The sequence below is a fragment of the Nocardia sp. NRRL WC-3656 genome (assembly GCF_000720265.1).
Taxonomy (GTDB): Bacteria; Actinomycetota; Actinomycetes; order Mycobacteriales; family Mycobacteriaceae; genus Nocardia; species Nocardia nova.
Map to the genome: position 1 here is coordinate 1 of NZ_JOJF01000034.1, position 57364 is coordinate 57364.

52 protein-coding genes and 1 tRNA gene are annotated in these 57364 nt (G+C 67.8%); 14 read left to right on the forward strand and 39 right to left on the reverse strand.

Going from position 1 to position 57364, the window contains the following annotated elements:
• Window positions 1–473 precede the first annotated feature (473 nt).
• The 23 genes from murA to argS all read right to left on the reverse strand — a co-directional run bounded on the left by murA (window position 474) and on the right by argS (window position 25365).
• Window positions 474–1736, reverse strand: a complete 1263-nt coding sequence (gene murA / locus IG65_RS0129760) for a UDP-N-acetylglucosamine 1-carboxyvinyltransferase (RefSeq protein ID WP_030518271.1) — start codon at window positions 1734–1736, stop codon at window positions 474–476.
• A gap of 10 nt (window positions 1737–1746) precedes the next feature.
• Complete coding sequence (locus tag IG65_RS0129765) at window positions 1747–2355, reverse strand: cob(I)yrinic acid a,c-diamide adenosyltransferase (protein WP_051757219.1); 609 nt, start codon at window positions 2353–2355, stop codon at window positions 1747–1749.
• Between the two features lie 24 nt (window positions 2356–2379).
• The gene (locus tag IG65_RS0129770) at window positions 2380–2802 is read right to left on the reverse strand and encodes a DUF2550 domain-containing protein (protein WP_030518273.1); all 423 of its coding nucleotides are present in this window, start codon (window positions 2800–2802) and stop codon (window positions 2380–2382) included.
• 438 nt (window positions 2803–3240) lie between these two features.
• Window positions 3241–3615: a F0F1 ATP synthase subunit epsilon gene (locus IG65_RS0129775; RefSeq protein WP_030518274.1), complete on the reverse strand. Its 375-nt coding sequence runs from the start codon at window positions 3613–3615 to the stop codon at window positions 3241–3243.
• A 6-nt stretch (window positions 3616–3621) separates the two neighbouring features.
• A complete protein-coding gene (gene atpD, locus IG65_RS0129780; RefSeq protein WP_030518275.1) occupies window positions 3622–5070 on the reverse strand; it encodes a F0F1 ATP synthase subunit beta in 1449 nt (482 codons plus the stop codon).
• Window positions 5071–5096: 26 nt separating this feature from the next.
• Window positions 5097–6068: a F0F1 ATP synthase subunit gamma gene (locus IG65_RS0129785; RefSeq protein WP_030518276.1), complete on the reverse strand. Its 972-nt coding sequence runs from the start codon at window positions 6066–6068 to the stop codon at window positions 5097–5099.
• Window positions 6069–6122: 54 nt separating this feature from the next.
• Complete coding sequence (gene atpA / locus IG65_RS0129790; RefSeq protein ID WP_030518277.1) at window positions 6123–7760, reverse strand: F0F1 ATP synthase subunit alpha; 1638 nt, start codon at window positions 7758–7760, stop codon at window positions 6123–6125.
• 60 nt (window positions 7761–7820) lie between these two features.
• Window positions 7821–8630, reverse strand: a complete 810-nt coding sequence (locus tag IG65_RS0129795) for a F0F1 ATP synthase subunit delta (protein ID WP_030518278.1) — start codon at window positions 8628–8630, stop codon at window positions 7821–7823.
• A gap of 89 nt (window positions 8631–8719) precedes the next feature.
• The gene (locus tag IG65_RS0129800; protein WP_036526120.1) at window positions 8720–9274 is read right to left on the reverse strand and encodes a F0F1 ATP synthase subunit B; all 555 of its coding nucleotides are present in this window, start codon (window positions 9272–9274) and stop codon (window positions 8720–8722) included.
• 5 nt (window positions 9275–9279) lie between these two features.
• A complete protein-coding gene (locus IG65_RS0129805) occupies window positions 9280–9528 on the reverse strand; it encodes an ATP synthase F0 subunit C (RefSeq protein WP_025347580.1) in 249 nt (82 codons plus the stop codon).
• Window positions 9529–9598: 70 nt separating this feature from the next.
• Window positions 9599–10324 carry a F0F1 ATP synthase subunit A gene (gene atpB / locus IG65_RS0129810; protein ID WP_030518280.1) on the reverse strand — a complete coding sequence of 242 codons (726 nt, stop codon included), beginning with the start codon at window positions 10322–10324 and terminating at the stop codon, window positions 9599–9601.
• 370 nt (window positions 10325–10694) lie between these two features.
• Entirely contained in the window at window positions 10695–11072 is a 378-nt protein-coding gene (locus IG65_RS0129815) for a hypothetical protein (protein ID WP_307617820.1), read from the reverse strand.
• Window positions 11073–11169: 97 nt separating this feature from the next.
• Window positions 11170–12321 carry an MraY family glycosyltransferase gene (locus tag IG65_RS0129820; protein WP_030518282.1) on the reverse strand — a complete coding sequence of 384 codons (1152 nt, stop codon included), beginning with the start codon at window positions 12319–12321 and terminating at the stop codon, window positions 11170–11172.
• Window positions 12322–12332: 11 nt separating this feature from the next.
• Window positions 12333–12998: an L-threonylcarbamoyladenylate synthase gene (locus IG65_RS0129825; RefSeq protein WP_030518283.1), complete on the reverse strand. Its 666-nt coding sequence runs from the start codon at window positions 12996–12998 to the stop codon at window positions 12333–12335.
• 71 nt (window positions 12999–13069) lie between these two features.
• A complete protein-coding gene (gene prmC, locus IG65_RS0129830; protein WP_030518284.1) occupies window positions 13070–13969 on the reverse strand; it encodes a peptide chain release factor N(5)-glutamine methyltransferase in 900 nt (299 codons plus the stop codon).
• Window positions 13969–15051, reverse strand: coding sequence for a peptide chain release factor 1 (gene prfA / locus IG65_RS0129835; protein WP_030518285.1), 1083 nt, complete (start codon window positions 15049–15051; stop codon window positions 13969–13971). The genes prmC and prfA overlap by 1 nt, the downstream gene beginning before the upstream one ends.
• A 90-nt stretch (window positions 15052–15141) precedes the next feature.
• Entirely contained in the window at window positions 15142–15378 is a 237-nt protein-coding gene (gene rpmE, locus IG65_RS0129840) for a 50S ribosomal protein L31 (protein WP_030518286.1), read from the reverse strand.
• Window positions 15379–16251: 873 nt separating this feature from the next.
• Window positions 16252–18255 (reverse strand): transcription termination factor Rho, encoded by a 2004-nt coding sequence (gene rho / locus IG65_RS0129845; RefSeq protein ID WP_156055844.1) that lies wholly within the window; start codon window positions 18253–18255, stop codon window positions 16252–16254.
• Window positions 18256–18687: 432 nt separating this feature from the next.
• On the reverse strand, window positions 18688–19647 hold the full coding sequence (gene thrB, locus IG65_RS0129850; RefSeq protein WP_030518288.1) for a homoserine kinase: 960 nt from the start codon (window positions 19645–19647) through the stop codon (window positions 18688–18690).
• Window positions 19648–19744: 97 nt separating this feature from the next.
• Window positions 19745–20842, reverse strand: a complete 1098-nt coding sequence (thrC, locus tag IG65_RS0129855; protein WP_051757221.1) for a threonine synthase — start codon at window positions 20840–20842, stop codon at window positions 19745–19747.
• Window positions 20839–22239, reverse strand: coding sequence for a homoserine dehydrogenase (locus IG65_RS0129860; protein WP_051757223.1), 1401 nt, complete (start codon window positions 22237–22239; stop codon window positions 20839–20841). The genes thrC and IG65_RS0129860 overlap by 4 nt, the downstream gene beginning before the upstream one ends.
• On the reverse strand, window positions 22236–23666 hold the full coding sequence (gene lysA / locus IG65_RS0129865; protein WP_030518291.1) for a diaminopimelate decarboxylase: 1431 nt from the start codon (window positions 23664–23666) through the stop codon (window positions 22236–22238). Before lysA ends, IG65_RS0129860 begins: the two co-directional genes overlap by 4 nt.
• 40 nt (window positions 23667–23706) lie before the next feature.
• On the reverse strand, window positions 23707–25365 hold the full coding sequence (gene argS / locus IG65_RS0129870) for an arginine--tRNA ligase (RefSeq protein ID WP_030518292.1): 1659 nt from the start codon (window positions 25363–25365) through the stop codon (window positions 23707–23709).
• Window positions 25366–25500: 135 nt separating this feature from the next.
• Between argS and IG65_RS0129875 the strand changes: the two genes are divergently transcribed.
• The 3 genes from IG65_RS0129875 to IG65_RS0129885 all read left to right on the forward strand — a co-directional run bounded on the left by IG65_RS0129875 (window position 25501) and on the right by IG65_RS0129885 (window position 26675).
• Window positions 25501–25809 (forward strand): hypothetical protein, encoded by a 309-nt coding sequence (locus IG65_RS0129875; RefSeq protein ID WP_030518293.1) that lies wholly within the window; start codon window positions 25501–25503, stop codon window positions 25807–25809.
• A 120-nt stretch (window positions 25810–25929) separates the two neighbouring features.
• A tRNA-Arg gene (locus IG65_RS0129880) sits at window positions 25930–26002 on the forward strand.
• 268 nt (window positions 26003–26270) lie between these two features.
• Window positions 26271–26675, forward strand: coding sequence for an SgcJ/EcaC family oxidoreductase (locus tag IG65_RS0129885; protein ID WP_030518294.1), 405 nt, complete (start codon window positions 26271–26273; stop codon window positions 26673–26675).
• A gap of 11 nt (window positions 26676–26686) precedes the next feature.
• On the opposite strand, the gene IG65_RS0129890 is transcribed toward IG65_RS0129885, so the two are convergent.
• Together IG65_RS0129890 and IG65_RS0129895 are read right to left on the reverse strand one after the other, a co-directional pair.
• Window positions 26687–27625 (reverse strand): undecaprenyl-diphosphate phosphatase, encoded by a 939-nt coding sequence (locus IG65_RS0129890; RefSeq protein ID WP_030518295.1) that lies wholly within the window; start codon window positions 27623–27625, stop codon window positions 26687–26689.
• 162 nt (window positions 27626–27787) lie between these two features.
• Entirely contained in the window at window positions 27788–29230 is a 1443-nt protein-coding gene (locus IG65_RS0129895; protein WP_231509519.1) for an MFS transporter, read from the reverse strand.
• Window positions 29231–29355: 125 nt separating this feature from the next.
• Between IG65_RS0129895 and IG65_RS0129900 the strand changes: the two genes are divergently transcribed.
• Together IG65_RS0129900 and IG65_RS0129905 are read left to right on the forward strand one after the other, a co-directional pair.
• Window positions 29356–29949, forward strand: a complete 594-nt coding sequence (locus tag IG65_RS0129900; RefSeq protein ID WP_231509521.1) for a TetR/AcrR family transcriptional regulator — start codon at window positions 29356–29358, stop codon at window positions 29947–29949.
• Between the two features lie 82 nt (window positions 29950–30031).
• Window positions 30032–30520 carry an FBP domain-containing protein gene (locus tag IG65_RS0129905; RefSeq protein ID WP_030518298.1) on the forward strand — a complete coding sequence of 163 codons (489 nt, stop codon included), beginning with the start codon at window positions 30032–30034 and terminating at the stop codon, window positions 30518–30520.
• Window positions 30521–30681: 161 nt separating this feature from the next.
• Here the strand turns inward: IG65_RS0129905 and IG65_RS0129910 are convergent, their stop codons facing one another.
• Window positions 30682–31257 carry a TetR/AcrR family transcriptional regulator gene (locus IG65_RS0129910; protein WP_030518299.1) on the reverse strand — a complete coding sequence of 192 codons (576 nt, stop codon included), beginning with the start codon at window positions 31255–31257 and terminating at the stop codon, window positions 30682–30684.
• A 107-nt stretch (window positions 31258–31364) separates the two neighbouring features.
• On the opposite strand from IG65_RS0129910, the gene IG65_RS0129915 reads away from it, so the two are divergent.
• Complete coding sequence (locus tag IG65_RS0129915) at window positions 31365–32534, forward strand: NAD(P)/FAD-dependent oxidoreductase (RefSeq protein ID WP_030518300.1); 1170 nt, start codon at window positions 31365–31367, stop codon at window positions 32532–32534.
• A gap of 7 nt (window positions 32535–32541) precedes the next feature.
• Here IG65_RS0129915 and IG65_RS0129920 read toward each other — a convergent pair whose 3' ends face one another.
• On the reverse strand, window positions 32542–32952 hold the full coding sequence (locus tag IG65_RS0129920; RefSeq protein ID WP_156055845.1) for a hypothetical protein: 411 nt from the start codon (window positions 32950–32952) through the stop codon (window positions 32542–32544).
• 193 nt (window positions 32953–33145) lie between these two features.
• On the opposite strand from IG65_RS0129920, the gene IG65_RS0129925 reads away from it, so the two are divergent.
• Window positions 33146–33820: a hypothetical protein gene (locus IG65_RS0129925; RefSeq protein ID WP_030518302.1), complete on the forward strand. Its 675-nt coding sequence runs from the start codon at window positions 33146–33148 to the stop codon at window positions 33818–33820.
• A 4-nt stretch (window positions 33821–33824) separates the two neighbouring features.
• On the opposite strand, the gene IG65_RS0129930 is transcribed toward IG65_RS0129925, so the two are convergent.
• Window positions 33825–34859, reverse strand: coding sequence for an extracellular solute-binding protein (locus tag IG65_RS0129930; RefSeq protein ID WP_036526126.1), 1035 nt, complete (start codon window positions 34857–34859; stop codon window positions 33825–33827).
• Between the two features lie 142 nt (window positions 34860–35001).
• Here IG65_RS0129930 and IG65_RS0129935 point away from each other — a divergent pair, with 142 nt between their 5' ends.
• From IG65_RS0129935 to IG65_RS0129945, 3 genes are all read left to right on the forward strand, one after another.
• Window positions 35002–36411, forward strand: coding sequence for a metallophosphoesterase (locus IG65_RS0129935; protein WP_030518304.1), 1410 nt, complete (start codon window positions 35002–35004; stop codon window positions 36409–36411).
• 62 nt (window positions 36412–36473) lie between these two features.
• Entirely contained in the window at window positions 36474–37010 is a 537-nt protein-coding gene (locus tag IG65_RS0129940; protein WP_030518305.1) for a MarR family winged helix-turn-helix transcriptional regulator, read from the forward strand.
• 73 nt (window positions 37011–37083) lie between these two features.
• Window positions 37084–38166, forward strand: a complete 1083-nt coding sequence (locus IG65_RS0129945) for an Hsp70 family protein (protein ID WP_030518306.1) — start codon at window positions 37084–37086, stop codon at window positions 38164–38166.
• Between the two features lie 7 nt (window positions 38167–38173).
• Here IG65_RS0129945 and IG65_RS0129950 read toward each other — a convergent pair whose 3' ends face one another.
• The 7 genes from IG65_RS0129950 to IG65_RS0129980 all read right to left on the reverse strand — a co-directional run bounded on the left by IG65_RS0129950 (window position 38174) and on the right by IG65_RS0129980 (window position 44775).
• Window positions 38174–38680 carry a DUF3558 family protein gene (locus IG65_RS0129950; RefSeq protein WP_197039977.1) on the reverse strand — a complete coding sequence of 169 codons (507 nt, stop codon included), beginning with the start codon at window positions 38678–38680 and terminating at the stop codon, window positions 38174–38176.
• Window positions 38681–38685: 5 nt separating this feature from the next.
• A complete protein-coding gene (locus IG65_RS36265) occupies window positions 38686–39186 on the reverse strand; it encodes a DUF3558 family protein (RefSeq protein ID WP_197039978.1) in 501 nt (166 codons plus the stop codon).
• Window positions 39187–39239: 53 nt separating this feature from the next.
• Window positions 39240–40016, reverse strand: coding sequence for an enoyl-CoA hydratase (locus IG65_RS0129960; RefSeq protein ID WP_030518309.1), 777 nt, complete (start codon window positions 40014–40016; stop codon window positions 39240–39242).
• Between the two features lie 16 nt (window positions 40017–40032).
• Window positions 40033–40941 (reverse strand): 3-hydroxyisobutyrate dehydrogenase, encoded by a 909-nt coding sequence (gene mmsB, locus IG65_RS0129965; protein WP_369801614.1) that lies wholly within the window; start codon window positions 40939–40941, stop codon window positions 40033–40035.
• Between the two features lie 5 nt (window positions 40942–40946).
• Window positions 40947–42029 (reverse strand): enoyl-CoA hydratase/isomerase family protein, encoded by a 1083-nt coding sequence (locus IG65_RS0129970; protein WP_030518311.1) that lies wholly within the window; start codon window positions 42027–42029, stop codon window positions 40947–40949.
• Window positions 42030–42111: 82 nt separating this feature from the next.
• Complete coding sequence (locus tag IG65_RS0129975) at window positions 42112–43251, reverse strand: acyl-CoA dehydrogenase family protein (protein WP_030518312.1); 1140 nt, start codon at window positions 43249–43251, stop codon at window positions 42112–42114.
• A gap of 3 nt (window positions 43252–43254) precedes the next feature.
• On the reverse strand, window positions 43255–44775 hold the full coding sequence (locus IG65_RS0129980) for a CoA-acylating methylmalonate-semialdehyde dehydrogenase (RefSeq protein ID WP_030518313.1): 1521 nt from the start codon (window positions 44773–44775) through the stop codon (window positions 43255–43257).
• A gap of 218 nt (window positions 44776–44993) precedes the next feature.
• Here IG65_RS0129980 and icmF point away from each other — a divergent pair, with 218 nt between their 5' ends.
• From icmF to IG65_RS0129995, 3 genes are all read left to right on the forward strand, one after another.
• Window positions 44994–48263: a fused isobutyryl-CoA mutase/GTPase IcmF gene (gene icmF, locus IG65_RS0129985; protein ID WP_030518314.1), complete on the forward strand. Its 3270-nt coding sequence runs from the start codon at window positions 44994–44996 to the stop codon at window positions 48261–48263.
• Window positions 48264–48347: 84 nt separating this feature from the next.
• Complete coding sequence (locus IG65_RS0129990; RefSeq protein ID WP_030518315.1) at window positions 48348–49433, forward strand: amidohydrolase; 1086 nt, start codon at window positions 48348–48350, stop codon at window positions 49431–49433.
• A 93-nt stretch (window positions 49434–49526) separates the two neighbouring features.
• Window positions 49527–51041: an NAD(P)/FAD-dependent oxidoreductase gene (locus tag IG65_RS0129995; protein WP_051757225.1), complete on the forward strand. Its 1515-nt coding sequence runs from the start codon at window positions 49527–49529 to the stop codon at window positions 51039–51041.
• Here IG65_RS0129995 and IG65_RS0130000 read toward each other — a convergent pair.
• The 3 genes from IG65_RS0130000 to IG65_RS0130010 are packed head-to-tail and all read right to left on the reverse strand — an operon-like array spanning window position 51014 to window position 55447.
• A complete protein-coding gene (locus IG65_RS0130000) occupies window positions 51014–51787 on the reverse strand; it encodes a helical backbone metal receptor (RefSeq protein WP_036526129.1) in 774 nt (257 codons plus the stop codon). The two genes, IG65_RS0129995 and IG65_RS0130000, sit on opposite strands and share 28 nt — an antisense overlap.
• A 16-nt stretch (window positions 51788–51803) precedes the next feature.
• Window positions 51804–52592 carry an SWIM zinc finger family protein gene (locus IG65_RS0130005; RefSeq protein WP_030518318.1) on the reverse strand — a complete coding sequence of 263 codons (789 nt, stop codon included), beginning with the start codon at window positions 52590–52592 and terminating at the stop codon, window positions 51804–51806.
• Window positions 52589–55447, reverse strand: a complete 2859-nt coding sequence (locus IG65_RS0130010) for a DEAD/DEAH box helicase (protein ID WP_030518319.1) — start codon at window positions 55445–55447, stop codon at window positions 52589–52591. Before IG65_RS0130010 ends, IG65_RS0130005 begins: the two co-directional genes overlap by 4 nt.
• Before the next feature lie 188 nt (window positions 55448–55635).
• On the opposite strand from IG65_RS0130010, the gene IG65_RS0130015 reads away from it, so the two are divergent.
• On the forward strand, window positions 55636–56337 hold the full coding sequence (locus IG65_RS0130015; RefSeq protein ID WP_030518320.1) for an HNH endonuclease family protein: 702 nt from the start codon (window positions 55636–55638) through the stop codon (window positions 56335–56337).
• A 53-nt stretch (window positions 56338–56390) separates the two neighbouring features.
• On the opposite strand, the gene IG65_RS0130020 is transcribed toward IG65_RS0130015, so the two are convergent.
• Entirely contained in the window at window positions 56391–57059 is a 669-nt protein-coding gene (locus IG65_RS0130020; protein WP_030518321.1) for a TetR/AcrR family transcriptional regulator, read from the reverse strand.
• Window positions 57060–57364 lie beyond the last annotated feature (305 nt).

Genomic DNA, 57364 nt, shown 5'->3' on the forward strand with positions numbered 1-57364 from the left:
AGGATCAAACTCTCCGTTGAAGACTCTAGATTTGCCACCGAAGCAGCGAATCAGAAGTATCTCGAACCAGAGTCCGAAAACCTAACTTAAACGCCAGCCAGAAAATTAGCTGACAAAAATGTCCGACCCTCACACGGGGGGCGAAGATCGGAACCAAAATAAATATTTGGCACTGACATTCATCGACACACTATTGAGTTCTCAAAGAACACACGCACTCACCATCTCCCAGATTTTCATCTGTTCGATCGGCGAGGCAACTTTTCCAGCTTAGCTCAACCATCGGACCCGAACCAAATCGGGGTCTCGGTCGAACCAGTGTGATCGTCAGGCGCTCCCCGTACTACCTCGTTGTCCCCTTGCCTTTCGGCCCGGGGTTGGTGTCCGTGTCGCTCTGACCTGGAATAAGTTACGTGGCGGTTGATTCTATGTCAAATCGCCTGGTCAGGAAGGTCTTTCGGATGTACGGCCGACTACGCCGGCGTGCCGACCCGTTCCACCTCGGCGCCCAGCGAGCGCAGGTTCTCCACGAAGTGGGGGTAGCCGCGGTCGATATGGAACACGTCGTGCACCTCGGTGACGCCGTCGGCGACCAGACCCGCGAGCACCAGACCCGCGCCGGCGCGAATATCCGACGACCACACCGGCGCACTGGACAGCCGCGGGATGCCCCGGACCACCGCGTGATGGCCGTCGGTGCGGGCGTCGGCGCCCAGGCGGATCATCTCCTCGACGAAGCGGAAGCGCGCCTCGAAGATGTTCTCGGTGATCATGGACGTCCCGTCGGCGATGGTCGCCAGACCGATCGCCATCGGCTGCAGGTCGGTGGGAAAGCCCGGGAACGGCAGGGTGGAGAAGTTCACCGCGCGCGGCCGCTCCGGTTGTTCCACCCGGAAACCGTTGGGTTCGAACGTGATTCGCGCACCCGCCGAACGCAGTTTGTCCAGCACCAGCGAGAGGTGCTTGGGATTCAGGCCGGTGACGCGCACGTCGCCCCTCGTCATCGCGGCGGCGATTCCCCAGGTCGCGGCCACGATCCGGTCGCCGATCACCTGATGGGTGGTGGGCGCGAGTTTGCGCACGCCGGAGATGGTGAGCACCGAGGTGCCGGCGCCGTCGATGCGGGCGCCCATCCGGGTGAGCATGGTGCACAGGTCGACGATCTCGGGTTCGCGCGCGGCGTTGTCGATCACCGTCTCCCCCTCCGCGAGGACCGCGGCCATGAGGATGTTCTCGGTCGCGCCGACCGACGGGAAATCCAGCCGGATGCGCGCACCCTGCAGCTCGTCGGCGCGCGCGACCAGGCAACCGTGCTCGATTTCGCTGGTCGCGCCGAGCAGTCGCAGACCGGCCTGATGCATGTCGAGTGGACGGGACCCGATCGCATCACCGCCGGGCAGCGCGACGACCGCGCGCTTGCACCGCGCCATCAGCGGCCCCAGCACGCAGACCGATGCGCGGAACTGCGTCACCGCCGGGAAGTCGGCGTGATACTTCGGCTCGGCCGGGGTGGTGATGGCGACCACCGATCCGTCGACGGTGACATCGCAGCCCAAACCGCGCAGAACCTCCGCCATCAGCGGCACGTCGAGGATGTCCGGGCAGTTGGTGATCGTCGTCGTGCCTTCGGCCAACAGCGCGGCGGCCATCAGCTTGAGGACGCTGTTCTTCGCGCCACCCACTGCGACCTCGCCGACCAGCCGACTGCCCCCGGTCACCAGAAACCGTTCACTCACGGGGGCCAGCCTAACGGGAGGGCTGGTCGGTCGCGGCCGGTCCGCCGGTCTCCGATCCCCCGGGCCGCCACAGTACGTCACCGTCCGGGTTGGCCACCCGGCCGAGGATGAACAGCAGATCGGACAGCCGATTGAGATATTTCGCGGGCAACACGCCGATGTCGTCCGGATGTGCGTCCACCGCAGCCCACGCCGCGCGTTCCGCCCGGCGCGCCACGGTGCGGGCCGTATGCAGCAGCGCGGCCAACGGCGTGCCGCCGGGCAGGATGAACGAATTCAGCGGAGCAAGTTCGGCATTGAACTCGTCACACCAGCGTTCCAGCCGGTCGATATAGGACTGGGTGATCCGCAGCGGTGGATATTTCGGATCCGGCACGACCGGGGTGGACAGATCGGCGCCGGCGTCGAACAGATCGTTCTGCACCTGGCGCAGCACCTCGGCGATGCGCGATTCCGGCCGGCCCAGGGCGAGAGCCACACCGAGCGCGGCGTTGGTCTCGTCGCAGTCGGCGTAGGCCACCAGCCGCGGATCGGTCTTCGGAACCCGGGAGAAGTCGCTCAAACCGGTGGTGCCGTCGTCTCCGGTCCGGGTATAGATCTTGGTCAGATGCACACTCATTGCTGGTGACCACCTATTTCTGGGTCAACGTCCCGGTCGGCGCCGGATGCGTTCGGAGGGCCGCGATTCGACCCAGGACAGGAATGCCGTCAGCGCCGGGCGATCCAGGGCGAGTTCATAGCTGCCGTCACCGTCGGAGACCGCGATCACGACGATGTCGTCGGTCATGATGTCGTACTCGTCGCCCACCGGAGAACGCCGATCGACCACTTCGATGCCCAGCCGCCGGATGGTCGAATCCGGTCCCACCTTCAGGCTGGTGAGTTTGTAGAAGACGAGCCGGGATTCGCCGTAGCGAATCAGGCCGTGCCGCCACCCTTGACCACCCTGCGCCGGAAGGACGCGCAGAATCGCCGCGGTTCCACCTCGGCGCAGCATGATCAGGCGATACAGCGACACCAGCGCTACGCCGACCAGCAGCAGCACCAGAATGATCAGAAGCACCATCCCGGTCCGCAATCCAGGTCCGTCCCTTCGCTTCGCCCCTGTGCCGTCGCCAGCGCCGTGCCATCCCCGAACAAGGCCGCTCCCGCAGCGAGTCTACAAACCAGGGCGCCGCGGCACACAGCCGGTACATCCGTTCCACAAACGAGGATATCGGCCGATTCGCCGATCCGGAGGAAGGTGATCAGAGGCACACTCGCACAAGGGCATTCGAAGCCCGTCAGGGTTGGCTGTGCGCGGGTTCACGATGGGTCTCGTCTTCGCCCGCCGGCATCGGGTCGCGCTCAGGACAGGGTGAAGGGCGCACCCCCGGACGGCCACCCCGGCGAGGGTGTGGCCGATTCATCACCAGCGAATTCCGACAGAAACGCCGGGTGGCGGCCCGGAGATCCGGACCGCCACACGGTTGCGCTATTCCGTTGTCGCCCTGAGGCGTTCGCGTCAGGCGCTCATCGCTTCCACCGCGCGAATTCGCGCGGTCGCCGCGTTCTGTTCCTGCTCCGAGGCATTCGGATCGGCCAGGACCGCGCGGGCGGCGTCGAGATCGATATCGCCCGCGAATTCCGCCGATTCGGCGAGAATCCGGACCGCCTCACCGGTGCACGAGAAGAAACCGCCGTGCACGGCCGCGACGATCCGCTCGCCCTCGGTGCTGTCGATAGTCACGATCCCGCCCTCGACCAGCTGGCCGAGTACGGGCTCGTGGCCGTGCAGAATACCGATCTGACCTTCCGTGGTCTGGGCGCTGACGAAACTCGCCGTCCCCGACCACAGCCGCCGCTCGATGGCGACCAGATCAACTGACATATCCGCCATGGTGGACTACTTCCCGGCGATCTTCTTCGCGGCCGCCTCGACGTCGTCCAGGCCACCGCAGGAGTTGAACGCCTGCTCCGGCAGGTGGTCGAATTCGCCCTTGCAGACCCGCTCGAAGTCGTCGATGGTCTGCTCCAGCGGCACGACCGAACCCGGCTGACCGGTGAACTTCTCGGCCACGATGAAGTTCTGGCCGAGGAACTTCTCCAGACGACGCGCCCGGCCGACCAGGACCTTGTCCTCTTCGGAGAGCTCGTCCATACCCAGAATCGCGATGATGTCCTGCAGTTCCTTGTACTTCTGCAGGATTCGCTTGACCTCGTTGGCCACCGCGAAGTGCCGCTCGCCGACGATCGAGGCCTCGAGGATTCGCGAGGTCGAGGTCAGCGGGTCGACGGCGGGGTAGATACCCTTCTGCGAAATCGGGCGGGAGAGCTCGGTGGTCGCGTCCAGGTGGGCGAAGGTGGTCGCCGGCGCCGGGTCGGTGTAGTCGTCGGCGGGGACGTAGATCGCCTGCATCGAGGTGATCGAACGACCACGGGTCGAGGTGATGCGCTCCTGCAGCTGACCCATCTCGTCCGCCAGGGTCGGCTGGTAACCGACGGCCGAAGGCATACGACCGAGCAGGGTCGAGACCTCGGAACCGGCCTGGGTGAAACGGAAGATGTTGTCGATGAACAGCAGCACGTCCTGACCCTGCACATCGCGGAAGTACTCCGCCATGGTCAGCGCGGACAGCGCGACGCGCATACGGGTGCCCGGCGGCTCGTCCATCTGGCCGAAGACGAGGGCGGTGTCCTGAAGGACGCCCATCTCCTCCATTTCCAGGTGGAGGTCGGTGCCCTCACGGGTGCGCTCACCGACGCCGGCGAATACCGACGTACCGGAGAACTCACGCGCGATACGGGTGATCATCTCCTGGATCAGAACGGTCTTGCCGACACCGGCACCACCGAACAGACCGATCTTGCCGCCCTTCACGTACGGGGTCAGCAGGTCGATGACCTTGATGCCCGTCTCCAGGATCTCGGTCTTGCCCTCGAGCTGGTCGAAGGCCGGCGGCTGACGGTGGATGCCCCACTGCTCGCCGTCGCGGCCCAGGCCCGGGGTGTCGAGGCAGTCGCCGAGGGCGTTGAACACGTGGCCCTTGGTGACGTCACCGACCGGAACCGAGATCGGCTTGCCGGTGTCGGACACCGGGACGCCGCGGACCAGGCCGTCGGTCGGCTGCATCGAAATGGTGCGAACGATGTTGTCGCCCAGATGCTGCGCGACCTCGAGGGTCAGCGTCTTGGCCACCGACGGCAGAGTGACGTCGGCGTGCAGGGCGTTGAACAGCTCTGGGATGGCGCCGCGCGGGAACTCGACGTCCACCACGGGGCCGTTGACCCGGACGACGCGGCCTGTGCCAGCGCCCGCCCGGCTTGCGTTTTCTTGCGTGACAGCTGCGGTCATTTGTTCTCTTCCATGGGGGCTAGGGCTTAGTCGCGATCCGAGGACGCAGCCAGCGCGTTCGCGCCGCCGACGATTTCACTGATTTCCTGCGTGATGTTCGCCTGCCGGATCGAGTTCGCCTGGCGAGTCAGGGTATTGACCAGCTCGGTGGCGTTATCGGTGGCAGCCTTCATTGCGGTGCGGCGCGCGGCCGACTCCGAGGCCGCGGCCTCGAGCAACGACGAGTAGATGCGGGTGTTGATGTACTTCGGCAGCAGGGCGCCGAGCAGCTTGTCCGCATCCGGTTCGAACTCGTAGAGCGAGGTGATCTTCGCGTCCGGCGAGTCGGTGAGCATGTCCTCGCCGAGTTCGAAGTTCTCGTCGATGAAGCTCACCTGGATCGGAGCGAGCCGGCGAACCTCGGGCACCTGCGACAGCATCGAGACGAAGCGGGTGTAGACGATGTGAATCTCGTCCACGCCCTCGATGGTCCCCGTGCCGCCCGGCCCCTCCACCTCGGTGTCGGAGCCCGCCATGAACACATCCACCAGGTGGTGGCATGCGGCCGAAGCGTCGGTGTAGTGCGGCTGCTGCGAGAACCCGGTCCACGAACCGGCCAGCGGGCGGTTGCGGAAGGTGTAGTACGTCAGGCCCTTGCTGCCCATCACGTACAGCACCGGCTCCTTGCCCTCGGAGCGCAGCGTCGTGATCAGTTCCTCGGTGCGCTTGAGCACGTTGGAGTTGTAGCCACCACACATACCGCTGTCACTGGTGATCACCAGGATGGCGGCGCGGCGCGGAGTGGCCCGCTCGGTGAGCAGGGGGTGGTTGAGATTCGAGGAGGCACTGGCCAATTCGCCGAGCACCTTCGTGATCTCTTCCGCGTACGGCTTCGCGGCGGCCACCCGGGCCTGGGCCTTGCTGATTCGCGAGGTCGCGATCAGTTCCTGGGCCTTGGTGATCTTCTTGATCGAGCTCACGCCACGAATACGGGAGCGCAATTCACGCAAGTTCGCCATCAGCGGTTCACACTCCCTTCGCGTATCGAATTCGTAGGCATCGTCGGACCCGGCTTACTTCTCGACGTGCTTACGGGTGACCGACAGCGACTCGACCTCTTCGTGGTCCAGTTCACCGGCGTCGGCCTCGTTGACCACTCGGCTGCCGTCGGAGGCCAGGAAGCCCTGCTTGAAGCGCTCGGTCTCGGTCTTGATCGCGTCGGCGGCCTCGCCCTCGAGGACCTTGCCACCGGCGATCGACTCGAAGGCCTGCGGCGCGGCGCGGTGCAGCGTCTCGAGCAGCTCGGAGTTGAAGCGGCGGACGTCGCCGACCGGCACCGAGTCGTAGAAGCCCGCGTCGACCAGGTAGATCGAGACGATCTGGTCCTCGACGGCGACCGGCGAGTACTGATCCTGCTTGAGCAGCTCGACCCAGCGGGCACCACGCTCGAGCTGGGCCAGCGAGGCGGCGTCCAGGTCGGAGGCGAAGGCGGAGAACGCCTCCAGCTCGCGGTAGGAGGCCAGCTCCAGACGCAGCGAACCGGCGACCTTCTTCATGCCCTTGGTCTGCGCGGCGCCACCGACACGGGAGACGGAGGTACCGACGTTGATGGCCGGGCGCACACCCTTGTTGAACAGGTCGGACTCGAGGAAGACCTGGCCGTCGGTGATGGAGATGACGTTGGTCGGAATGAACGCCGAGATGTCGTTGGCCTTGGTCTCGATGATCGGCAGACCCGTCATCGAGCCGGCGCCCATCGCGTCGGACAGCTTCGCGCAACGCTCCAGCAGACGGGAGTGCAGGTAGAAGACGTCACCGGGGTAAGCCTCACGGCCCGGCGGGCGACGCAGCAGCAGCGAGATGGCGCGGTAGGCCTCGGCCTGCTTGGACAGGTCGTCGAACACGATCAGGACGTGCTTGCCCTGGTACATCCAGTGCTGGCCGAGCGCGGAACCGGTGTAGGGCGCGAGCCACTTGAAACCGGCGGAGTCGGACGCGGGAGCGGCGACGATGGTGGTGTACTCCATCGCACCGTGCGCCTCGAGCGCGGACTTCACGCCGGCGATGGTGGAGCCCTTCTGGCCGATCGCGACGTAGATGCAGCGCATCTGCTTGGTCGGATCGCCGGACTCCCAGTTGGCCTTCTGGTTCAGGATGGCGTCGATGCAGACCGCGGTCTTGCCGGTCTTGCGGTCGCCGATGACCAGCTGACGCTGGCCGCGGCCGATGGCGGTCAGCGCGTCGATGGCGGTGATGCCGGTGGCCATCGGCTCCTCGACCGGCTGGCGCTCCAGCACGGTCGCGGCCTGCAGCTCCAGCACGCGGCGCTCGTCGGCCTCGATCTCGCCCAGGCCGTCGATCGGCTGGCCGAGGGGGTTGATGACGCGGCCCAGGAACTTGTCGCCGACCGGCACCGAGAGCACGTCACCGGTGCGGCGGACCTGCTGGCCCTCTTCGATGCCGTCGAACTCACCGAGGATGACCGCACCGATCTCGTCGGGGTCGAGGTTCAACGCGACACCCAGCACACCGCCGGGGAATTCGAGGATCTCGTTGGTCATCGCCGACGGCAGGCCGCTGACGTGCGCGATGCCGTCACTGGTGTCGGTGACCGTGCCGATTTCCTCGATGGAGGTTTCGGGGGTGTAGCTCTGGGTGTAGCTTTCGATCGCGCTACGGATCTCATCGGGGGAGATCGTCAGCTCCGCCATGGTTCTTCCTGCTCTCGCTGTGGTCTGGAATGTCGGGTGGGTGCCGGGCTCGGGGCTCGGCTAGGCCAGGGCCTGGCGCAGGCGCTGCAGTCGGCCGACGGCGCTGCCGTCGATGACGTCGTCGCCGATGCGCACGACGACACCGGCCAGCAGTGCCGGATCGACCTGCACGTGGATGGTGACCGGCTTGTCGTAGATTCGCTGCAGCGATGCGGCGAGATGCTCCCGCTGCTGCTGCGTCAGGGCCGTCGCCGAACGAACGTGCGCGACGATCTGCTTGCGCAGCGACGCCGCCAGATCGGACAGCTGGTCGAAGGCGACGCCGACATCACCGCGCGACCGGCCGACCGCCTGCTCGGCCAGCTGCATGGTGACGTCTTCGACCTTCCCGGCGAGCAGCCGCGCCAGCAGGTCGCGCTTGGCGGCCGCCGGCTTACCGCGATCGGTGAGTGCCTGCTCCAGATCCGGGTTGTCTTCGACGGTGCGGCCCAACCGGAACAACTCGTCCTCGACGGCGTCGATACGTCCGCGGTCGGCCGCGGCGCGTAACAGCGCCTCCTGCCCGAGCAGCACCAGGGTGTCGACCAGGTCTCGGGTCCGAGACCAGTCCTGGGCGACGGCAGTGGTCAGCACGGCCTGAGTGGCCGCGCTGATCTTGCCGCCGAACACGCGTTCGGCCAGTTCGGCGCGCACCGAACTCGACACCGACTTATCCGCGAGCGCCACACGCAGCGAACGCTGGTCGTCGAGCACGGCGACTACGGCGAACAGTTCGGAGCCCGTCGTGGCGGCGACGGAGTCACTCCCGGTGAGTGCGGCCGAAAGAGCTTCCCTCGCACGGGAACTCGCCTCGCGGCTCGCTGCGTACATGCTTCCCACTTTCACTGTGTTGAATTCCGGGGCCCGGAGTGGTCGGGCGCCGGTGACTTGCGTCACCGACAAGACCTCTCAGGCGCAGGTTACCTTCCGACCCCGATGCCGGCCTTCTGATCCAGCTCGGTGAGGAACCGATCGATGGACGCCGCCTGCTTGGCTTCGTCCGCCACGGACTGCCCGATGATCTTCTCGGCCAGGTCGACCGCGGTGCGGCCGAGCTCGGACCGGAGCTCGGTCACGATCTGCTGACGCTGCGCGTCGAGCTGCGCGTTTCCGGCGGAGACGATGCGATCGGCTTCGGCCTGAGCCTCCGAGCGCAACTGCGCGAGGATCTGCTGGCCCTGGGTACGCGCTTCCTCACGGATGCGCGCGGCCTCGAGCCGAGCCTCGGCCAGCTGCTGCTGGTACTGCTGCAGGGTTTCCTGCGCCTCGGCCTGCGCGGCCTCGGCCTTGGCCATGCCGCCTTCGATCTTCTCCGAGCGCTCGTCGAGCACCTTCGTCAATCGAGGAACCACGTACTTGTAGAACAGGATCCCGATGACGACAACGCACACCACCGACCAGACGATGTCGTATGGCTCCGGAATCAGAGGGTTCTTGTCCTCTGCATTCTCGGCGAGCAAGTACATGCTGTTCATCGGAATCAGAAGATGAAGCCGGCGACGAGGCCGATCAGCGCGAGGGCCTCGGTGAACGCGATACCCAGGAACATGTTGGTCCGGATGGTGCCCTGCAGCTCGGGCTGACGGGCGATGCCCTCGATCGCCTTACCGACGACGATGCCGACGCCGACACCCGGGCCGATCGCGGCCAGACCGTAACCGATAGCGCCGTAGCCCTTGACCCGATCCGAGGTCTGGGCGAGTTCGGCGGCCACGTAGGAGAGGCTCATGAGATTTCTTTCCCTTTCTGTTGCCCACCCGCCCGGCGGCCGGTGGGGCAGTTCTTGTGCGGTCGTGCGGTCAGTGCGAGTCGGCGTGCTGCGCGAGGCCGATGTAGACGGCCGTCAGGAGCGCGAACACGTAGGCCTGCAGGAAGATCACCAGGAGTTCGAACAGGGTGAATCCGAATCCCGCGAGCAAGGAGAACGGCGAGAAGATCTTCATCCACGAAGCGGCGTCGAAGAGGAAGAACTGGGTGGCGCTGAAGAACAGCACCAGCATGATGTGACCGGACAGCATGTTGGCCATGAGTCGGACGGTCAGCGTGAACGGACGCAGGATGAAGGTCGAGATGAACTCGATCGGAATCAGCAGCACGTGCAGCGCGACCGGAACATTCGGCACGACGATGGACGAGCGCATGTATTTCCAGAAGCCGTACTTGCGGATACCCACGTAGTTGAAGGCGATATAGGCGATGACCGCCAGCACCAACGGCATACCGACGCGTGCGTTCGAGGAGATGTTCAAGAACGGGATGACGCTGGAGAAGTTCAGGAACAGCACCGTGAAGAAGATCGTGGCGATCAACGGGAAATACCGGCGGCCACTTTCCTTGCCGAGCACCTCTTCGCAGATCTGCTCCCGAACGAACAGCAGACCGATTTCCGCGGCGTTCTGCAGTCCGCGCGGCACCAGGCGCGGGCTCCGGAATGCGAGCAACATGACCGCGACCAGGACTGCCGCCATGATGATGCGAATGAGCATCAAACGGTCGAGCTCGAAAGGCGTCCCCTCGAACAGCACAGCCGGAGGGAAGAAGTCTTGCAGCGAAGGCGCGTGGAACTCGCCCGCCAAAGTGGTGACGCTCAGCGTTCTCTCCCGTGTTCGGGCCGCGAGACATGTTCCATCTCGCGGTTCGATCGGACATTGACGATCAGGTGGGTCGACTCAGGTCGGCTCGAAGTTCGTCAGCAGCTGCGCGGGAAGTCCCGCCGTGGCGTCTGTACGTCGGCGACATCGTCGACGGTGCAGGGCCGGATCTTCTCACCGAAGGACCGGCACGGCAGCAAGCATAACCTCTCGCACCGGCGACGATGCGGTCGGCCCCGTTGGTTCGGATGCTTACGGTAAAGAGTTTACCAAGGTATCTACGACAACGTGTAGGGGGTCTTGTTCACACGTTCGAACGATCTTGGTCGGCGGAGCCCGCGGGCGGGTCGATCACCGGAACACGTTGGCGCAGAAGCCCGTACGTCTCGGCTCCGAGAACAATCAGCAACGCGCCCACGACGGTCAGGAAGAGGGTGCCGGGGCTGTAGAAATCGAACTGGTGCAAGATCGCGACCACGATCATCACGACCAGTATTTTGCCGATCCAGCTCGCCAGCATCACCATGCCCTGAATGCCGGAATCCAATTTCGCGCTGAACAGCACGAGCGCGGCCGTGGTGAGAATGAAGAAACCACCGATCGCGGATCCGATGAGCGCGCCCCAGAAACCGGCCCAGCCCGCGACGATCGAGCCGGCGACGACCGAAACCACCACCAGCACGCACAATCCGGCGATGCCGTAACGCAGCGCTGCTCGTAGTGGCGCGTCGGGGTGCAATTCGGGTGCCGTGCTCACGTCGAGCCACTTTACCCGTTCCTTACTTGCGGCGACCGCGGAGCCCGACCACTTCGCGCAGCGATGGGACGGCCGTCACAACCAAGGCGAAAACCAAACCCGCCGCGAACAGCAGAACCACCACGCGACGGTCCATCAAAGAGGTCCCGACGGCCGCGAATGCGAGCACGCCGACCCACAGATAGATCAACAACACCACGCGTCGGTGCGAATGGCCGATCTGCAACAAACGGTGATGCAAATGCATTTTGTCGGGAGTGGAGAAACTCACACCCGCGCGCACACGACGCACGATTGCCAGCACCAGATCCAATACCGGAATGAACATCACCGCTCCCACCAGCAACAGCGGTGACAGCAGACCCACGATGTCGCGCGGCCCGTATCCGGTGAGCGGAATTCGGCCGGACGCGCCGGTCGACACGGCGGCGAGCATCAAACCGATCAACATCGATCCGGAATCGCCCATGAATATTCGCGCCGGGTGGAAATTGTGTGGCAGAAATCCCAGACATCCGCCCGCCAGCGCCGCGGCCAGCAGGGCCGGCGGATAGCCGTCGGTGGCACCGCCCTGCTGGTAGAGCAAACCCACGGTGAACACGAAGACCGCCGCCGCGGCGATCAGCCCCAGCCCCGCCGCGAGACCGTCGAGGCCGTCCACGAAGTTCATCGCGTTGATCATGGTGACGGTGATGGCCACCGTGACCACCCAGCCCTGCAGCTGATCGAGCACGACCGTGGTGTTGCTGAACGGGTTGTAGATGGCCACCCAGCTCAGGCCCATCACGGCCATCGCCCCGGCCGCCGAGATCTGGCCCACGAACTTCGTCAGCGCGTCCAGGCCCCAGCGGTCGTCGACGATGCCGACCAGGACGATCAGCGTGCCCGCGACCAGCACGGCCGGAATGTCGCGCGGGTAGTCGAAACCGCGGCGCAGCGCCGGCAGCTGGTGGGCGAACAGCACCGCGGCCAGTACGCCCAGATAGATGCCGACCCCGCCCATGCGGGGAATCGGCTCGAGATGCACATCACGATCGCGTGGCACCGCGATGGCGCCGAAACCGATGGCCAGCACCCGAATTCCGCCGGTGGACAACATCGTCACCACCGCGGACACGAGCAGCACCAGAAGCAGCTCGCGCAGCGGGACGACCGCACCCTGACTGAAAACCATCTACCAGGCCGTCAGCGGGTGGTCTCGGGCGAGAGTTCGTCCGGCGCCATGCTCAGCACCTCGGCGACCTGCGCGACGGTCACCGCGCCGGCCCGCAGCACCCGCGGGCGGTCGCCGGTCAGGTCCACGATCGTGGAGGGCACGCCGTGTTCGGCCGGGCCGCCGTCGAGGTAGACGCCGACCTGGTTCCCGAGCTGGTGCCGCGCCTCGGTGACCGTCGTGGCGGGCGGCTGCCCGGAGACGTTCGCGCTCGATACGGCCATCGGGCCGACCTCGCGCAGCAGTTCCAGCGCGATCGGGTGCAGCGGCATGCGCAACATCACCGTGCCGCGGGCGTCGCCGAGATCCCAGGCCAGCGAGGGCGCCTGCTGCACGACCAGGCTCAGCCCGCCCGGCCAGAAGGCGCGGATCAGATCCCGTGCCTGCGGCTGCACGGAGAAGACGAGTCCGTCGATGGTGTTCCACGAGCCCACCAGCACGGGCACGGGCATGTCGCGCCCGCGCCGCTTGGCCGCCAGCAGACCGGCCACAGCCGTGGAATCGAACGCGTCCGCGGCGATTCCGTAGACCGTATCTGTAGGGATGACGGCCAGCCGTCCGGATTTCAAGGTGGTCCGCGCGGCGGTCAATCCGGCGGCACGAGAATCGGGATCGGAGCAGTCGTAGACGGTACTCACGGCGGTGAGTCTATTGAATGTGTCTCACGGCACGTTGCCCGGCTTCGCGCAAATTCTCGGCAATCCGTGCGTCAGCGAGTGCGACGGGCGGCGACGAAGCGCGGCCGGCCGGCCAGATCCGGATGTTCGACGATGTCGGAGAATCCGCCGTGCCCGGCGAACAACGCCGCGACCTGGGCACCGTGCGAGTCGTCGTGTTCGACGGCTGTCACGCCCTCGGGCCGCAGCAGCCGCGCGATGGTGGCGACCATGGGGGCGATCACCTCGAGTCCGTCCGGGCCGCCGAACAGCGCGAGATGCGGATCGTGTTCGGCCACTTCGGGATCCAGCCGCGCGCCGGTGGGGATGTAGGGCGGGTTGGCGACCACGACGTCGACGCGGCCGTTCAGCTCGGCCAGCACGTGCGCGTCGGTGACATCGCCGGCATGCAGAACGATCGGCGTATCTCCCTGCGCTGCTTGCCGATCGGCGTTGCGCTGCACCCATTGCCTTGCGGTGGCGTCGATTTCGACCGCGTGCACCTCGGCGTCGGGACGGGCGTTGGCGATCGCCAGGGCCAGCGCGCCCGATCCGGTGCACAGGTCGACGACGATCGGGGGGTGCTCGTGGCCGGCCGCCTCGAGCTGGGCCAGCGCCCACGCGAAGATCAGCTCGGTCTCCGGTCGCGGAATGAAGACGCCGGGGCCCACCGCCAGATCCACCTCGCCCATGGAGGCGGCGCCGGTCAGATGCTGCAGCGGCACCCGCTCGGCCCGGCGAGCCACCAGTTTGTGGAACCGTTCGAGCTGTTCCGGTGTGACCATCGGGATCAGCGCCAGGCGCGAACGCTCGACCTCGAGGACGAAAGCGGCCAGGAATTCCGCGTCGATCTGCGGGCTGTGCACCCCGGCCGCCGCGAGCGTGCGGGCCGCGTCGAGGATCGCGGGTCGCAGCGGCAGCCGGTGCTTGCCCGCCTCACCCGGGTCCGGCATCATTCCGCCGCGAGCCGGGCGGTGCGGTCGGCTTCGCCCAGAGCGTCCAGCAGCGCGTCCAGTTCGCCGTCCAGCACCGAATCCAGATTGTGGGCCTTGAAGCCGATGCGGTGGTCGGTGATGCGGTTCTCGGGGAAGTTGTAGGTGCGGATGCGCTCGGAGCGGTCGACCGTGCGGATCTGTGACGCGCGGCCCGCGGCCGCGTCGGCCTCGGCCTGTTCCTCGGCCAGGCTCTGCAACCGCGCCGAGAGCACCTGCATCGCGCGGATCTTGTTCTGCAGCTGCGAACGCTCGTTCTGGCAGGTCACAACGATCCCCGTGGGCAGGTGCGTGATGCGGACCGCGGAGTCGGTGGTGTTGACGCCCTGGCCGCCCTTACCGGAGGAGCGGTAGACGTCGATGCGCAGATCGGATTCATCGATCTGGACCTGTTCGACCTCGTCGGGTTCGGGGTAGATCAGCACGCCCGCCGCCGAGGTGTGGATGCGGCCCTGCGATTCGGTGACCGGCACGCGCTGCACGCGATGGACCCCGCCCTCGAACTTCAGCCGGGACCAGACGCCGTCGCGACTGGGCTCGCGGCTCTTGATCGACAGCGTCGCCTCCTTGTATCCGCCCAGGTCGGACACGTTGGCGTCGAGTACTTCGACTTTCCAGCCGTGGCGTTCGGCGTAGCGGATGTACATGCGGGCCAGATCGGAGGCGAACAGGGCCGACTCCTCGCCGCCCTCCCCCGACTTCACCTCGAGCACGACGTCGTCGGCATCGTGCGGATCGCGCGGGGCGAGCAGATCGGTGAGCGTCTTCTCCAGTTCCTCGACCTGCTGTTCGAGGCCGGGCACCTCGGCGGCGAAGGACGAGTCGTCGGCTGCCAGCTCCCGGGCGGCGGCCAGATCGTCGCGTGCCGCGGTGAGCTTGGTGTAGGTCGACATGATCGGCGCCAATTCGGCGAACCGCTTACCGACGCGACGGGCCTCACCGGGATTGTTGTGCAGCGCCGGATCCGACAGCTGGGTTTCCAGGCCGGCGTACTCGGCGAGAATGTCGTCGATGGCGGATGGGGCCGTGATCTTGTCGGCCATGGCGGTTATGCCTCCTGCTGGGAGCTTTCGGTCACCTATAAACGCACCAACGCCCGGCCTGCGAATGCAGGACGGGCGTTGGCGGGGCAGCTACTTGGCTTCCGAACCCTCGGCCTTCTTGGCGCGCTTGCCGTAGCGGGCCTCGAAGCGGGCGACGCGACCGCCGGTGTCGAGGATCTTCTGCTTGCCCGTGTAGAACGGGTGGCACTGCGAGCAGACCTCGACGGTGATGTGGCCCGACTCCTTGGTGCTGTGAGTCTGGAAGGTGTTGCCGCAACCGCAGACAACGGTGGTCGGCACGTATGCCGGGTGGATTCCTGCCTTCATGGGTGTCCTCTCGATCTGGCCCCGGGTCGCCCCGGCCCACGGCTGTATCTGCCGTGCTGCCGTGCTGGACGTGAACCGGAACCGACTAGGCGGGATGGTCTGCCGATCGCAGACGCACCGACGGTCCAGTATGCCAGAACCGCCGATACGCACTCACAACGCACCCCGCACCGGATTTGTTCCGGCATCGGCGCGCCCCGGAAGGCGGCACACCCCAAGGAAGTGACGGCACGCGAACTCGCGATTCTCGAGCCACCCTGAAAACGAGTAGTCGGCTACTCGGGAATATGAACACCTTTGTTCGTAGATTCGTTGCAGGAAGAAGACCCATGGCAATCGAACCGACGATCCGAGGGACAGCAGTGAATTTCCACACCGCGCGGGGGGCGAGTAGGAGATCGCGCGCCCCGGCCGTCGGCGAGCCCCGCCCCGGAGACCGCCGCCTGGGAGACCGCACCATCCGCCCGGTGCCGGGCCACGGACATGCGAAGGAGATCGGCGCGGCGACCGTATTGGCCACGCTGGGCGTACTCGTCGTCACCGGGTGGCTGACCGCCTCCGGCACCCCGCCCCGCGCGACCGTCGCGATGCCCGCCGGACCGGATCGGCCCTACGAATTCGCCGCGACCTCGGTCTCCACCGGGTCCATCACCGGCGTCACCGCCCTGATTCTGATCTGCCTGATCACCGGCGCCGCGGTGATCGGCCTGCTGTTCTATTCGCCGGCCCCGCCACACGCCGACCGGCGACGCGATCATCGACGTCCACGGTTACCGCAGACAGCAATGCGGCCCCGCCGAAGCGGGGCCGCATTATCGCGAGCCGAGCGGCACCTGCGGGTGCGCACCGGGCACGGAGAGATGTACTGCTCTCCTATTCGTCCAAGGCGCCCGGCGCGGTCTTCGAGACCGTCATCAAGAATTCGACGTTGCTCTTCGACTTCTTCAAACGGTCGATGAGCAGGTCGATCGCCTGCTGCGAATCGAGGCCCGAGAGCACCCGGCGCAGCTTGTGGAGGACCGCCATCTCGTCGGGCGACATCAGCAGCTCGTCGTGGCGGGTGCTGGACGGGTTGATGTCGACGGCCGGGAACACGCGGCGCTCGGCGATCTTGCGATCGAGCTTGAGCTCGGCGTTACCGGTGCCCTTGAACTCCTCGAAGATCACCGTGTCACCGGTGGAACCGGTCTCCACCATGGCGGTGGCGATGATGGTCAGCGAGCCGCCGTTCTCGATGTTGCGGGCCGCGCCGAGGAACCGCTTGGGCGGGTACAGCGCGGTCGAGTCCACACCACCGGACAGGATGCGACCGGAGGCCGGCGAGGAGTTGTTGTACGCACGACCCAGCCGGGTGATCGAGTCGAGCAGTACGACGACGTCCTGACCCATCTCGACCAGGCGCTTGGCCCGCTCGATGGCGAGTTCGGCGACCGAGGTGTGGTCACTCGGCGGACGGTCGAACGTGGAGGCGATCACCTCGCCGCGCACCGAGCGCTGCATATCGGTGACCTCTTCGGGACGCTCGTCCACCAGCACCACCATCAGGTAGCACTCGGGGTTGTTGGTGGCGATCGCGTTCGCGATGTCCTGCAGGATCGTGGTCTTACCCGCCTTGGGCGGCGACACGATCAGCGCACGCTGACCCTTACCGATCGGCATGATCAGGTCGATCACGCGGGTCGTCAGCTTGTTCGGCGTGGTCTCGAGCCGCAGCCGCTGGTTGGGGTACAGCGGGGTGAGCTTGTTGAATTCCGGCCGGCGGCGGGCGGATTCGACATCCGAGCCGTTGACCGTGTCCAGCCGCACCAGCGGATCGAACTTCTGCCGCTGGTTGCTCTGTTCGCCCTCGCGCGGAGCACGCACCGCACCGGTGATCGCGTCGCCGCGGCGCAGGCCGTTCTTGCGCACCAGGTTCATCGACACGTAGACGTCGTTCGGGCCGGCCAGGTAGCCGGAGGTGCGGACGAACGCGTAGTTGTCCAGCACGTCGAGGATGCCGGCGACCGGCTGCAGGACATCGTCCTCGCGGATCTCGACCTCGCGGCCCTCGCCGCCCTCACGGTCACGCCCGCCACGACGGCGCTCCCGGAACCGGCGGCCGCGGCGCCCGCGCCCACCTTCCTCGTCGTCGCCACCACGGTCTCCGCCACGGTCGCCACCGCGGGCGGCGCCGTTCTGGCCGGCCTGGTTCTGACCGCCGGACTGGTTGCGGTCGCGGCGACGATCGCCCGACTCCTGATCCGCCTTGGCGTCGCCGCCCTCGGCCTTCGGTTCGGTCTTGGTTTCGGCGCGAGCCTCACCACCGCGGTTGTCGCCACGGTTGTCGCCGCCCTCGCCACGCTGGTCGCGGCCACGACGCTGGCGGCCGCGGCCACGCTGGCCGCCGTCACGGCCGGACTCGTCACCCGAATCGGCCGGGCGCGCAGCCGATTCCGCGGTTTCCGCCTTGGCGGACGCGTTCTCGGTGCCGACACCGTCGAGAGTCTGCTGCTGACCGCGCGCGGCACCGTTGCGGGTGCCCTTCGGCGCATCGTTCTTGGCGCGGCCCTTGCCGGTGGACTCGGCGGCGTTCTCGGAGGTCTGGGGGGAGTCCGTCTTCGCCGACGCACCGGATTCGGTCGCAGCGCCGGTATTCGACGCGGACTTCGCGGCCGGCTCGGCGCCCGCGTCCGCTTCAGCGGATTTCGCATCACCCCGGCCACCACGCGCGGACTTGCCGGTGCCGGCGGAAGCCTGATTTTCCTTGATGGCGGCGATGAGATCGCCCTTACGCATTCCGGATGTGCCTCGGATACCGAGCTCTCCGGCAAGCGCACGCAACTGCGGCAACAACATTCCAGTCAGCCCCGATCGTGCGACGTCGGTGTGTTCGCTCATCTTCGAAATCTGTCCGGAGTCACTTTCGCGGCCGTCCGAGGGATTTGCAGTGTCCACCCCGGGTGTCGCGAGCAGGTCCGTATCTGTCACGGAGATCCTTTCCTTCCCTCGATTGCCGTGTGCATATTCGAGGGTTCGTCCCGAAGCCCGATCACTGTGCCGAGCTCGGATGCCGTATCGCCTGCCCCGCCGGACCGATGGAATCACCACCTGGTCACGGCCACCGGTTCATTGAGTGGGAGTGATCATTCCAGTCGCTGTCCCCGACGTCGAGGTCGAAGTCCCGAGTGATTCGAGCCCCCGAGCCACCGAGCTTGAGCAAGGAGCCTGCTGGAGCGATTGCCCTGATGAAGCACCGGCGTCTGACGCGCACGATGTACGGACGTGCTCAGGATAGCTCTGTATGACCACGTCAGCAAGGCAGCCACGCCATCAATCCACGCGTACACCCGCGGAAATGTCGGGTTCGACCACGCGCAGACCGTCGTCCTCGGCGAGTCTGCGCAGGTCGTCCGGAAATTCTCCGGTGCCCAGCGCCAGGATGGTCGGACCGGCGCCCGACACCATCGCGGCGAGTCCGGCGGTGCGCAGCCGGGTGATCCAGGCGGTGGTCAGCGGCAGCGCGGCGGCGCGATAACCCTGGTGCAGACGGTCCTGCGTCGCGGGCAGGAGCAGGTCGGGACGCTCGGTCAGGGCGACCACCGACAGCGCGGCGCGGCTGACGTTGAACGCGGCGTCGCCGTGCGGGACCATCTCCGGCAGCAGGCCGCGGGTGTGCGCGGTCGAGGACCGCTCCTGCGGGATCAGCACCGTCGCGCGCAGTCGCGGATGCGGATCCAGCCGCACCGCACGGTAGACGCGCTGGTGGTGCTCCACCGAACTGCTCGCGTCGAGTTCGCCGGCCCGGTCGGATTCGGTCCACGACACCACGATGCCGCCGAGCACGCTGGCGGCCGCGTTGTCGGGATGTCCCTCGAATTCCGAAGCCAGCTGCACCAATTCGGCATCCGAACCCGTCAGCGCAGGGTCGAATTTCGCGGCCAGTCCGCGCGCGGCGGCGAGTCCGCCGACCGCCGCCGAAGCCGAGGATCCCAGCCCGCGCGAATGCGGAATGACGTTGCGGCACACCACGTCCAGCCCGTCGGCCCACACGCCCGCGGCTTCCAGACCGCGTTCGATCGCGCGCACCACCAGATGTGAAGGGCCCCAAGGAACGTCGTCGGCGCCCTCACCCTCCACTCGGATGGTAAGCCCGGAATCGGTGGTACGTACCACGATTTCGTCGTACAGCCCCAAAGCGATACCCAGCGAATCGAATCCGGGCCCGAGATTGGCGCTGGAGGCGGGCACCCGGGCCGTGACGGTGATTCCGGGGGGCAGGGTTCGCGTCACCGTGGCACCGTGCTGTCGTTCGGCGCCGTCCGACGAAGGCGCTGCGGGGTCGACTCGCCGCGCCCGCTCACTGAGCTGACCTTCGCGCGCACTCAACTCAGGCCAACTCGAGCTCGCGAGCCACCGCTACCGGATCGACCGCGATCGCCTCGACCGCGGGCATACCCAGCAGCGCGGTGTCGGGATCCTTGAGACCGTTGCCGGTGACGGTGCACACGACGGTGAGCCCGGAATCGAGCCAGCCCTCCTTGCGCGCGGCCAGCAGACCGGCCACGCTCGCGGCCGAGGCGGGTTCCACGAAGACGCCCTCGGTGCTCGCGACCAGGCGGTACGCGGCGAGGATCTCCTCGTCGGTAGCGGCCCGGAAGGCGCCGCCGGACTGCTCCTTGGCCGCCACCGCGCTGTTCCAGGACGCGGGCGCGCCGATCCGGATCGCGGTCGCGATGGTTTCGGGGTCCTTCACCGGCGCGCCGTTGACCAGCGGCGCGGCCCCGGCGGCCTGCACACCGAGCATGCGCGGACGGTTCACGATGAGGCCGTCGGCGTGATATTCGCTGTAGCCCTTCCAATACGCGGTGATGTTGCCCGCGTTGCCGACCGGCAGGGCGTGCACATCGGGGGCCTTGCCCAGTGCGTCGCAGATCTCGAAGGCCGCGGTCTTCTGCCCCTCGATGCGGGCCGGGTTGACCGAGTTCACGAGACCGACCTCGGGAAAGTCCGAGGTGACCTTGCGGGCCAGCTCGAGGCAGTCGTCGAAATTGCCCTCGACCTGAATGATCTTGGCGCCGAGCATGACCGCCTGCGCGAGCTTGCCCATCGCGATCTTGCCCTGCGGGATCAGCACCGCGCAGTGCATGCCGGCCCGGGTGGCGTACGCCGCCGCCGAGGCGGAGGTGTTACCCGTGGAGGCGCACAGCACCGCCTTCTGGCCGCGGGCCTTGGCATCGGTCATCGCCATGGTCATCCCGCGGTCCTTGAAGGAACCGGTCGGGTTGAGGCCCTCGACCTTGAGATACACCTCACAGCCCGTGAGCTCGGACAGGTGATGCGCGGGCACCAGCGGCGTGCCGCCCTCGTAGAGGGTGACCGGCTCCCAGTCGGCGCCGACCGCCAGGCGTTCCCGATAGGCGGCGATCAGCCCCGGCCACGGAGTGTGCACGGCCCCGGCCGACGGCGGCGCTCCTGTCTGACTCATTCCTCGGTGCCTTCCAATCTCAAGACGCTGGTCACGGACGTGACGGATTCCAGCTCGGCAAGTGCTGCCACCGTATCGGCCAGCGCCGACTCTGGTGCGTGGTGGGTGACCACGACCAGTCGGGCGCCCTCGTCGTGTCCCTCCTGGCGGACCGTCGAGATGCTGACACCGTGCTCGGCGAATTTGCCGGACACCGCCTGCAGAACCCCGGTGCGGTCGGCAACCTGCAGGTTCACGTGATAGCGGGTCGGGATGTCGCCGATCGGCGCGATCGGCAGCTCAGCATAAACCGATTCACCCGGTGCGCGGCCACCGTAGAACTTGTTGCGGGCCGCCATCACCAGATCGCCCATGACGGCCGAGGCGGTCGGCGCGCCGCCCGCGCCCTGGCCGTAGAACATCAGCCGGCCGGCGTTCTCGGCCTCGACCACCACCGCGTTGAAGGCGCCGTTCACCGACGACAGCGGATGCCGCCGCGGGATCAGCGCCGGGTAGACGCGCACCGACACCCGGTCCTTACCGGCGGGCGTGCTGCCCGCTTCGCCCGGCGCGGCCACCGCCGAACCGTCCATCGACAGCCGCTCGCCGCCGGGCATCCGCTCGCAGATGGCCAGCAGCTTCACGGTGCAGCCGACCGCCGCCGCGGTCTCCAGATCCTCGGCGGTGATCTTCGAGATGCCCTCGCGGTACACATCGGCCGCGGTGACGCGGGTGTGGAAGGCCAGCGAGGCGAGGATCGCGGCCTTGGCGGCGGCGTCGTACCCCTCGACATCGGCGGTGGGATCGGCCTCGGCGTAGCCGAGCCGGGTCGCCTCGGCGAGCGTATCGGTGTAGTCGGCGCCGGTCTCGTCCATCGCCGAGAGAATGAAATTAGTTGTGCCGTTGACGATTCCGACCACCCGGTTCACCCGGTCGCCGGACATCGACTGGATCAGCGGGCGCACCACCGGGATGGCGCCGGCGACCGCGGCCTCGAAGTACAGATCGGCGCGGCTGCCCTCGGCCGCCGCGGCCAGCTCACCGGTGTAGTCGGCCAGCAGCGCCTTGTTCGCGGTCACCACCGATTTGCCGCCGTTGAGCGCGGACAGGATCAGCTTGCGAGCCGGATCGATACCGCCCATCACCTCGACCACCAGGTCGACGTCGTCGCGGGCGACCAGCGCTTCGGCGTCGGTGGTCAGCAGCTCGGCCGGAATGCCTCGGTCGACGTCGAGGCGCCGCACGGCGACGCCCCGCAGCACCACCGGGGCGCCGACCCGCGAGCGCAGGTCGTCGGCGTGGTCGCGCAGAATGCGCACCACCTCGGTGCCGACATTGCCCATGCCGAGCACCGCGACCCCGATGGGATGTTCGATTCCGAACGCACCGCCTCTGGCCTGGTTCGTCGCCTCGGTCATGAGTGCACCTCCGTCGCTTCCAGGCTCATCAGATCCGCCACCGTCTCGCGGCGCAGCAGCAGCCGCGCCTGCCCGTCGCGGACCGCGACCACGGCCGGCCGGGTGAGCATGTTGTAGCGGCTGGCCATCGAATAGCAGTACGCTCCCGTGGCCGCGACCGCAACCAGGTCTCCCGGTCCGACGTCGGCGGGCATCCAGGTGTTCCGGATGACGATATCGCCACTCTCACAATGCTTTCCGACCACACGCGCCACCACGGGGGCGGACTCGCTGGAGCGCGAGACCAGCCGGCAGTCGTAGTCGGCCTGATACAGCGCGGGACGGATGTTGTCGCTCATCCCGCCGTCGACGCTGACGTAGCGGCGCTGCGCGCCCGCGTCGAGCGAGACGTCCTTGGTGGTACCGACCTCGTAGAGGGTGACGGTGCCGGGGCCGGCGATCGCGCGGCCGGGCTCCACCGCGATGGTCGGGGTGGGCAGGCCGATCTGCGCCGCCTCCACCTCGACGATGTCGCGCACCTTCGCGGCGAAGTCGTCCAGCGGCGGCGGATCGTCGCTCGGCAGATACGAAATGCCCAGCCCGCCACCGAGATCCAGGATCGCGATCTGTTCGGTGCGCTCGACGCCGAACTTCTCGATCGCATCGCGCAGCAGTCGCAACATGCGCCGCGCCGAGATCTCGAAGCCGTCGATGTCGAAGATCTGCGATCCGATGTGGCTGTGCAGGCCGACCAGGCGCAGATTGTCCGCCTCGAAGACCCGGGCCAACGCCTCCATCGCGTCGCCGCCGGCGATCGAGAAGCCGAACTTCTGATCCTCGTGCGCGGTCGAAATGTATTCGTGCGTATGCGCTTCCACGCCGACGGTGACGCGGACCAACACGTCCTGCACCACGCCCGCGCGGGCGGCGACCGCCTCCAGGCGCTCGATTTCGATCAGCGAGTCGACCACGACGTGCCCGACGCCCGCCGCGACGGCCTGCTCCAGCTCGGCGACCGATTTGTTGTTGCCGTGCAGGGCGATTCGCTCGGCGGGGAAGCCGCCGTGCAGCGCCACCGCCAGTTCACCGCCGGAACACACGTCCAGGTGCAGGCCCTCGTCACGCACCCAGCGCGCGATCTCGCCGCACAGAAATGCCTTGGACGCGTAGTGGACTCGCGCGCCGGGACCGAAGGCGCGGACCATATCGCGGCAGCGGGAACGGAAGTCGTCCTCGTCGACCACGAACAGCGGCGTGCCGAATTCGGCGGCGAGCTGCGTGACGGGCATACCGGCCAGGCGCACCACGCCGTCGGCGTCGCGAGAGGCGTTGCGGGGCCAGACCTTTTCGGGCAGGTCGATCATCGCGCGGGGGTCGGCGGGCCGCTCCGGCAGGTTGGGGGCGTGGGGGATCTCGGCGTGCCGAGGTCCCGCCGGATGCGCACTCACAATAATTCCTTCCTCACACGATGACCTGACCGACGGCGGTTCACATGCGCTCCGGGGCGGATACGCCCAGCAGCGCCAGACCGTTGGACAGCACCTGACGGGTGACGTCGACCAGTTGCAGGCGGGCGGCGTTGACCGGCAGGACCGGGTCGTCGTTCTGCGGCAGGATCCGCAGCGTCTTGTTGGTCTGGAAGCGGTGGTAGGCGCCGGCCAGTTCCTCCAGATAACGGGCCACGCGGTGCGGTTCACGCAGGCTCGCCGCGCTCGCCACCACGGCCGGGAACTCGCCGAGGGTGCGGATCAGCTCACCCTCCTCGTCGGCGGACAGCAGACCGAGATCCGGTGTGACACCGGCGAATCCGAAGTCCGTGGCGTTGCGGGCGACCGCACAGGTGCGGGCGTGCGCGTACTGCACGTAGTAGACCGGATTCTCACTGCTCTGCTTGGTCCACAGATCCAGGTCGATATCGATACTCGAGTTCACCGAACTGCGCACCAGCACGTAGCGGGCGGCGTCGACGCCGATCGCCTCGACCAGATCGTCGAGTGTGACGACCGTACCGGCGCGCTTGCTCATCCGCACCGCCACACCGTCGCGCACCAGATTCACCATCTGGCCGATCAGCACCTCGACGGTATCCGGATCGTCGCCGAACGCGGCCGCCGCCGCCTTCAACCGGCCGATGTAGCCGTGATGGTCGGCGCCGAGCATGTAGATGCAGAGGTCGAACCCGCGCGAGCGCTTGTTCTGGAAGTAGGCGATGTCGCCGCCTATATAGGCGGATTTGCCGTCGCTCTTGATGACGACGCGGTCCTTGTCGTCACCGTATTCGGTGCTGGCGATCCACCAGGCGCCGTCCTTCTCGTACAGGTTGCCCGAGGCCTTGAGCTGGTCGAGCGCCTTCTCGACGGCACCGGAGGCGAACAGCGAGCTCTCGTTGAAGTACACGTCGAAATCGGTGCCGAAATCGTGCAGCGTCTGCTTGATGTGGGCGAACATCAGCTCGACACCCTCGCGGCGGAACAGTTCGTGCCGCTCGTCCTCCGGCAGCGTCACCGCATCCGGATGCGCGGCGGTGATCTGGCCGGCGATATCGGAGATGTAGGCACCGGCGTAGCCGTTCTCCGGGGTGGGCGCGCCGGTGGCGGCGGCGACCAGCGATTCGGCGAAGCGGTCGATCTGCGCGCCGTGGTCGTTGAAGTAGTACTCGCGGGTCACGTCGGCGCCCTGAGCGGCCAGGATGCGACCCAGCGCATCGCCGACCGACGCCCAGCGGGTGCCGCCGAGATGGACCGGGCCGGTCGGATTGGCGGAGACGAACTCCAGGTTGATCTTGGTGCCGGTGAGTGCCTGCGCGGTGCCGTAGGCGGCGCCCGCGGCGCGGATCTGCTCCACGATGGCGCCCTGGGCGGCCGCGGCGAGACGGATGTTGAGGAAGCCCGGACCGGCCACATCGGCCGATTCGATGCCGTCGGTGGCGGCCAGCGCGGCGGCCAGCAGACCGGCCAGTTCGCGCGGATTCATTCCGGCCTTCTTGCCCACCTGCATGGCCACATTCGTGGCATAGTCTCCGTGTTCCGGATTACGGGGACGCTCCACCTTGACCTCGTCGGGCAGGACCGCAGGGTCGGATCCACGTTCGACGAGCACCTTCGCCGCGGTCGCACGAAGGAGTTCTGCAAGGTCAGCTGGAGTCACGAGTCTCTATCCTATGGTCCGAGCGGGTGTGCGCCGCCAGCGGGCACCTGCTCGGCGCACCCGGCATCCGGCACCGGCGGCCCCGGCCCGCCGCGCCCGTACCCCTCCGACACACCCGAAGAGAGCGCTACGCCGATGCCGAACACCAGCGCGAAATCAGCCAAGGCGATTCGTGCCGCCGCGAAATCCGCCCCCGGCGGGGCGTACAACGGTAATTCCAACCCGCCGAAGCACCGGCGTGTTCCCTGGGCGCTGGTCGGCGCGGTCGTGGTGATCGCCGCCCTGGTCGTCGCGCTGGTCGTCTATTTCGTCCCCAAATCGCGCCACCACGCCGACAAAGAGAAGGCCGTTCCGCCGACCGGTCAGATGGACGAACCACCCGCCGGCATCCCCGGCATCCCTGCCATTCCCGGCATGCCGGGTGCGCCGATGCCGACGCGTTAGTGCCGCGCCGCCGCTGAATCCCTGCTCGGACCTGTCTTTTGGCGCACGCCGTGTGATGCGATACGCTTTCCCCGCCCGATCGGACGACGTATCCACTGGTGTCGACCGGGTCCAATCCCCGCCCTCGTAGCTCAGGGGATAGAGCGTCTGCCTCCGGAGCAGAAGGCCGCAGGTTCGAATCCTGCCGAGGGCACAGAAAACGGGCCCCTGACCAGTGATCCACTGCTCAGGGGCTTTTTTCGTCCATACCTTCTGCTCGAGCAGTTGTGGTCCGGACCGCTGGAGAATTCAGTAGCTCGCGGTTACCGGGGGCGGCTCCCACACCCCATCGAGGACGGTCGGTCGGGCCAGTAGGCACGCAGGTACGCAGGACCGCTCGGGTTGTCGATTCCGGGGATGCTCGCGCGTCGGAGGGGTGTACGGCCCGAACGAGGGCCACGCCGACGAACGAAGGACATGCCATGACCACGACTCGAACCGACGACTCGGCCGCCATCGCGCAGATCTTGGCCGATCAGTACAAGGCCTGGGCGGCCGGGGACGCCGACGCTTTCGTCGCGGACTACGCCGAGGACGCCACGGTGATCATGCCGGGGACCTATCGGCGCAGCCGGGCGGAGATCCGGCAGGGTATGGCGGACAGTTTCGCGACCGTTCTCGCGAACTCGACCGTCACCGACGACATCGGAGATATCCGATTCCTCGGCGCGGACCACGCCGTGGTCGTCAGCAGGGCCGCGATTCTGTTCGCCGGGGAAACCGACGTCCCCGCCGACCGGTACGTCGACGCGACCTGGGTCCTGCACCGGCGCGACGGCAAATGGACGGTTGCCGCGTACCACAACAGCCCCGCCGCGGCGCGCTAGCGGTCGGCCACTCACCCGAATCGAACGATCGACACCACCCCCACGATCACGCAGTACGCCGCGAACGGCAACAGGGTTCGGGTCTGGAAGTAGCGTTCCAGATAGCGGACGGCGAACCACGACGTGACACCGGACACCACCGCGCCGACGAGGATCGGCCCCCAGATCACCTCGGCGCGTGGGGATATCAGGTCCGGGAGGTCGACTATCCCGGCGCCGAAGATCGCGGGGGTGGCGAGGAGGAAGGCGAATTTGGCGGCGTGTTCGTGCTCCAGACCGCGCCAGAGACCGCCGACCATGGTGAGGCCGGCCCGGCTGAAGCCGGTGAGGAGGGCGCCGGCTTGAGCCAGGCCGATGCCGACCGCATCCCGGGAGTCGAGGGCAGCCAAGCGGCGGTCCGATTGCGGGAGGGAAAGCGTTGTCGCCGTGCGAGTTCGGCCGTTCGCCTGGTTCAGGGCGAAGCGACGGCCGTATTCGGCGAGGGTGGGCTCGTTGCGGCGACGCAGCCCCTCGCCGACGACCAGCACCACGCCGTTGACGGTCAGAAAGGCCGCGGCGCACAACGGAGCCGCGAAGACATCGTGCAGGGGATGTTCGAGCAGCGGGCCGAGCACCGCGACCGGCACGGTCGCGATGATGATCAACCAGGCCAGCCGCTGCGGAACGGTATCGAGGCGCCGCGTCCGCACCATCTCGACGAATCCGACGATGATCGCGCACCAGTCGCGCCGGTAGTAGATCACCAGCGCGACCGCCGTCGCCACGTGCAAGGCGACGACGAACGCCAAATAGGTTGCAGCGGATTCGGTTCCGCCCCGGTCGGCCAGGGCTCCCCAGCGTCCACCCAGCCAGGCCGCCACGAGAACCGAATGTCCGAGACTGGAGATCGGGAACAGCTCGGTGAAACCCTGCACCGCGCCGATGACCATCGCTTCGAAATAGGTGAGCATCGCGACGAGTTTCGCACGGCAATCATAAAGGTTCCTGTGAGTCGAATCTCGGATAAGTCACTGCGCGACAACGGGTTTCGAATCGTCCGATATGCCCGAAGTTGATCTTGGATATCGAGGACGGCGACCCTGGGGCATCTCCGAGGGCCGCCGCCCCGTCACTCAACGCTGCGCCCGTACGCTCCGAAATGTCGACGCCACAAGCAATGTCAGTACCGCGATCCCCGCCGCCGCGGCGAAGGCGGTCGTGATGCCGGAGACCAGCACATGCACGGCCGAGCCGGACGCGGCCCGGACAGCGGTGCCGAAGACCGTGACCAGCACCGCCAGCCCCAGCGCCGCACCGGTCTGCTGCAGCGTCTGCAGCGCACCGCCCGCCGCACCGGCCTCCTCGGGCGCCACATTCGCCATGATGATCACGTTCAGCGGCGAAAACGCCAGGCCGATACCGCATCCCATCAAGACCGTCGCCACCGCGAGCAGCGGGAAGTAACCGGTATCGGTATCGAGCAAGGTGAGCAGGACCAGCCCGCCGATCATCGCGGCCGTCCCCACCAGCGTCACCGGCTTGGGTCCGAAACGGGGCAGCAGGCGGGGAATCAGCCGGATCATGGTGAACATCGTCACCGCGGTCGGCAGGAAGGCGAAACCCGTTGCCAGCGCGCTCATTCCCCGCACTTCCTGCAGATACTGGGTGAGGAAGAAGAACATCGAGGTTCCCGCCATCGGGCCGAGGAACATATTCGCGTACGCGGCGGCGCGATTGCGGTCGGCGAACAGGTGCAGGGGCAGCAGCGGCTGGACGGCGCGGCGTTCGATGAGCAGGAACGCCACCAGTGCGACGACGCCGACCGTGAGCGACACATCGGTCGTCACATCGTCCCAGCCGTGCGCCGCCGCGCTGATGAACCCGTAGACCAACGCGGCCACCGCACCCGTCGCGGTCACCGCTCCGGGGAGGTCGAGGTGCGCGCGACGGCGCGGCGCGTCGGGCAGATACCGCACCGCCAGCAGTGCCACCACCAGCCCGAACGGCACGTTGATGAACAGCACCGAGCGCCAGCTCAGCCATTGGGTCAGCAGCCCGCCCAGGATCAGCCCGATCGCGAATCCCGCACTCGACATGCCGGAGAACAGGGCGAGCACCCGTACTCGCATCTTCGGATCGGCGAATGTGGTGGTGAGCAGGGCGAGAGTATTCGGTCCGGCCATCGCGCCGCCCAGGCCCTGCACGATGCGAGCGACGATCAGCCAGGCGGCCGACGGCGCCAGACCGCCGCCGAGGGAGGCGAGGGTGAAGAGCACGGTCCCGAGGATGAACAGGCGCCGGCGTCCGAACAGGTCACCGGCCCGGCCGCCGAGCAGCAGCAGCCCACCGAAGACCAGCGTGTAGGCGTTCATCACCCAGGACAGGCCGGTGGCGCTGAAGTGCAGATCGTGCTGAATGCGCGGCAGCGCCACATTCATGACGGTGATGTCGAGCACGATCATCAACTGGCAGGTCAGCAGCGTGACCAGCACGATGCCGGAGCGCAGCCGCCGGGGCGGTGCGCCGGCCTGCGCAGACGAGGAAAGCACGGAGGTAGAGGTCGTGGAGGTAGACAAGGAGGCTCCATCGGATGCGGAACTAAACGGAGAAGGTCTCCGTTTCCAATGGAGATAGCATATGGAGAAGTTCTCCGGTTACGCAAGACTAAGCGGAGAGTTCGTCCGTTTCCACTGGAGGAATCGTGAGCGCACCGTCGACACAGGGGTCCGGGCGCGCGGCGCCGCCGCGTCCGATGCGCGCGGATGCGCGGCGTAACTACGAGCGCATACTCGAATGCGCGCGCGAGGCGTTCGCCGAATACGGTCCCGAGGCGCCCCTCGACGAGGTCGCGCGCCGCGCCGCGGTGGGGCCGGGCACCCTCTACCGGCACTTTCCCAACCGGGACGCGCTCATCGAGGCCGTCTATCGATCGAGCATCGAGGCGTTGGCCGAACTCGCCGACGAGCTGACCGAAACCCTCCCCCCGCTCGAGGCCCTGGAGCAGTGGTTCCGCGCCCAGGTGCGGTTCGTGATGGACAAACGCAGTCTGGCGGTGACTCTCAAGGCCGCCATCGACCGCGGATCGCAGACCTTCACGCTGTGCTCGAATCTGATCACCGACGCCGCGACTTCGGTCCTGCAACCGGCCCAGGAAGCCGGGTTGATCCGCCCGGAGATCGAACCACGCGACCTGTTGCGCCTGGGCCACGGGATCGGCGTCGCGTGCGAGACATCACCCGATGCGGCCGAACGGCTGATCACGGTCACCCTGGCCGGCCTGCGGACCACCGGCTGAGCCGATATTCGATTGCCCGCCGCGATCGGTGGCCGTAGCCTCGCTCCGTTTTCCATTCATCCATTCGGAAGGGAGTGAACACGTGCAACCACTGACCGAACGCGAGATCCGCTCGTCGTTCGTGAACTGTTCCAAGGGCGATGCCAAACGCATGCCGGTCCCCCGGGATCTCGACGCGCAACCGTGGGACGACCTGGACTTCTTCGGCTGGAACGATCGGTCGATGCCGGGCCGCGCATATCTGGTGACCCCGCAGGACGATCGACTGGTCGGCGTGGCCCTGCGCTACGAGACGGGCGTATCCGGCCGGGCCCAGCTGTGCTCGATCTGCCTGACCACACATACCGGTAGCGGCGTGTCGCTGCTCACCGCGCACAAGGTCGGCGACTCCGGGCGGCGCGGCAATTCGGTCGGCATCTACATGTGCACCGATCTCGCCTGTTCGCTGTACGCGCGCAACAAGAAGCGTCCGGCGCTGGGCAACCGCTACCGCGAGGATCTGACCGACGAGGAGAAGGCCGAGCGGGTGCGCACGAACCTGCGCGCATTCGTGGAGCGTCTCTACAGCTGACCGGCCAGGACAGCGCCCACCCGATCGAACGGAGGTAGATGCCGTGCGCCGACACTCGAGGACCGCGCCGCAGCCCTGATGCCCCGAGCCCGCCGGACTCGGGGCATTTTCATGTCCCGCGAAGACCCCTGTCCACCGAAGATCATCCCCTCCGGCGGCCTTTATTCCGGCGCCGATATCAGATATCGCTGCACCGTCGTGCCGATCTCGGCGACGATCTGCTCCCTCGTCAGTGCCACCACCGGCGGCAGCCGCAAGACGTAGCGGCACAGCGCCAAGCCCAGAATCTGTGTGACCACCAGACCGGCTCGCCGCGGCGCGTCGGCGGGGTCGCCGACCCGGGTCACCATGGGCATCAGCTGTTCGGCGAAGACACGTTGAAACCGTTGCACCACAGCATCATCCGCCACCGAGGAACGCAACAGCGTCATCAGTAGTTCGTTACCCGGCGGTGTCTCCCACAGTTCCAGGAAGCGCCGGGCGATCGTCTCGCCGAGCGCGTCCTCGCCGACCGAGGCCAGATCCGGCAGACCGAGATCGACATCGAGCGCCGCGTCGAACAGGCCGTCCTTGTTGCCGTAATACCGCATCACCATCGACGGATCGATGCCGGCGTCGGCGGCGATCGCCCGGATGGTCGCCTTGGCGAATCCCTCCCGTGCGAAGTGCCGGCGAGCCGCCGACAGAATCGCCGCACGAGTGACGTCCGAGCGGCGTGGCACAGTCTCTTCACTCATGCCTGCAACCGTAGGTCAACAACTGTTGACTTTCCATCTCGGGGCGGTTTATATTCGATGTCAACAGTCGTTGGCCAACACAAGTTGGCAGTCTCTCGGGAGTAGTCATGAGCAGCACAGTTCCCACCACCGCCGCAGTAGTCATCGTCGGCGCGGGACCCGCCGGGCTCACCGCCGCGATCGCGCTCGCCGATGCCGGCGCCGACGTGGTTCTGCTGGATCGACTGGCCGCCGGGGCGAACACCTCCCGGGCGGCGGTCGTGCACGCCCGGACCCTCGAGGTGCTGGACGAATTCGGCATCGCCTCGACCCTGCACGATCTGGGACTCGAGGTACCGCGCTTCGTCCTACACGACGGCGCCGACCGGCTGGCCACCGTCGGCTTCTCCGACCTGCCGACGCCGTTCCCCTACACGTTGATGGTCGGGCAGGAGACCACCGAGGCGGTCCTGCTCGACCGGCTGCATCGGGCCGGCGGACAGGTTCTGCGGCCCGTGGAGGTCACGGCGGTGATCCCCGGCGAGGCGTCGGCGACCGTCGAATTCACCGACGCCGCAGGGCAATCCGGATCGATCCAGGCCCGCTACGTGATCGGCGCGGACGGGATGCACAGCCGGGTACGCGAGGCGGCGGGAATCGGATTCACCGGCGCCACCTATCCGGAATCGTTCGTCCTGGCGGATGTGCGGATGGACTGGCCCGCTCCGCGCGACGAGGTGTCGCTGCACGTCTCGCCGGAAGGCGTCACCGTCGTCGCACCCCTGCCCGACACCGAGCACGATCGTTTCCGCATCGTCGCCACCGTCGCCGAGGCGCCCGAACATCCCACCCGCGCGCAGGTACAGGCACTGCTGGACGCCCGCTGCCCGGGCGCCACGGTACGAGAGGTGCTGTGGAGCTCACGTTTCCGCGTGCACCACCGGGTTGCCGACCACTACCGCGCCGGGCGGATCCTGCTCGCCGGAGATGCCGCCCACGTGCACAGCCCCGCCGGTGGGCAGGGAATGAACACCGGCATTCAGGACGCCGCCCTACTGGGCACGCTGCTGGCCCGGGTCCTGCGCGGTGAACCCGACACGCTGCTCGACGAGTACGAGCGCACCCGCCGCCCGGTCGCGCTGGACGTGGTCGCCTTCACCGATCGCATGACCCGGATGGCGACCCTGCGCCCGCGGCCGGCGCGCCTGCTGCGCAATACCGCGATCCGCCTCGTCACCCGCGTTCCGGCGGTGCGCACGACGCTGGCCTACCGGCTCGCCGAACTCGCCAACCGGTGACATGCGCTCAGGCGCAGGCCAATCCGAACTCCGCGGTCGCGGTCCGGCCGGCCACCACATCGACCTTCTTGGCGGTGTCGGTGGCCAACCGGCATCCCATCGGCACCGACGTCACCTGCACCTGATAGCAGTCGGCGGCGACATCCTGGTGGGCCTTGCCGTCCCGGCCGGTGGTCAGGGTCGCCAGCACCGAACCGGCCTGACAGGTGGTGACGCCCGCGGCGAGGCCGGCGGCGGCGTACTTCTCGGGACCGTGGGTGGCCACCACCTCGATCGTGCCGTTGGTGCCGTGGTCGGCAGCCGCGGGCGCGGACGCGGGCGCCGATGTACCCGCCGGTGCGCGGTCGGCCTCGGCGGAGCAGGCGAGCGCGGGCAGTACAGCGGCACACAGCGTCATCGCGAACAGTATGCGGCGCACCTGGTCTCCTCTCACCGGATGAATGTCGCTCTCACTGTAGGCGACCGACCGTCCGGACCGTCGCACATGCGCGGCGATCCGGCATCCGATTCGGTCCCGGTGAGCGGGAACGGATTTGGCGAATCGCGAGTGTCGCGCGGTAGACGGAATTACCGTCGTCGCAGCCGAACGCAGTTCCCCGAAAGGATCCGGCATGAAATTGATGTACGCCCTCTGGGGGCCGGATCTCGCGGATATCCTCCACGCACCGGATTTCCACCGGCGGCTGGCCGCCGCGGGGGCGACCGAACTGCAGGTCAACATCGGCGATGCCGACGTCGCGGCCGCACAACTGCGGGTGAGCACCTACGACGAACCGGTCGCCGCGATCGTCGCCGTCTGGAGCGAAGGGCAGAACGGGCCGATCACCGATGTGCTCAGCGGCGTCGCCGAGCGGATCAACGGCTGGATCGTGGAGGAACGCGAACCGCTCACCACCGCGCGACCCCCGGACGGAACCCGCTACGACGCACTGGCCAATATCGCGCTGCTGCGGATTCCGAAGGAACTGAGCCGCGCCGAATGGCTGCACAACTGGCAGGATCGGCATACGACAGTGGCGATCGAAACCCAGGCCACCTTCGGTTATGTGCAGAACACGGTGGTCGCCGCGGTGACTCCGGGGCCGCGGGTGGACGCGCTGGTCGAGGAATTGTTCCCGATGGATGCGATGACCGACCAGCACGCGTTCTGGGGCAGCGGTGGTGACGACGCGGAGTCGCAGCGCCGCGCCGGTCGCATGATGGCCAGCGTCGCGACCTTCGGCGCCGATCGCGACCTCGACGTCATCCCGACCAGCAGGTACCGCTACGACCTGACCGCCTCGTAGCGGATCAGAGCAGCCCCGCCTCGCGCATCAGCGCCTCGACCCGGACCGGGTCGAGGTCGCTCGGATTCACGCGCGGCGGGTCCAGTGAATCCAGCGGCGGCAGCGCCGGGTCGGCGGGTACGCCGGGGGCCACCGGATACTCCATGGCCGCACCGCCGCTGAGCAGACCCTGACCGGCCGCGGCCGTCACGAATCGCACGAACCGCTGCGCGTCGGCGGCGTGCCGGCTCGACTTCAGCACGCCCGCACCGGACAGCGAGAGGTATCCGCCCGGGTCGCCGCCGCGGAAATAATGCGGCACCGAGGGACCGGTGATCCGCTCGGGCGCGAGCTGCGCGCGGTACCAGTCGGTGGCGAAGACCAGCGCGCCGCCGACTCCGCCCGCGCCGACGGATTTCAGTGCGGCGAAACCGTTCGGCGCGACGGACGCGTTGTCCTTCACCCCGTGCAGCCACGCGCGCGTGGCGTTCTCGCCGGCGAGTTCCAGCAGCGCCGCGACGATCGCCTGGAAATCCGCGCCGTGCGGATCCGTGGTCCAGCGGCCGTGCCACTGTGGCTGTTGCAGGTCCAGCAACCCGGCGGGCAGCTCGGCGGGCGGAATCTCGGCCGGATGGGCAACGAAAGCCGTTGCGCGCGCGGCGATTCCGGTCCAGTGACCCGAATTCGGGCGGAACCGTTCCGGCACCTGCGTGAGGGTGGCGGGGTCGAGGTCGGCGAACAGCCCGGCGCGTTCGATCCGGGCCATGGCCGGTGAATTCTCGGTGACAACCACATCGGCGGGCGATCGATCCCCCTCGGCCAGCACCTGGTCGGCGACTTCGGCATCGGCGCCGGCGCGCAGCGTCACCCGGATTCCGGTCTGCTCGGTGAAAAGGTCGGCCCACTGCCGGGTCAGGCGTTGATCGTGCGCGTTGTAGACCACGATCTCCGGCGCGTCCGACGACGCCGAACAGGCGGTGACCAGCGCCGAGGCGGCCAGCGCCACCACGCCGAGCACGAGTTTCCATCGGGTGCGTTCGTGCTGCTGCGCCGTTGCCATGGACCGTCCTTCCGATCGGAAATTGCGCCGAGGCGACCGGCTAGCCAACCTACCGGGTGGGTTCGCGACACGAAACGCGGTATGGCGCCGTTCTGGGTAGGGTCGGCTTCGGATCGGAACCGACCACTCCGAGGGAGCGACGATGACCTGCTGCGGGCCGAATCGCCGCCGGCTGCTCGCGGCTCTGGCCGCGGCGGCCGCCGCACCGCTCGTACTCCCGGGTTCGGCTCGGGCCCAGGCTGATTCACTGCGCGCGACCGATCTCGAGGTGGTCACGATCACCGACACGTCGGCGATCATCACCTGGACGACCCTCGCCGCCGATGCGTCGGGAGCTCCGGTGCCGGTCGATGCGGGCACCGAAATCTGTTTGGCTCCTGCGGATTCCACCGGCCCCGCCCGGACGGTTGCCGTGGCGAGCGCCGATCGGACGCCGTATCACTACGCGCAGATCGACGGTCTGGAACCGGGGCGGCGGTATCGATTCGAGGCATGGTCGGACGGCGTGCGGGCGGTACCGGCGCCGGAGCTGGTCACCCATCTGCCGGGCGCACCCGAATGCACCGGCGAATTCACCACTCTGGTCGCTCCCCCGGGCCGGCTGCTGCGCACCCTCGCTCTGTGCAACGACGTGCACATCGGTGAGGAGACCAGCGGCATCATCGCCGCCGGCCTGCCGCCGGGTGTGCGGCAGGAACCGGGACTGCCGCCCTACCCCGAGGTGATGCTGGGGGCGTTGCTCGACGATCTACGCCTACCGGATCGCGGCGCCGACCATCTGATCCTGGCCGGTGATCTGACCGCGGAAGCTACTCCCGAGCAGACCCGGACCATACGAAACCGGCTGGACACCTGGGGAATCGAGGGGCGCGACTGGTTCGCCGCGCGCGGCAATCACGACCGGCCGCATACCGGCGCCGACTACGCCGCCTGCCCGGCGGTGACCGCCGATCACCACGACTGCTGGGGCGAATCCTTCCTTCCCCCGGAGCAATTCAGCGAGCACAGGCTCGGCGGGTTGCGGCTGATCGGGCTCGACACCACCGAACTCGACGGATCCGGGGGCAGTATCGGTCCCGGGCAATTCGATCGCCTGCGGGAGTCGCTGAACCGCGACCCCGATCGGCCGACGGTCGTCTTCGGACATCATCCGGTCACCGCGGAATCGGGCCTGACCAATCTCGCCGGGCCGAATTTCGTGCTGAATCGATCGGACGCGCTCACCCTGCAACAGCTGTATCAAGCGACGCCCGGGGTGTTCTTCCACCATGCGGGCCATACCCACCGCAATCGCCGCACCCGGCCCGACATCCCGCTCCGGGTGGAATTTCTGGAAGTGGGCGCGGTGAAGGAGTATCCGGGCGGCTACACCCTGCTGCGCCTCTACGAGGGCGGCTACATGGTCAATTTCTACAAAACCCGCACCCCGGACGCCCGGCGGTGGAGCACCCGCAGCCGGGCGGAATATCTCGGATTGATGCCCGAATACACACTGGGCAGCACCGCCGATCGCAACCATGTTGTCCTCGGTGATCTTTCGGGACTGTCCTGAATCACCGATTCGGCGACTCCGGACCGCAGCGTGGGAGCGGACGGGCAAATACACTCGGCGGTATGGCCGCACCTCGCCCGCTTCCGCTGGACCCCATCGAAGAGGCCCACCGCCAGTGGACCTCGCACGGCTGGGGCGATGTCGCCGACGGGATGGCGGCGGTGACCTCCCTGGTGCGTGCCCAGCAGATCGTGATGGCCCGGGTGGACGAGGCACTGCGCCCGTCGGGATTGACCTTCTCCCGCTACGAACTGCTGACGCTGCTCAGCTTCAGCAAGACCGGGGCCCTGCCGATGGCGACGGCCAGCGCCCGGCTGCAGGTTCACCCGACGAGTGTCACCAATACCGTCGATCGGCTCGAAGCCGCCCAACTGGTCAAACGAGTACCACACCCCAGCGACCGCCGGGCAACCCTGATCGAGATCACGGCCGCCGGGCGCGATCTGGCGGCGGCGGCCACCCGGGAGTTGAACGAGAAGGTCTTCGCCCGGCCGGGATTGCCCCCGGAGCGTCTCCACCTGCTGCTGCAGTTGCTGGCGGAATTCCGGCGCGAGGCGGGGGACTTCGACAGCGGCGACACACCGACTCGCTGGGCCTGACCACCGGGTTGCCGGCATTCCGGCAGCGACATCCCGGGGCGCTGCCTTCCCATCGGCGGCCGAAAGGTTCACCATGGACGCCATGGTGCTGGTCCTGGGCGTGTCGGCGGGCGCTGGTGGCGCGCGCGCCATGCTCACCCACTCCGATCAGCCCCATCTGCCGCCGATCGATCGCTGCGTGGTCGCTCGTCGCGCGGGAGCCGGGGTCGAGGAGCCGGTCTTCCAGGCCATCGACGCGATGCGGGCCTCCGCGGCCGACCGCGACGAATTCGTCACCGGCATCGCCGTCACCTCACGCTGCGCCCTGCACGCCGAGGCCATCCGGGCCGCGGCCGGACGCAGCCGGCTCACCATCATCGACGAACCGCCGGCACAGCTGCGCTATCTACGGTTCAGCGGACAGCTGCCCGACGAGGGTGCGGTGCTGCTCTACGACCTCGGCAGCTCCGGGCTCACCCTCACCGAGGCCGATTGCCGCACCCAGGCCATTCTGGCCGGTAAGCGCAGCACCCTCCTGGGCGGCGACGGCCACGACGCCCTGCTGCGCTGGCATCTCGCGCACGGCGGTGTCGAGATCGACAATGCCACCGGGCGCGAATACAAGGAACAGCTCAGCGGCACCCGGGTGGTGACCGCCGGCGATCCCCGCTCGGGCATGCGAATCGTGGTGACCCGCAGCGACTTCCACGATCTGGTCGTGGCCGGAATCCACCATTCGGTGTCGTATGTACGGCAGTTGATCGAGGAGACCGGGGTCCCGCCGCGGGCGGTGGCGCTGCTCGGCGGCTGCACACGCAGCCCGAGTATCCGCGAGTCGCTCGAGCAGCTGCTGGATCTGCCCGTGATCTACGATCCGGAGCCCGATTTCGTCTCCGCTCGCGGCGCGGTACTGATGACCACCGAACAACCGTCGGCGCGCCGGGTGCGCGGTATCCGATTCACCCCGCCGCAGTGCGGATCGGCGGCCTCGACGCCGCGACCGGCGGTCTCGCGGCGCAAGGTGGTCGCGGCGCTGGCGGTGACCGCGGCGCTCGGCGCGACGGTCACCGGCTTGCTGGTCACCGGGCACGATGCGGCGCGGCCCGCGCACGACGGCACACCGGCGCGTCCCGTGGAGGTCGCGGGCAGCAGTGCCGAACCCGCACCCGGGAAGTGACGGCGGATCATCCGTCCAGTTTGACGGTCGCCTTCTCCGCGGCCGTCGCCGCGGCGCACGGGTCCGGGGCGGCGAGGCGGGAGCGGTTCTGCACCCAGTAGGTGACGGTCCCGGAATCGGCGGCCGAGACCCCGCAACTGCCGGGATCCCGGGGATCGTGCCAGATGAGCCCACCGAAACTGCCGATCACCAGATGCTCGGTGCGGTAGCCGAGCGCCGCGGCGACCTGGCCGTCGCGCAACAGCGAGTCCTGCGCGAACCAGGCATAGGTGATATCGACGACGCCGCCGTCCGGGTAGTTGCCCTCCCAGGCACAGACGGTCGGTCCGCCCTCGCGGTGAACGGCGATGGCGTGCACCAGATTCGCGATCTCGGCATCGGTTTCCGGGCCACACCCCTGCAGGAGTTCGTCCTCGGCCTGCACCGGCCGCTGCGCGGGCGTCGGCCCCGAGGAACATCCCGCCGCGGCGGCGATCAAGGCCACCGCGACGAGGAGCCGGCGCGCTCGGCGCACCGTCGTCACCCCGCCTTCGCCAGGGTCGCCGCGGCCAGCTGCCGCACGGCCGAACAGGCTTGTGCCGCAGCCGGTTGCGGCTCGTCGGCACGCCAGTCGACGAAATCCGCGGCACCGGAATCGACGGCGGCCTCACACCACTGCGGCGTGGAGAAGATCCGGCCGGTGTGGTCGCCGATCCGCAGCGGCACCGCTTGGGCCGCGGGGTCGGTGGCGGTATGCGCGGCGATCGGACTGGCGCGGAACCATTCGAAGGTCACCGCGGTGCCGGCGGCCGCCTCCCACCGGCAGCGCAGCGGGTTGGCCGAAACCTGCTGTAACCCGGAAATGCCTGTTGCGGCAGCGACATCCGCATCGGTGGCGGACCCGCACTCGGCGACCGCCAATGCCTGCGCGGAGACCGGCGCCGGGGCCGGACTCGTCGTGGCCGGTGTGGGCCCGGACGCGCCACATCCCGCCACCACCACAGCGGTGGCCACCGTGATCACGGCGACTACCCATCTCACGCCGATGAGCGTACGGGAATTCCCGGGCACGCGACCGCTCGTGACGAGGCTGCTCAGCGGTGTTCGAAGTTCGCCGCGCGCTTCTCCACGAAGGCGGTCATGCCCTCGGTCTGATCCTCGGTGGCGAACAGCGAGTGGAACACCCGGCGCTCGAAACGCAGGCCCTCGGTGAGCGTGGTCTCGTACGAGCGGTTCACGGCCTCCTTGGCGATCATCACCGACGGCAGCGACATGCCGGCGATGGTCTCGGCGACCTCGCGCGCGGTGGACAGCAGTTCCGCCGCCGGGACGACGCGGGCCACGAGCCCGGCGCGTTCGGCCTCCTCGGCGTCCATATTGCGGCCGGTGAGAATCAGATCCATGGCTTTGGCCTTGCCGACCGCGCGGGTCAGGCGCTGGGAGCCGCCCATACCGGGAATCACACCCAGCTTGATTTCCGGCTGCCCGAACTTCGCGGTGTCGGCGGCGATCAGGATGTCGCACATCATCGCCAGCTCGCAGCCGCCGCCGAGGGCGTATCCGGCCACCGCCGCGATGATCGGCTTGCGGAATGCGCCGACCCGGTCCCAGCCCTGGAAGAAATCGGCGAGGAACATGTCCATATAGGACTTGGACTGCATCTCCTTGATATCGGCGCCGGCGGCGAACGCCTTCTCCGAACCGGTCAGCACCACCGCGCCGATGCCGGCATCGGCCTCCACCTCGTCGAGTGCGGCGGTGATATCGGTGAGCACCTGCGTATTCAACGCGTTGAGTGCCTTCGGCCGATTCAGGGTGATCACCGCGACGCGTCCGGTGCGCTCCAGCAGAATGGTTTCGAAGTCGGTCACTGTTTCCCTTTCTCGGCTACTCGCCGGAATCCTGGCCCGGCTTCGCGCCGGAACGGCGGCGAATATCGGTGACGATAGCGGAGAAGTCCAGGTCCCCCGCCGACCGGTTGAACTGCTCGTAGATCTCGGCCGCCAGCAGACCGAACCGTCCCTCGACATCGTTGTCGCGCAGGGCGTTCGCGGCCAAGCCCAGGTCCTTGTTCATCAACGCGGTGGCGAATCCGGGCCGGTACTCGTTGTTCGCCGGGCTGGTCGGCACCGGGCCGGGCACCGGGCAATAGGTGGTCAGCGACCAGCACTGGCCCGAGGCGGTGGAGACCACGTCGTAGAACTTGTCGTGGGTGAGGCCGAGCTTCTCGCCCAGCACGATCGCCTCGGACAGCCCGATCATCGAGATGCCCAGCATCATGTTGTTGCAGATCTTGGCGGCCTGGCCCACGCCCGCGCCGCCGCAGTGCACGACCTTGCCGCCCATCACGTCCAGCACCGGCTGCGCCGCGGCGAAATCGTCGGCCTCGCCGCCGACCATGAAGGTCAACGTGCCCGCGGTGGCACCGCCGACGCCACCCGACACCGGCGCGTCCAGGGCCCGATGTCCCGCTGCCACAGCGACTTCCGCGGCGCGCTTGGCGTCGGCGACGTCGATGGTGGAACAGTCGATGAACAGGGTGCCGGGCTTGGCGGACGGCAGTACGTTGTCGTAGACGTCGAGCACGATGCGGCCGTTGGGCAGCATGGTGATCACGATCTCGGCCTCGGTCACGGCCGCCGCGGCGGTGTCGAAGACCTCCGCCCCGTCGGCGCGGGCCTGTTCCTGCGCGGCCGACACCGGGTCGTAGGCCAGTACCTGATATCCGGCCCGCACCAGATTCGCCGCCATCGGGCCGCCCATATGCCCGAGGCCCAGGAAGGCCACCTTCGTCACGTTCGTCACTCCTGTGCTCCGCTCAGTCCGAGTTCCCGGTCGCCCAGACCGGCGAAATAGCTGTCCACCAGCGCCTCCGACACCTCCGCGAAGGTGGCGGGCGACCACTGTGGGTTGCGGTCCTTGTCGACCACCTGGGCACGGATGCCCTCGACCAGATCGTGCGTGGTCAGCGCGGCCACCGAGACCCGGTATTCCTCGTCCAGCGCCTGTTCCAGGTTCGCCGCCGCGCGGGCGTTGCGCAGGGAACGCAACGTCACCTTCAGTGCCACCGGCGATTTCGACAGCACGTCGCCGGCCGCCTTGGCTGCCTCGGGGGCGTCGTGGCGCTGCAACCGCGCGACGATCTCCTCTACCGTGTCGGCGCTGTAGCAGGCGTCGATCCACGACCGCTGCGCGGCAAGGTCCGACACCGGTGCGGGCTGCGCGACGGCCGCGATCGCGGCGTCGGCATCGGTGCGGCGCAGTTCGGCCAGCAGATCCGGAATGCGTTCGGCGGGAACGAAATAGTCGGCGAACCCGGCCGCGATCGCATCTCCGGCGCCCATGCGCGCCGTCGTCAGGGCGACGTGAGTACCCAGTTCACCCGGTGTGCGCGCCAGCAGATACGTACCGCCCACATCGGGGATGAAACCGATACCGGTCTCGGGCATGCCGACCATCGACCGCTCGGTCACGATGCGGCGGTTGCCGTGGGCGGACAGTCCCACGCCGCCACCCATCACGATGCCGTCCATAACGGCCACATACGGTTTCGGATAGTTCCCGATCAAGGCGTTGAGAATGTACTCGTCGCGCCAGAACCGGCCGCTCGGCGAATCGGCGCTGTCGTGGCGCGAAATGCCGTGCGCCACCGCGTTCTTCGCGTCGGTGTGGATGGCGACGATATCGCCGCCCGCGCACAGCCCACGTTCCCCCGCGCCGGTCAGCACCACCGTGCGGACCTCGTCGTCGACGGCCCACTCGCGCAGGGTCGACAGAATCGCCTGCGCCATCGGATGATTGAGCGCGTTGATGGCCTTGGGCCGGTTGAGCGTGATCAGGCCCACGCCGTCGCGCTTGTCGAACAGTACTTCTGCTTCGGTCATGTCTTTCCTTATGCTGTATCCGCTCGGCATGAGCGGGCGCCCTCCGTGGTTACGCAGGCTGCCGCCTCCGGGCGCTGACCGCTCATGCCGCGCCGACTACCGAGCGGGCCACCACGACCCGCATGATCTCGTTGGTTCCCTCGAGAATCTGGTGCACGCGCAGGTCGCGCACGATCTTCTCGATTCCGTACTCGGCCAGATAGCCGTAGCCACCGTGCAATTGCAGGGCCTTGTTGGCCACTTCGAATCCGGCATCGGTGGTGAAGCGCTTGGCCATCGCGCACAACTCCACCTTGTCGGCGGCGTCGGCGTCGAGGGCGGCCGCCGCCCGCCACAGCAGGGTCCGCGCCGCCTCCAGCGAGGTGCGCATATCGGCGAGGTCGAACTGCAGCGCGGCGTTGTCGAGCAGCCGGGCCCCGAATGCCTTGCGCTGGGCCATATATGCCACGGTCCGGTCCAGCGCGGTCTGTCCGCCGCCGAGGGAGCAGGCCGCGATGTTGAGCCGGCCGCCGTTGAGGCCGTTCATCGCGATCCGGAAGCCGTTGCCCTCACCGCCGAGCAGATTCGCGGCCGGCACCCGGGCCTCGTCGAGGATGACCTGCCGGGTCGGCTGAGCGTTCCAGCCCATCTTCTTCTCGTTGGCGCCGAAGGAGAGTCCGGGCGTATCCGCGGGCACGATGAACGCCGAGATGCCGCGGGCGCCGGCGTCGTCGGTCCGCGCCATCAGCACATACACATCGGTGCTGCCCGCACCGGAGATGAACTGCTTGACCCCGGTGAGCAGATAGTCGTCGCCGTCGCGAACGGCCCTGGTGCTCAGCGCCGCCGCGTCCGAGCCGACGCCCGGTTCGGTGAGCGCGTAGCTGGCCAGCAGATCCATCGAGGTCAGCCCCGGTAACCAGCGGTTGCGCTGGGCCTCGGTGCCGTAGCTGTCGATCATCCACGCGGCCATGTTGTGGATGGAGATGTAGGCCGCGATCGCCGGGCAGCCGGTGGCGAGCTGTTCGAAGATCCGCACCGCGTCCACGCGGCGCAGACCGGAACCGCCGACGTCCTCACCGACGTAGATGCCGCCCATGCCGAGCGAGCCGGCCTTGCGCAGCACATCGATCGGGAAGTGCTTGTGCTCGTCCCATTCCAGCGCGTTCGGGGCGAGCAGTTCGTCGGCGAAACTGCGCGCGGTGTCCACGATCGCCTGTTCGTCCTCGTCGAGTACGAACATCGCTCAGTCCATCGTGGGGATGACGAAGTGATCGGCACCGGCCCCTGCGGCCGGTTCGGTCCGCAGGCCCTGCGGCCAGCGCTGGGTGACCGTCTTGGTCTTGGTGTAGAAGCGGATCGAGTCGGGACCGTGCTGGTTCAGGTCGCCGAAGCCGGACGCCTTCCAGCCGCCGAAGGTGTGATACGCGATCGGCACCGGAATCGGGACGTTGACGCCGACCATGCCGACCTGCACGCGCGCGGCGAAATCGCGGGCGGTGTCGCCGTCGCGGGTGAAGATCGCGACGCCGTTGCCGAATTCGTGCTCGCTCGGCAGGCGCAGCGCCTCCTCGTAGTCGGCGGCGCGCACGATCGCGACCACCGGGCCGAAGATCTCCTCCTTGTAGATCCGCATCTCGGGGGTGACGCGGTCGAACAGCGTTGCGCCGACGAAGAATCCGTCCTCGGCGCCCGCGACCTTCAGTCCCCGGCCGTCGACCACCAGCTCGGCGCCCTCGTCGACACCGATCTGCACGTAGTTGTTCACGCGGTCCACACCGTCGCGGCCGACCAGCGGGCCGAAGTCCGCGCCCGGATCGTCGGAGCGGCCGACGTTCAGCTTGCCGATGCGCTCGACGAGCTTGGCGCGCAAGCGATCCGCGGTCTCCTCGCCGACCGGCACCGCCACCGAGATGGCCATGCAGCGTTCGCCCGCCGAGCCGTAACCGGCGCCGATCAGCTGGTCGGCGACATCGTCGAGGTCGGCGTCCGGCATGACGATCGCGTGGTTCTTGGCGCCGCCGAAGCACTGGGCGCGCTTGCCGTTCGCGGTGGCGGTCTCGTAGATGTACTGCGCGATCGGGGTGGAGCCGACGAAGCCGACGGCCTTGATCCGCTCGTCGTTCAGCAGCGTGTCGACCGCCTGCTTGTCGCCGTTGACGACGTTGAACACACCGGCCGGCAGCCCGGCCTCGCCGAACAGTTCGGCCAGCCGCAGCGGCACCGAGGGGTCGCGCTCGGACGGCTTGAGCACGAAGGCGTTACCGCAGGCCAGCGCCGGTCCGGCCTTCCACAGCGGGATCATGGCCGGGAAGTTGAAGGGGGTGATGCCGGCGACCACACCGAGCGGCTGCCGCATCGAATAGACGTCGATCCCGGTGCCCGCGCTCTCGGTGTACTCCCCCTTGAGCAGATGCGGAATGCCGATCGCGAATTCGATCACCTCGAGCCCGCGCTGGATATCGCCCTTGGCGTCGGGAATGGTCTTGCCGTGCTCGCTCGACAGCAGCGCGGCCAGCGAATCCATCTCGTCCTGGACCAGGGCGACGAACTTCATCAGCACCCGGGCCCGCTTCTGCGGGTTGAACGCGGCCCATGTGCGCTGCGCCTCGGCGGCATTCGCGATGGCCGCCTCGACCTCGGACACACTGGCCAGCGGCACCCGCGCCTGAATCTGCCCGGTGCTGGGGTCGTAGACGTCGCCGAAGTTACCGGAGGTCCCGGCCACCCGCTGCCCGCCGATGAAATGAGTGAGTTCGCGAACCATGCCAGTCCTGTTCTCGATGTGGTCGATGCCTGCCACGCCGGAGCCGACGCAGTACGCGGCCATCCTATAGTTGGATGTCCAAGTATCGGAAGTCATGTGATTTATGCCACCGATGGCGTCGTGGTCCGCATCACAGTACAGTTGATTTGACGTCCTACTATCGGGACGCCAAGCGTAGGCGCCCGGCGGTCCCACGCCGGCCTCTGGTGGAGGATTACATGGCCGACCTGCACGTTCCGGTCCATCCCGTCCGTTTCGTCACGTCCGCGGCCCTGTTCGACGGCCACGATGCGGCGATCAACATCATGCGGCGCATCCTGCAGTCGCAGGGGGCCGAGGTGATCCATCTGGGCCACAATCGGGCGGTCCACGAGGTGGTCGACGCGGTGCTGACCGAGGACGTCCAGGGTGTGGCCGTCAGTTCGTATCAGGGCGGGCACGTCGAATACTTCGAATATCTGGCGACCGCGCTGCGCGAGGCCGGGGCGGGGCACGTCAAGATCTTCGGCGGGGGCGGCGGCGTGATCGTCGCGGAGGAGATCGAACGGCTGGCGGCGGCGGGGGTGCGCATCTTCTCCCCCGAGGACGGCCAGCGACTCGGCCTGCCCGGCATGATCAACGAACTCGTCCGGGCCTGCGATGTGGATCTGTCGACCGAACCGGCCGCCATCGAGGCGGTGCTCGCGGGTGAGCGATATGCGCTGGCGCGCACCATGACCTGCCTGCAGGCCGATGCGCTGCCCGCGGCGGATCTGGACGAACTCCGGGCCGCTGCCGCCGGCCGGACCGTGCCGGTGCTCGGCATCACCGGCACAGGCGGATCCGGAAAGTCCTCGCTCACAGACGAACTCGTGCGACGGTTGCGCACCGATCAGCAGGACAAACTGCGGGTGGCGATCCTCGCCGTCGACCCGACCCGGCGCCGCGGCGGCGGCGCACTGCTGGGTGACCGCATCCGGATGAACTCGCTCGACAGCGAACACGTCTACTTCCGCTCGCTGGCCACCCGTGGGGCACACGAATTGCCGACCAATATCGACGCGATGATCCTGGCCTGCAAGGCGGCCGGATTCGATCTGGTGATTCTCGAGACGCCCGGTATCGGCCAGGGCGATGCGGCGATCATCGACCACGTCGACATCTCGATGTATGTGATGACCCCGGAGTTCGGCGCGGCCTCTCAGCTCGAGAAGATCGACATGCTCGATTTCGCCGATGTGGTGGCGATCAACAAGTTCGAGCGTCGCGGCGCCGAGGATGCGCTGCGGGACGTCTCGCGCCAGCTCGTGCGCAACCGTGAGGCGTTCGGGTCGGCGCCGGAGGATATGCCGGTATTCGGCACCAGCGCAGCGACATTCAACGACGACGGGGTGACCGCGCTCTATCAGCATCTGGCCGGGCTGCTCGGTGCGCGCGGCCTGCCGCTGGAGACCGGGGTGCTGCCGCGGGTCGACACCCGCGCCTCCACCCGATTCGCGCAGATCATTCCGCCGGGGCGGGTGCGCTACCTGGCCGAGATCGCCGAGACCGTGCGCGATTACCACACCGAGACCCGGCGGCAGGTGGTCGCGGCCCAGCGGGTGCAGCGCTTCGAACAGGTGCTGGCGGAACTGCCGGCGGGGGCTACCGACGATCCGGCCGGCACGGAAGACGCGACGGCGGAAGATCTCTCGGCCGCGAAACGGACGGTGTCCGGATTGCTCGCGCGCGCGAGCGAGGGTCTCACCCCGGAATCCGCCGCGCTGCTGCGGGATTGGCCCGCCACCGTGGAGTCGTATCGCGGCGAGGAACAGGTGGTCCGGGTTCGCGATCGCGAGATTCGCACGCCGCTGCGACGGACCACGTTGTCGGACAACTCGATTCCGCGCGTGGCGCTACCGCGCTTCACCGATCACGGTGAGCTGCTGCGCTTCCTGCGCTCGGAGAATTTGCCGGGGCGCTTCCCGTTCACCGGCGGCGTGTTCGCGTTCAAGCGCGACAACGAGGATCCGGCCCGCATGTTCGCCGGCGAGGGCGATCCGTTCCGCACGAACCGGCGGTTCAAGGTGCTCTCGGAACACGCCGAGGCCAAACGCCTGTCGACCGCCTTCGACTCGGTGACCCTCTACGGTCACGATCCGGCCCCGCGGCCCGACATCTACGGAAAGGTCGGCACCTCGGGGGTTTCCATCGCCACCGTCGACGATATGAAGGCCCTCTACGACGGTTTCGACCTCAGCGCGCCCAGCACCTCGGTCTCGATGACCATCAACGGTCCGGCGCCGACGATTCTCGCCTTCTTCCTCAACACCGCGATAGATCAAGCGCTGCAACGGTTCCGGGAGGACAACGGACGTGAGCCGAGCAGCGACGAGGCCGCCGACCTGCGTGCCCGCACCCTCGCCACGGTGCGCGGCACCGTCCAGGCCGATATTCTCAAGGAGGATCAGGGGCAGAACACCTGCATCTTCTCCACCGAATTCAGCCTGCGCATGATGGCCGATATCCAGGAATGGTTCGTCCGCAACGGCGTGCGCAACTTCTACTCGGTATCGATTTCCGGCTATCACATCGCCGAGGCCGGCGCGAATCCGATCAGTCAGCTGGCGTTCACCCTGGCCAACGGATTCACCTATGTCGAGGCCTATCTGGCGCGTGGCATGGCCATCGACGATTTCGCACCGAATCTGTCGTTCTTCTTCTCCAACGGCATGGATCCGGAGTATTCGGTGATCGGGCGGGTGGCCCGGCGGATCTGGGCGATCACGATGCGCGACAAATACGGCGCCGACGACCGCTCGCAGAAGTTGAAGTACCACATTCAGACCTCCGGGCGTTCGCTGCACGCCCAGGAAATGAACTTCAACGATATCCGCACCACGCTGCAGGCCCTGATCGCCATCTACGACAACTGCAACAGCCTGCACACCAACGCCTACGACGAGGCGGTGACCACCCCCACCGAGGAATCGGTGCGGCGCGCCCTGGCCATCCAGTTGATCATCAACAAGGAATGGGGCCTGGCGATGAACGAGAATCCGCTGCAGGGCAGTTTCGTCATCGACGAACTGACCGATCTGGTGGAGGAGGCGGTGCTCGCCGAATTCGAGCGGATCAGCGAACGCGGCGGGGTGCTGGGCGCGATGGAGACCGGATATCAGCGCGGGCGCATCCAGGACGAATCGATGCGCTACGAACACCGCAAGCACGACGGCACGCTGCCCATCATCGGGGTGAACACGTTCCGCAATCCGAACGGGGAAACCCATCAGGTGCTGGAACTGGCCCGCGGTACCGAGGCCGAGAAACAATCGCAGCTGCGTCGCACCGAGGAATTCGTCACCGCGCATCGCGAGCCGGCGCAGGCGGCCCTGGCCCGGCTCGAGGCCGCCGCACGCGGCGACGACAATGTCTTCGACGTGCTGATGGACGCCGCGCGGGTCTGCACTTTGCAGCAGATCACCGACTGTTTCTTCACCGTCGGCGGGCAATACCGCCGCAATGTGTGACAAGGGTTCGGATGTGGCCCGCCGGTGTGTGCGGGCGTGTGACAATGCCGGAGAGCGGACAGTCGAACGCGACGGAAGGGCGCCATGGACCTCGCCGGTATCAGCGTTGTGGATGCGCACATCCATCAGTGGGATCCGCTGAACACTCCGCGGGATTTCAGCATGCTGGCGAAACTGTTCCGGTTCGTGCCCGTGCCGGTTGACAAAGCCGCTCGGCTCGCTCCCAAGCGGGACCGCGATTTCGTCGGCATTCCCGATGCGTACCTGCGGCCGTATCTGCCCGCGGATTACCGGGAGGACCTGGGCACGGTGCCGGTGGAGGCGCTGGTGCACATCGAGGTGGAGTGGGCCGGACGCGCGCCGGACGCCAAGGCCGACGAAACGCGGTGGGTGGCCAGCCTGCCGTTCGGGGTCGACACCCCGGCCCTGGGCGCGATCATCGGCAGCGGGGATCCGGCCGCGCCCGGGTTCGCCGAACTCATCGACAAGCATCAGTCCGCGTCACCGCTGTTCCGCGGTATCCGCACCATGGTCGCTCACCATCCGGACCCCGGGGTGCGGTCGTTCTGCCGGGCCGAGGGCGCACTGACCGAGTCGGCCTTCCTCGACGGCTTCGCGGTTCTGGCCGAACGCGGGCTGTCGTTCGAGGCCTGGGTCTACTCGCATCAGATCCCGCAGGTCTCCGCCCTGGCCCGGCGCTATCCCGAGGTCACCATCGTGCTCAACCATCTCGGCACACCCGCGGGGATATTCGGCCCGGTCGGCAAGAGCACCGGCACCCAACCGGGCCGGCGCCGCGAACTGTTCGTACAGTGGCGCGACGATATCGCCACGCTCGCAACCCATCCGAATGTGATGGCGAAGGTCAGCGGGCTGGCCATGCCGATCCTCGGCCATCCGGTGCCGATGCGCGGCCTACCGACACCCGTCTCCGACCTACTGGACCGCACCGCGCCGCTGTTGCACCACGCCTTCGACGTCTTCGGTGCGCAGCGGCTGATCTGGGGTTCGAATTACCCTGTGGACAAACCGATTACGAGTATCGCCAACGGCGCGCAGGCGGTGATCGACGTACTGGCCGACCGCGGCGGCAGCGCCGAGGAGCTCGAGCAGGTCTTCCGCACCAACGCCCAGCGAACCTACGGCATCGACGCGGAACTGCTGGCCTGAGGCCGGACCATTGACATCCCGGCCACCGCGCGGTTAATTGGTGGCAGGTGCGGCCAGTCAGGTGCCCTGGCCGAGGACGGCACGGGAGCAGTCATGGCCATCGACCACGAAGTGATCATCGTCGGCGCCGGATTTTCCGGTATCGGGGTGGCCATCGCGTTACGGAAGGCCGGCTTCCGGGACTTCCTCATCGTCGACGACGCCGACGGCGTGGGCGGCACCTGGCACTGGAACACCTACCCCGGCATCGCCGTGGACATCCCCTCGTTCAGCTATCAGTATTCGTTCGAGCAGAGCACCCGGTGGTCGCGCGTCTACGCACCCGGCCGGGAATTGAAGGACTACGCCGAACACTGCGTGGACAAGTACGGGCTGCGACCGCGCATCCGGTTCAGCACCACCATCACCGCCGCGGAATTCGACGAGGACGCCTCGGTGTGGACGCTGCGCACCAGCGACGGTGAGAGCTTGACCGCGCGCTACGTCGTCGGTGCGACCGGAGTGCTGACCCGGCCGAAACTGCCGGATATTCCTGGCGTGGAATCGTTTTCGGGCGTCACCATGCACACCTCACGCTGGGACCACGACCGGGACCTGCGCGGAAAGCGCGTGGCGATCATCGGTACCGGGGCCTCCGCGGTGCAGGTCATTCCCTCGATCGCCCCGGACGTCGCCGAGCTGACGGTATTCCAGCGCACGCCGATCTGGTGCCTGCCGCGGCCGGACGCAACGCTGCCCGCGCCCGCACGCTGGGCACTGCGGTATCTGCCCGGCGGACAGGCGGTTTCGCGCCTGGCGAGCCAGGCATTCGTCGAACTGACCTTCCCGTTGTCGGCGCACTACTATTCGAAGCTGCCCCTGGCCAAACTCGGCGAGCGCTCGGGACTGGCCCATCTGCGGCGCCAGGTGCGCGACCCGGCGATCCGGGACAAACTCACGCCGCGGTATGCGCTCGGATGTAAGCGGCCCGGTTTCTCCAACGATTACCTGCCGACGTTCAACCGCGACAACGTGACGCTGGAAACCGATCCGATCGCCGAGATCACCCCCACCGGCGTGCGCACGGCGAACGAAACCGAATACCCGGCTGACGTGCTGATCCTCGCAACGGGCTTCAAGGTCATGGAATCGGGCAACATGCCGACCTTCGAGATGACCGGCGTCGGCGGCCGTGATCTCGAGAAGTGGTGGGACGAGAACCGCCTGCAGGCCTACGAGGGCGTCAGCGTGCCGGGCTTTCCGAACTTCTTCTCGATCATCGGGCCCTACGGATACAACGGCGCGTCGTATTTCACGCTGATCGAGATGCAGACCCAGCACATTGTGCGGCTGTTGCGGCACGCCCGGAGCAAGCGGGCCGGCCGCGTCGAGGTCACCGCGGCGGCCAACGAACGATACTTCCGGGAGATGCTCGAACGCCGCGACGGACAGGTGTTCTGGCAGGACAGCTGCGCGGTCTCGAACAGCTACTACTTCGACAAACACGGCGATGTGCCGCTGAAACCGATGAGCACCGTCGAAGCGGCCTGGCGCGCTACGCATTTCGATCTGCGCGACTACAGCTTCGAACGGATCCCGGCTCAGCTGCCGACCACACGGGCCAGCTGAGCGGTCAGCCGCTCGCGCGCCTCGACCAGCGACGGGCCGTACCAGGTGAGATCGCGGCCGCTCACCAGGGCGACCGGGATGCCCGGAAACGCCTCCGGGCCGTCGGTCGCGGTGAACACGTACGGCTCGTCCGGCAGCACCGCCAGCCGAACACCCTGTACCAGTTCGGATTCCGTCACCGTGGGATAGCGCTCGGGACCCGTGGCGTGCACGAGGTTCAGGCCCAGGCGTCCGGCCAGGTCCGCGGTGAACGTATCGCGACCGACCACCATCCACGGCTTGCGCCAGATCGGGATCACCGCATCGATCGGCGGATGCGGCGCGGGCGCGGACCAGACCGCGCGGGCCCGGGTCAGCCACGACGGCACCGCGCCGCCCAGGGCGATACCGAACAGTCGCGTCATCGAGGTGAACGCCTCGTCCACGGTGCGAATCCTGGTGACCCACACCGGAATTCCCGCCTCGCGCATCCGCTCGACATCGAGGCGGCGGTTCTCCTCCTGATTGCACACCACCAGATCCGGCGCCAGCTCGGCGATCCGGCGCAGGTTCGGATTCTTCGTCCCCCGCACCCGTTCGACCGCCAGCTCCGGCGGATGGGTGCACCAGTCGGTGGCGGCGAGCAGCAACTCCGGGCGGCTCGCCGCGATCGCCTCGGTCAGCGAGGGAACCAGCGAGATCACCCGGCGGACCGGACGCCGCAGCGCAACCGCGGCATTCAGATCGTCGACGAGATCCTCGGGCACGAGGCCAGCATAGGGGCTAGCCGGAGCTCTCGAGGGCGCGGTACAGGGCACGGAGTTCCCGCATACCGGCCTCGGCGACCGCTTCGTCCTCACTGGTCATCCGCAACGCCTGCCGCAGGGGAATCGGATCGAGGTCCTCGATCGCCGCGCGGAACTGCGGTGCCGGCAGCTCGGGCAGCGCGACGTTCTCACCGTAGAGGTCGTCGGAGATCGTCGGGCCGCTGTCCTCCTGCACCCCGCGAATCAGAGTGTCGAGATCGAGGCCACGCAGGTTCAGCATGATGGCCGGGGACTCGTCGAGACGTTCGGCCACGATGTAGCACAGCGCGGCGACGTGCTTGCAGGGCCAGCCGTCGTCCGGGCAGGTGCAGGAGAAATCGAGTTCGGCGGCGGTGCTGGGCAGCAACAGCGGACCGAGCTCCTGCGGCAGGGCGCCGGAGGCGAGCTGGGCGAGCATGCCCGGTGTGCCGCGGACCTGCTCGACCAGTTCGTCCAGCCGGTCGTCGCGCAACACCCGCAGCGTCAGCACCGAGGTGAACGGCCGCGGTTGACTGCCCTGGACCTCGGCGGCCACCGCCCCGGGCTCGATGTGGTAGCTGACCACCTGCCCCGAGCGTGCGTAGGTGCGCCCCCGGGAGAGCCGGCCCGCATCCGCGACCTCCTCCACGGCTTCCAGAAAAGCCCGGCCCCACCAGGTTCGCGCGAAAGACCCACGACGGCTGCGTGGTTCGACGCCGCCGCGAACCGGACGGCGCTTCCCGTAGACGCTGAAATCGGGGACCGGGAAATCGGGTGCCGGACTCATTCGCCGACCGCCTCGGCGCCGAGCGTGAACAGATCGCGCAATTCGTCGGTACTCAGCTCGGTGATCCAGTTCTCCCCGGTGCCGACGGTGAGATTCGCCAATTCCTGCTTGCCGGTGAGCATATCGTCGATGCGCTCCTCGATGGTGTCGACACAGACCAGTTTGCGCACCTGCACATCGCGGCGCTGACCGATGCGGAAGGCGCGGTCGGTGGCCTGATTCTCCACCGCCGGATTCCACCAGCGGTCCAGGTGCACCACGTGATTGGCGGCCGTGAGATTGAGGCCCGTACCACCGGCCTTCAGGGACAGAACCATGATGGGCGGTCCGTCGGACTCGGCGAAGCGTTCCACCATCCCGTCGCGGCGCTTCTTGGCGACACCGCCGTGCAGGAACGGGATCGCGGTGCCGAACCGCTCGCTCAGATACGGCGTGATCAGATCGCCGAATTCCCGGAACTGGGTGAACAGCAGCGCCCGCTCCCCCTCGGCCAGCACCGACTCCAGCACGTCCTCGACCAGGGCCAGCTTGCCGGAGCGGTGGCGCCCCCGCCGCAGCAGCGCCGACCCGTCGCCGAGGTAGTGCGCGGGATGGTTGCACACCTGTTTCAGCCTGGTGAGCGCGGCCAGGACCGCACCCCGGCGAGCCATGTTCACCGCGCTGGAGCCGGTACCCCGGGAAGCCTTCAGCTGCGCGAGCATGTCGTCGACCACCGCCTGATACAGCGCGGCCTGCTCGACCGTGAGGTTGGCGCGCACCGTCATCTCGAACTTCTCCGGCAGATCCGAGATGACCGAGGGATCGGTTTTCACCCGGCGCAGGACGAACGGTGCGGTGACGGCGCGCAGGCGGCTGACGGCGTTCTCGTCGTGTTCGCGTTCGATCGGCACCGCGAAGCGGGCGTGGAATTCCGACGGTTTGCCCAGCACGTTCGGCGCCGCGAAATCGAGAATCGACCGCAATTCCTCGAGCCGGTTCTCCACCGGAGTGCCGGTCAGCGCCAGCCGATGCCGGGCCGGAATCGCGCGGGCGGCGCGGGCCTGCCGGGTCGCGGCGTTCTTGATGTGCTGCGCCTCGTCGAGGACGACACGCTCCCAGGGCTGGCGCTTCAATTCCTCCACATCGCGCGCGAGCAGCGCGTAGGTGGTCAGCACCAGGTCGCAATCGGCCACGGCCGCGTCCAGCTCCGGACCGGAGCGGCGTGACGAGCCGTGATGCACCAGCACCCGCAGCCCGGGGGCGAAGCGTTCGGTTTCGCGTTGCCAATTGCCGACCACCGACATCGGGCACACCAGCAGAGTCGGACCCGGGACGGAATCGGTTGCGGGACTTTCGTTCTCGTGCAGAAGTAGCGCGAGCACCTGCACCGTCTTGCCGAGGCCCATATCGTCGGCGAGGATGGCGCCGCAACCGAGACGATTCATCGTCGCGAGCCAGGACAGTCCGCGCAGCTGGTAGGGGCGCAGCTGCGCCTTCAAGCCGGCGGGCGGGTCGACCGGATCGCCGGAGTGGACACCGTCGAACAGTTCGCGAACCCAGCCGGTCGCCGTGACCGCCTCGATCGGCACCTGGCGCACCTGCGTGGCCGCGATCTCGCCCAGAAGCTGGGTCAGGGTCGCCGGGCGTTCGTCGACCTTGCCCTCCAGATAGGCGGCCGCGGCGGCCAGGCTGCGCTGATCGGCCTGCACCCAGTGGCCGCGCAGCCGCACCAGATCCGATTTGGCCTGGATGAGCCGCCCCATTTCCGCCGGTGTGAGGACGGTATCGCCCAGGGCCAGTTCCCAGCGGTAGGAGACCAATCCACTGAGTCCGACCTCGGTTTCGGTGGCGGCCGGGGACTGCACCCGCAACCGCATACTCGGCGAGACGATGCGCCATGCGCGCGGCAGCATCAGATGCACACCGGCCGAACGCAATTCGTGCGCACCGTGGGCGACCAGCTCCTGCACGACCGGCGTCGGGAGCAGGAAATCCATTCCGTACGGATCGCGCGGGACCTGCTGCAGCCGCGGGTAGGCCTGGATCGCGGCCGCCACCTTCTCCCCGGCGAGCCGGATCAACGCCGGGTCGCCCTGGATCGGAACCGGTTGCGGCGCTTCACCTTCCGAGCGGAGACAGACTTCGAGCCGCCACAGGGCGTCGACCGCCTGCGGGTCGTCGTCGGGATCGTCGTCCGGTTCGAGCAGGCGCAGCACCAGTTCGGGCTCGCCGACGGTGAGGCTCGCGCGCCACTCGTCCAGCACCGATGCCACCCGATGCGATCCCGATTCCAGCGGGACCTCCGCGACCAGCGCTGCCGTCAGCGGATGCGACGGTTCCCGGACACTCAGCTCGAGCCGGACGAGCGGGTCGGCGAGTTCGGCGACGAAATCCTCGAGGATCGAGGCCGCGGACCGGGCATCCGGCACCCGCAGCGCGGGCGGCATCGCGGCGGCCAGTTCGGCCAGCCAGGCCCGTTGCCGCCGGCCACCGACCAGCCGCCACCGCACCCACCACTCGCCGTCGGCGCGATGCAGTTCGGGCACGATCCGCCCCGCCCGGACCCAGCGCCGCAGTCCCCGGGCCACATGCGCGAGAAACCGCAGATCCGCCGCCACCGCCGTGTCGGGCAGCGGCTGGGTGAGCACGCGGGCGGCCACCTCCGGCGCAAGGGCGTGCCCTCGCACCTCGACGACCTCCGGCCCGGAATCTCCCGCCACCAGGACCCGCACCCGATGCCGAAACCGCGCAGTCCGCGCGATCGTCCCCAACGGATCGGGCAGCTCACCCCCTACGTCCGCGTCCGGCTGCGCCGCCGACCCGGGCAGGCGCCAGAGCACCAACCCCGATCCGGGCGACCACAAACCGTGCAGCATGTCCCCATCCAATCAGCCACCACCGACACGCCCGCCCGTGGCCGGTGCGGAGGCGAGCAGTGCACAGACCGCGCATGACGGTACTGCCCGGCTGTACCGCAGCGCGCAATCCGGACGTATCGAACGAACGCACCCTGTGCGTGACTTCCGGTGCGGAAGTTGTCGGGCGGGGTCGGTAGAGCTGGGTTATGCGGTGGGGACGAGGTTTCGGATGGGCGGCGGGGATCGTCGTGCTGGTGACGGTGGCGGGGTGTGGAGTGATCGGTGGGCCCGAACCCGCGCCGGGGAGTCCGAGCCGGGCCCGGATCGAGCAGTTGCTGGGTGCGGTGGCCGTGGTGGCCCGGCGGCCGCACCCGGGCGGGTACGACCGGGACTGCGGGGCGGGGCACGGATGCGTGTTCGGACCGGCATGGTCGGACGATCAGGACGGGCCGGGCGGGCACGACGGGTGCGATTCGCGCAACGGAGTGCTGGCACGGCAGCTGCGCGAGGTGCGATTCCGGCCGGGTACGGACGATTGCGTGGTCCTCGCGGGCACGCTGCGGGATCCGTACACCGGCCGCGCGATCACCTTCGACAAGGCGCGGGCCCGGGAGGTGCAGATCGACCACGTCTACCCGCTGGCCGTCGCCTGGGATCTGGGTGCGGCGGCCTGGTCGCCCGAACAGCGGATGCGCTTCGCCAACGACATCGAATTCAATCTGCTGGCCGTCGACGGCCCGGCCAATATGGACAAGGGCGACCGCACACCCGCCGACTGGCTTCCCCCCGCCGGCGCCTATCACTGCTTCTATGCCGGCAAATACCTCACCACCGCGGCGCAGTACCGATTGCCGATCACCGCGGCCGACCACGCCGCGCTCGCCCGCATCGCCCGGCAATGCCCCTGATGCGAGGACCGGCTCGGCCGCTACTCGCGAACCGTTTGCCGGACCGGTCGAACTTATTCGCCCGCATCCAGTCGCCGGAGCAGCCGCTGGGCGGCGGCGCGCAGCGCGGCCGGGTCGTCGGTGACGCCGAGTACCCGCAGCGCGGCGTCGGGGATGGTGGTTTCCGCGTAGTCGGGGGCGGTGCCCTCGTCGGAGCGAATGTTGATGACCGTTTCCACCATCCGGAAGGGCAGGACATGCGCGCCGGGGACGCCGGCGGGTGCGGCCTCGATCGCCGCCGCCGCCAGTTCCTCGTAGTGGCGGCGCAACCGGGCCCGGCGACTGCGGAAGTCGGCGAATCGGTCGCTGCGCAGTTCGGGCAGCAGATACAGCGCGCCGAGATTCCATTTGGCCGCGCACAGCTGGCGCACGTCGGCCCGGGCCAGCGCGTACAGCCGCACCGCGGCGGGATCGGGTTCGGCACGCAACCGCTCGGCCAATTCCAAAGGGCCGGTAATGGTTTCCGCGAGCAGCGCGTCCAGGATGTCGTCCTTGGCGGCGAAGTGGTGATAGAGCGACGCCTGCCGGATACCGACCGCGTCGGCGATGCCGCGCGTGGACGTGCTGCCGTACCCGTTGGCCGTGAACAATTCCGCTGCGGCGTCGAGGATCTCGGCGCGCGGTGTCCGCCCACGACGGCTGCGCTGATCGACGCGAGGACGGCCCGGACCCAGGTGTGTCACCGTCTCATCCTGCCATCGCCACGGCCGCGCGGACCGGCTCTACGCCGCGCACCACGTCCCACCTGCGGTTGTGAAATATCTGTCACTCGACAGAAATACCGGCAACGCAGACGTTACGCGGGTTACCGCAAGCGATACACAGCCGTCACCGAAAGGGCGATCCGGCCCGCAAAACTGTCACCTGATAGATATTGGCCGCGACGCCGGAGGACTCTCAATGACTGTGTCAAGCCGCAGCTGCCACCGATGTCGGGCGGATGGCACTGAATTCGCGGCCGTCGCGCAGCAAGGCCCACAAGACATCC

Coding starts and splice junctions, on each gene's coding strand:
- IG65_RS0129765 (WP_051757219.1), bottom strand. CDS start 2,355: ATGAGTGTGCATCTGACCAAGATCTATACCCGGACCGGAGACGACGGC.
- IG65_RS0129770 (WP_030518273.1), bottom strand. CDS start 2,802: ATGGTGCTTCTGATCATTCTGGTGCTGCTGCTGGTCGGCGTAGCGCTG.
- IG65_RS0129775 (WP_030518274.1), bottom strand. CDS start 3,615: ATGGCGGATATGTCAGTTGATCTGGTCGCCATCGAGCGGCGGCTGTGG.
- atpD (WP_030518275.1), bottom strand. CDS start 5,070: ATGACCGCAGCTGTCACGCAAGAAAACGCAAGCCGGGCGGGCGCTGGC.
- IG65_RS0129785 (WP_030518276.1), bottom strand. CDS start 6,068: ATGGCGAACTTGCGTGAATTGCGCTCCCGTATTCGTGGCGTGAGCTCG.
- atpA (WP_030518277.1), bottom strand. CDS start 7,760: ATGGCGGAGCTGACGATCTCCCCCGATGAGATCCGTAGCGCGATCGAA.
- IG65_RS0129795 (WP_030518278.1), bottom strand. CDS start 8,630: ATGTACGCAGCGAGCCGCGAGGCGAGTTCCCGTGCGAGGGAAGCTCTT.
- IG65_RS0129800 (WP_036526120.1), bottom strand. CDS start 9,274: ATGAACAGCATGTACTTGCTCGCCGAGAATGCAGAGGACAAGAACCCT.
- IG65_RS0129805 (WP_025347580.1), bottom strand. CDS start 9,528: ATGAGCCTCTCCTACGTGGCCGCCGAACTCGCCCAGACCTCGGATCGG.
- IG65_RS0129820 (WP_030518282.1), bottom strand. CDS start 12,321: ATGGTTTTCAGTCAGGGTGCGGTCGTCCCGCTGCGCGAGCTGCTTCTG.
- prmC (WP_030518284.1), bottom strand. CDS start 13,969: ATGCCGGACCCGGGTGAGGCGGGCAAGCACCGGCTGCCGCTGCGACCC.
- prfA (WP_030518285.1), bottom strand. CDS start 15,051: ATGGCCGACAAGATCACGGCCCCATCCGCCATCGACGACATTCTCGCC.
- rpmE (WP_030518286.1), bottom strand. CDS start 15,378: ATGAAGGCAGGAATCCACCCGGCATACGTGCCGACCACCGTTGTCTGC.
- rho (WP_156055844.1), bottom strand. CDS start 18,255: ATGAGCGAACACACCGACGTCGCACGATCGGGGCTGACTGGAATGTTG.
- thrC (WP_051757221.1), bottom strand. CDS start 20,842: ATGAGTCAGACAGGAGCGCCGCCGTCGGCCGGGGCCGTGCACACTCCG.
- IG65_RS0129860 (WP_051757223.1), bottom strand. CDS start 22,239: ATGACCGAGGCGACGAACCAGGCCAGAGGCGGTGCGTTCGGAATCGAA.
- IG65_RS0129875 (WP_030518293.1), top strand. CDS start 25,501: ATGCCGAACACCAGCGCGAAATCAGCCAAGGCGATTCGTGCCGCCGCG.
- IG65_RS0129885 (WP_030518294.1), top strand. CDS start 26,271: ATGACCACGACTCGAACCGACGACTCGGCCGCCATCGCGCAGATCTTG.
- IG65_RS0129890 (WP_030518295.1), bottom strand. CDS start 27,625: ATGCTCACCTATTTCGAAGCGATGGTCATCGGCGCGGTGCAGGGTTTC.
- IG65_RS0129910 (WP_030518299.1), bottom strand. CDS start 31,257: ATGAGTGAAGAGACTGTGCCACGCCGCTCGGACGTCACTCGTGCGGCG.
- IG65_RS0129915 (WP_030518300.1), top strand. CDS start 31,365: ATGAGCAGCACAGTTCCCACCACCGCCGCAGTAGTCATCGTCGGCGCG.
- IG65_RS0129925 (WP_030518302.1), top strand. CDS start 33,146: ATGAAATTGATGTACGCCCTCTGGGGGCCGGATCTCGCGGATATCCTC.
- IG65_RS0129930 (WP_036526126.1), bottom strand. CDS start 34,859: ATGGCAACGGCGCAGCAGCACGAACGCACCCGATGGAAACTCGTGCTC.
- IG65_RS0129935 (WP_030518304.1), top strand. CDS start 35,002: ATGACCTGCTGCGGGCCGAATCGCCGCCGGCTGCTCGCGGCTCTGGCC.
- IG65_RS0129940 (WP_030518305.1), top strand. CDS start 36,474: ATGGCCGCACCTCGCCCGCTTCCGCTGGACCCCATCGAAGAGGCCCAC.
- IG65_RS0129945 (WP_030518306.1), top strand. CDS start 37,084: ATGGACGCCATGGTGCTGGTCCTGGGCGTGTCGGCGGGCGCTGGTGGC.
- IG65_RS0129970 (WP_030518311.1), bottom strand. CDS start 42,029: ATGACCGAAGCAGAAGTACTGTTCGACAAGCGCGACGGCGTGGGCCTG.
- IG65_RS0129975 (WP_030518312.1), bottom strand. CDS start 43,251: ATGTTCGTACTCGACGAGGACGAACAGGCGATCGTGGACACCGCGCGC.
- IG65_RS0129980 (WP_030518313.1), bottom strand. CDS start 44,775: ATGGTTCGCGAACTCACTCATTTCATCGGCGGGCAGCGGGTGGCCGGG.
- icmF (WP_030518314.1), top strand. CDS start 44,994: ATGGCCGACCTGCACGTTCCGGTCCATCCCGTCCGTTTCGTCACGTCC.
- IG65_RS0129990 (WP_030518315.1), top strand. CDS start 48,348: ATGGACCTCGCCGGTATCAGCGTTGTGGATGCGCACATCCATCAGTGG.
- IG65_RS0129995 (WP_051757225.1), top strand. CDS start 49,527: ATGGCCATCGACCACGAAGTGATCATCGTCGGCGCCGGATTTTCCGGT.
- IG65_RS0130005 (WP_030518318.1), bottom strand. CDS start 52,592: ATGAGTCCGGCACCCGATTTCCCGGTCCCCGATTTCAGCGTCTACGGG.
- IG65_RS0130010 (WP_030518319.1), bottom strand. CDS start 55,447: ATGCTGCACGGTTTGTGGTCGCCCGGATCGGGGTTGGTGCTCTGGCGC.
- IG65_RS0130015 (WP_030518320.1), top strand. CDS start 55,636: ATGCGGTGGGGACGAGGTTTCGGATGGGCGGCGGGGATCGTCGTGCTG.